At 73.3% G+C, this 40,684-nt stretch carries 21 protein-coding genes and 1 pseudogene (1 of these 22 running past the window's edge); 7 read left to right on the forward strand and 15 right to left on the reverse strand.

Annotation, left to right across the window (positions count from 1 at the left end; genetic code table 11):
- The 7 genes from ACGFYY_RS30410 to ACGFYY_RS30440 form a co-directional block, all read right to left on the reverse strand.
- Window positions 1-934, reverse strand: partial view of an MFS transporter gene (locus ACGFYY_RS30410; RefSeq protein ID WP_393714276.1) — the 5' portion only. It extends 398 nt beyond the left edge of the window; only the first 934 of its 1,332 coding nucleotides appear in the window; the start codon lies at window positions 932-934; its stop codon lies off the left edge, out of view.
- Between the two features lie 84 nt (window positions 935-1,018).
- Window positions 1,019-1,219 carry an MbtH family protein gene (locus ACGFYY_RS30415; RefSeq protein WP_393714278.1) on the reverse strand — a complete coding sequence of 67 codons (201 nt, stop codon included), beginning with the start codon at window positions 1,217-1,219 and terminating at the stop codon, window positions 1,019-1,021.
- Between the two features lie 72 nt (window positions 1,220-1,291).
- Window positions 1,292-11,848: an amino acid adenylation domain-containing protein gene (locus ACGFYY_RS30420; RefSeq protein WP_393714280.1), complete on the reverse strand. Its 10,557-nt coding sequence runs from the start codon at window positions 11,846-11,848 to the stop codon at window positions 1,292-1,294.
- Window positions 11,845-19,695 (reverse strand): amino acid adenylation domain-containing protein, encoded by a 7,851-nt coding sequence (locus ACGFYY_RS30425; RefSeq protein WP_393714282.1) that lies wholly within the window; start codon window positions 19,693-19,695, stop codon window positions 11,845-11,847. Before ACGFYY_RS30425 ends, ACGFYY_RS30420 begins: the two co-directional genes overlap by 4 nt.
- An 88-nt stretch (window positions 19,696-19,783) precedes the next feature.
- Window positions 19,784-20,650 (reverse strand): LuxR C-terminal-related transcriptional regulator, encoded by an 867-nt coding sequence (locus ACGFYY_RS30430; RefSeq protein WP_393714284.1) that lies wholly within the window; start codon window positions 20,648-20,650, stop codon window positions 19,784-19,786.
- Between the two features lie 81 nt (window positions 20,651-20,731).
- Window positions 20,732-20,860: a hypothetical protein gene (locus tag ACGFYY_RS30435; RefSeq protein ID WP_393714286.1), complete on the reverse strand. Its 129-nt coding sequence runs from the start codon at window positions 20,858-20,860 to the stop codon at window positions 20,732-20,734.
- Window positions 20,861-21,420: 560 nt separating this feature from the next.
- Window positions 21,421-22,188: a DeoR/GlpR family DNA-binding transcription regulator gene (locus tag ACGFYY_RS30440; protein ID WP_393714288.1), complete on the reverse strand. Its 768-nt coding sequence runs from the start codon at window positions 22,186-22,188 to the stop codon at window positions 21,421-21,423.
- Window positions 22,189-22,358: 170 nt separating this feature from the next.
- On the opposite strand from ACGFYY_RS30440, the gene ACGFYY_RS30445 reads away from it, so the two are divergent.
- The 3 genes from ACGFYY_RS30445 to ACGFYY_RS30455 all read left to right on the forward strand — a co-directional run bounded on the left by ACGFYY_RS30445 (window position 22,359) and on the right by ACGFYY_RS30455 (window position 24,525).
- Window positions 22,359-23,585: an MFS transporter gene (locus ACGFYY_RS30445; RefSeq protein WP_393714290.1), complete on the forward strand. Its 1,227-nt coding sequence runs from the start codon at window positions 22,359-22,361 to the stop codon at window positions 23,583-23,585.
- Between the two features lie 26 nt (window positions 23,586-23,611).
- Window positions 23,612-23,851, forward strand: a complete 240-nt coding sequence (locus ACGFYY_RS30450) for a hypothetical protein (RefSeq protein WP_393714292.1) — start codon at window positions 23,612-23,614, stop codon at window positions 23,849-23,851.
- A gap of 68 nt (window positions 23,852-23,919) precedes the next feature.
- Window positions 23,920-24,525: a hypothetical protein gene (locus ACGFYY_RS30455; RefSeq protein ID WP_393714294.1), complete on the forward strand. Its 606-nt coding sequence runs from the start codon at window positions 23,920-23,922 to the stop codon at window positions 24,523-24,525.
- 83 nt (window positions 24,526-24,608) lie between these two features.
- On the opposite strand, the gene ACGFYY_RS30460 is transcribed toward ACGFYY_RS30455, so the two are convergent.
- Window positions 24,609-25,754, reverse strand: a complete 1,146-nt coding sequence (locus tag ACGFYY_RS30460; RefSeq protein ID WP_393714295.1) for an extracellular solute-binding protein — start codon at window positions 25,752-25,754, stop codon at window positions 24,609-24,611.
- 122 nt (window positions 25,755-25,876) lie between these two features.
- A complete protein-coding gene (locus ACGFYY_RS30465; RefSeq protein WP_393714314.1) occupies window positions 25,877-28,549 on the reverse strand; it encodes a SpoIIE family protein phosphatase in 2,673 nt (890 codons plus the stop codon).
- A gap of 364 nt (window positions 28,550-28,913) precedes the next feature.
- On the opposite strand from ACGFYY_RS30465, the gene ACGFYY_RS30470 reads away from it, so the two are divergent.
- From ACGFYY_RS30470 to ACGFYY_RS30480, 3 genes are all read left to right on the forward strand, one after another.
- Window positions 28,914-30,470 (forward strand): alpha/beta fold hydrolase, encoded by a 1,557-nt coding sequence (locus ACGFYY_RS30470; RefSeq protein ID WP_393714297.1) that lies wholly within the window; start codon window positions 28,914-28,916, stop codon window positions 30,468-30,470.
- 19 nt (window positions 30,471-30,489) lie between these two features.
- A complete protein-coding gene (locus tag ACGFYY_RS30475) occupies window positions 30,490-31,587 on the forward strand; it encodes a serine hydrolase domain-containing protein (RefSeq protein WP_393714299.1) in 1,098 nt (365 codons plus the stop codon).
- Between the two features lie 109 nt (window positions 31,588-31,696).
- Window positions 31,697-31,942: a hypothetical protein gene (locus tag ACGFYY_RS30480; RefSeq protein ID WP_393714301.1), complete on the forward strand. Its 246-nt coding sequence runs from the start codon at window positions 31,697-31,699 to the stop codon at window positions 31,940-31,942.
- Window positions 31,943-32,197: 255 nt separating this feature from the next.
- Here ACGFYY_RS30480 and ACGFYY_RS30485 read toward each other — a convergent pair whose 3' ends face one another.
- The 6 genes from ACGFYY_RS30485 to ACGFYY_RS30510 all read right to left on the reverse strand — a co-directional run bounded on the left by ACGFYY_RS30485 (window position 32,198) and on the right by ACGFYY_RS30510 (window position 39,750).
- A complete protein-coding gene (locus tag ACGFYY_RS30485; protein ID WP_393714303.1) occupies window positions 32,198-33,043 on the reverse strand; it encodes a hypothetical protein in 846 nt (281 codons plus the stop codon).
- Between the two features lie 120 nt (window positions 33,044-33,163).
- Window positions 33,164-35,824, reverse strand: a complete 2,661-nt coding sequence (locus ACGFYY_RS30490; RefSeq protein ID WP_393714305.1) for a LuxR C-terminal-related transcriptional regulator — start codon at window positions 35,822-35,824, stop codon at window positions 33,164-33,166.
- 599 nt (window positions 35,825-36,423) lie between these two features.
- A complete protein-coding gene (locus ACGFYY_RS30495) occupies window positions 36,424-37,068 on the reverse strand; it encodes a hypothetical protein (RefSeq protein ID WP_393714306.1) in 645 nt (214 codons plus the stop codon).
- 4 nt (window positions 37,069-37,072) lie between these two features.
- Complete coding sequence (locus ACGFYY_RS30500; RefSeq protein WP_393714308.1) at window positions 37,073-37,495, reverse strand: hypothetical protein; 423 nt, start codon at window positions 37,493-37,495, stop codon at window positions 37,073-37,075.
- Between the two features lie 118 nt (window positions 37,496-37,613).
- Entirely contained in the window at window positions 37,614-37,976 is a 363-nt protein-coding gene (locus ACGFYY_RS30505) for a hypothetical protein (RefSeq protein WP_393714310.1), read from the reverse strand.
- Between the two features lie 85 nt (window positions 37,977-38,061).
- Entirely contained in the window at window positions 38,062-39,750 is a 1,689-nt protein-coding gene (locus tag ACGFYY_RS30510; protein WP_393714312.1) for an SWIM zinc finger domain-containing protein, read from the reverse strand.
- 589 nt (window positions 39,751-40,339) lie between these two features.
- Here ACGFYY_RS30510 and ACGFYY_RS30515 point away from each other — a divergent pair.
- Window positions 40,340-40,585, forward strand: a pseudogene (locus tag ACGFYY_RS30515) (transposase); the annotation flags it as partial.
- Window positions 40,586-40,684 lie beyond the last annotated feature (99 nt).

Below are 40,684 nucleotides of genomic sequence, written 5' to 3' on the forward strand. Positions count from 1 at the left end.
ACCGCACCGCCCCGACCAGGACGAAGGCCCCGACGAAGACCGCGCGCCGCGGCATCCGGTGCCCCGCCCAGCCGTACAGGGCCGCCCCGAGCAGCGCGCCGGCCCCCATGGCCGTCACCATCGCCCCGAACAGGGCGCTGCTGCGCAGCACCTGGGTCCCGTACGCCGGGTACAGCACCCCGTTCAGCGCCCCGTCGAGGGCGTTGGTCAGCATCAGGACCCCCACCATCGCGCCCAGGAGTCGATCCCTGCGCAACTGCCCGAGGCCGAAGCGCAGTTCCTGGACGTAGGAGCCGCGCGGCTGCCCGTCGTCGGCCGGACGCGGGCGGGCCGCCGCCGGTACCAGGGCCGCCACCAGCAGGGCGCACAGCGCCATCGCCGCCAGGTCCGCGTACAGGGTGCGTACGGGTCCGACGGTCGAGATGAGCAGACCGGCCAGCGGCGCGCCCGCCATCATGCCGATCCGGCGGGCGCCCTCGACCGCTCCGGTGGCCCGCTCCGCCGTGACGCCGGCGCCCTCCATGGCGCCCGGCAGGAGCAGTTGCTTCGCGGTGTCGGAGGGCCCGCGGGCCGCCCCGACCAGGAAGACCAAGGCGATCAGGACGGGCAGTGACAGGGCGCCCCAGGCGTGCAGGAGCGGGATCAGACCGATCGCGGCGGCCGTCAGCAGGTCCGCTCCGACGCTGGTCGCGCGGACGGGCAGCCGGTCCACCACCGGACCCGCGAGCACGGCGGAACACAGCAGGCCCAACACCTCGGCGGTGGCGACGAGCCCCGTCCGGGTGCCACTGCCGGTGCTGTGCAGGACGAACCAGGGCACGGCGACCAGGGTCGCCGCCATGCCGAGCGAGGAGATCCCGGAGGTCGCCACCAGGGCGGCCAGCGGGGTGCGGCGGCGCGAGGACGCGGAGCCGCCGGGGTTCGAGCTGGTCATACGGGGTTCCTTCCGGCACCGCCGCGCCGCCCGGCAGCCCGCGGTGGGGTCTGCCGGGCGGCGTGGTGCCCGGGGATCGTCGGGTCAGCCGGCCATGCTCACGCGGAGGCTGAGCGGGCGCATGTCCGTCCACACCCGCTCGATGTGCGCGAGGCACTCCTCCTTGGTGCCGCGTACCTCCTGGTCGTGCCAGCCGAGCGGGACGGGCCGGCCGGCCTCCCAGAGGGAGTACTGCTCCTCGTCGTTGGCCACGACCAGGTACTGCTGCGGGGCCGCGTCGTTCATGGTGTTCTCCTCGATGGATCGGTGATGCGGAAGGGGTGCGGAGGTGGAGCGGAGTGGCGCGGGTGGGGCGGGTCAGGCGGGCAGGGCCGCGGCCAGCAGCTCCGCCAGGGCGGCACAGTGCGGGGGGTCCACCAGGTCGTGGTGGTTGCCCGGGACCGCCGCCCGCAGGACGTCGCCCGCGGTGCGCGGCCGCCAGGCCGCCGGGTCCACCAGCGGGGTCGCGAGCTCCGGGTGCCGCTCGTCGACCGTGAAGAGGTGCAGGCCGACGGCGAGGACGGCGTCCGTGCGGTAGGCGGCGGAGGCCGCTCCGTTCGCCTCCGCGACCCGCAGCAGTCTGCGCAGGGCCTCCGTGGGCGAGGTGCGGGGCAGGGTGCCCTCCTCGCGGCCCCGGCGCACCAGGACGTCGAGCAGCTCCTCCTCGTCCAGTTCGCGCGCCGAGCCGGCGTCGATCCCGGCGGCGATGCCGTACCGCAGCAGGTCCGGATCGCCCGGCCCCGCCGCCGTGGCGGACCGGCTCCCGGGGGCCGTCCCCGGGGCGGCCGCGTCGATCAGGCCGAGGAAGGCGACCTCCTCGCCGGCGGCCTCCAGCCGGACGGCCATCTCGTAGGCCACCGTCCCGCCGAACGACCAGCCGGCCAGCAGGTACGGGCCGTGCGGCTGCTCCTCGCGCAGGGCGGCCAGGTAGCGCTCGGCCATCTCGGGCACCCGCTCCAGCGGGGTCTCGTCGGTGTTGTAGCCCACCGACTCGAGGCCGAGGATCCGCCGGTCGCCCCCGGGTCGGGCGGACAGGTCCCGCACCAGGTGCCGGTAGCAGACCACGTCACCGCCCCGCGGGTGGACGAGGACCAGCGGCGGCTTCGACACGTCACCGTCGGCGAGCGGCACCAGCAGGCCGGCCGCGGCCGCCCCCGCGTCCGGCAGCGCCTCGCACAGCGACTCCACGGTGCGCCGACGGAACACCAGGTTCAGCGGCAGCTCCACCCCGAACTCCCGGCGCACGGCCGCCATCAGGGCGAACGCCTTGAGCGAGTGACCGCCGAGCGCGAAGAAGTCGTCGCGCACACCGATCGGGGCCGTGCCCAGGGTCTGCTCCCACAGCCGCGCCATCCGCAGCTCGGTCGTGTCGCGCGGGGCGATCCGCCCCGCGCCCTCGCCGCGCGCCGCGTCCGCCGAGGGCGCGGGCAGCGCCTTGCGGTCGAGCTTGCCGTTGGGGGTGAGCGGGAGCCGCTCCAGCGCGGTGAGGACCGCCGGGACCATGTACTCGGGGAGGTCCTGGCGCAGGAAGTCGCCCAGCTCGCGCGGGTCTCCCTCCTCGTCCCGCCAGGTCACGTAACCGGCCAGCACGGCGTCCACCCCCGTGCCGTGGACGGCCACGGCCGCCGCCAGCACCCGCGGGTGCCGGGCCAGCGCGGACTCGATCTCGCCGAGCTCCATCCGGTGGCCGCGCACCTTCACCTGGCCGTCGGCCCGGCCGCGGTACTCCAGGGTGCCGTCCACGCGCCGGCGTACGAGGTCACCGGTGCGGTACAGCCGTTCGCCCGTCCCGTACGGATCGGGCACGAATCGGTCCGCGGTCAGCGCGGGCCGCCCGTGGTAGCCGCGGGCCAGCCCGTCACCGCCGATGTACAGCTCGCCGAACACGCCCACCGGCACCGGGCGCAGCCCCGCGTCCAGCACGTGCAGCCGGGTGTTGGCGAGCGCCGAGCCGATCGGCACCGGCCCGTCGCCGACGGGCCCGGACAGCCGGTGCGCCGTGGACCAGACGGTGGTCTCCGTCGGCCCGTACACGTTCCGGACGGTGCCCAGGGCCGTACGCATCCGCTCGGCCAAGGCCGACGGCAGCGCCTCGCCGCCGCACAGCGCCCGTACGTGCGGCGCCCGCCAGCCCGACTCCATCAGCTGGTGCCAGGTGGCCGGAGTGGCCTGGACGACCGTGACCGGCGCCGCGTCCAGCTCCTTCGCGAGCAGGGTGCCGTCCCGCGCGGTCTCCCGGTCGACGACCCGTACGGTCGCTCCGCACACGAGCGGGACCAGCAGCTCCAGCACGGCGATGTCGAAGGAGGCCGTGGTGACCGCCGCGACCGTGTCGCCGGCCGTCAGCTCCAGCCTGCGCACCATGTCCCGGGTGAAGTTGGCCAGCGCCCGGTGCGGGACGGTGACCCCCTTCGGGCGTCCCGTCGAGCCCGAGGTGTACAGGGCGTACGCCGACTGCTCCGGCTCCGGCGCCGCGGACCCGAGAGCGGCCGGCGCGCTCCCGTCCGTGGCCAGGGCGTCGAGGTCCACCACGGTGACCCCGTCCGGGACCTGCGCGGTATCGGACAGCCCCGACACCACCAGCACCCGGGCGCCGCTGTCCGCGAGCATGTAGCCGATGCGGTCGGCCGGATAGCCGGGGTCCACAGGCACGTACATGCCGCCGGAGCGCAGCACGCCCAGCAGCGCCGCGGGCAGCAGCACGGAGCGCTCCGCGCAGACCGCCACCGCGGCCTCCGCACCGACACCCAGGTGCGCCAGCTCCCGGGCCAGCCGGCCCGAGACCTCCCACAACCCGGCGTACGTCAGGCTCCGGTCGCCGTCGTCCACGGCCACCGCCCGCGGCGTACGGGAGGCCTGCTCGCCGACGAGCACGGGCAGCGGCCGGTCGGCGGCCGGCTCGGCGGACCCGACACCCGCGCGCAGGATCCGGCGCTCCTCGGCCGGACCCATCAGGGGCAGGGCGCCCAGCGGCGTCGTGGGATCGGCCGCCGCCGCCTCGAGCAGCTCGGCCAGCGCCGAGGTCATCCGCTCGACGGTCGCCCGGTCGAAGAGGTCGGTGGCGAACACGGCCTCGCCGCGCAGCGCGCCCTCCTCCTCGACGAAGTACAGCGAGAGGTCGAACTTGGAGGCACCGCTGGCCAGCGAGAGCGGTGCGACCTCCAGCCCGGCCGGCGGGGGCGGCGCGGCGGCCTCCTCGTCGAGCACCAGCATCACCTGGAACAGCGGGTTGCGGCTCAGGTCGCGTTCCGGCCGCAGCTCCTCCACGAGACGCTCGAACGGCGCCTCCTGGTGGGCGTACGCGCCCAGGGCCGTCTCCCGGGCCCGGTCCAGCAGTTCGCCGAAGGCGGGGTCGCCGGACAGGTCGGTGCGCAGCACCAGGTTGTTGACGAAGAAGCCGATGAGCGGCTCCAGTTCGGTGCGGTCGCGGCCGGCGATGGGGGAGCCCACCGCCACGTCCTCGCCGCCCGACCACCGGGCCAGCAGGGCCTGGAAGCCCGCCAGCAGCACCATGAACAGGGTGGCGTCGTGCCGGCGCCCCAGGTCGCGCAGCCGCCGCAGCAGCGGCTCGGGCAGCACGAAGGAGAACTGCTCGCCGCGCCCGGACGGGGTGGCCGGCCGGGGCCGGTCGGTGGGCAGGTCCAGCGGGGCGAGGCCGCCGAGCCGGTCGCGCCAGTACCCCAGGGTGTCCGCGAGGGCGTCGTCGCCGAGGCGGTCGCGCTGCCAGGAGGCGAACTCACGGTAGGAGACGGCGAGCTCGGGCAGCGGGTCGGCCCCTTCGACGGTGCGGGTCCGGTAGGCGGCGAAGAACTCCCGCCAGAACACCCCCACCGACCAGCCGTCGAAGGCGATGTGGTGGGCGACGATCACCAGCAGGTGTTCCCGTGCCGCGATCCGCACCAGTCGGGCCCGCAGCGGGCCCGCGGCCGTCAGGTCGAAGGGCCGCGCGGCGTCGTGCGCGGCCAGCTCCCGCGCCCGTTCCTCGGCTGCCGCGCCGAGCTCCGAGAGGTCGGTGAAGTCGGGGGCGAACAGGGAGGCCGGACCGGGTACCACCCGGGCCGCGAAGGCCCCCTCGGTGCCGCCGTCCCCGGCCTCCTCGATCCGGGAACGCAGTACCTCGTGCCGGGCGACGACGTCCGTCAGCGCGCCCAGGGCGGCGGCGGTGTCGAGGTCACCGGTCAGCCGTACGGCGCCGGGCATGTTGTAGTCGGGCCGGCCCGGCTGGAGCCGGTCCAGCAACCACAGCCGCTGCTGCCCGAAGGACAGTGGGCCGGGCCCCTCGGGCAGCGCGGGGATCGGCGCTCCCGTAGCTCCCGTAGCTCCCGTAGCTCCCGTCGCGTCCGGCGCGGCCAGTGCCCGCGCCAGGTCCTCGGCGACCGGGTGGCGGAAGATCAGCTGCGTCGGGATGTCCAGGCCCAGCAGGGCGCGCAGCCGGGAGATGACCCGGGTGGCGCGCAGGGAGTGCCCGCCGCGCTCGAAGAAGTGGTCACGGACCCCGATCGGGCCCTCGCCGAGCACCTCCTCCCAGACCTCGACGACCGTCCGCTCCAGCGGGGTGCGCGGGGCCACGTGCTCCCGGTGTCCGCCGGCCGCGCCGGGCTCCGGCGCGGGCAGCGCCCTGCGGTCGGTCTTGCCGTTCGGGGTCAGGGGCAGCGCGTCCAGCACCACCAGAGCGGACGGCACCATCGCGGCCGGCAGGGCCGCACGGACGAAGTCCAGCACGGCGGCCGGATCACCGCCGCCCTCCCGCCACACCACGTACCCGGCCAGCAGCCGGTCGGCGCCCTCGCCGTGCGCCGCGACCACGGCCCGCGCCACGTCCGGGTGACGCAGCAACGCGGCCTCGACCTCACCCAGTTCGATCCGGTGGCCCCGGACCTTGACCTGGTTGTCGCGGCGGCCGTGGAACTCCAGCACGCCGTCGGACCGCAGCCGCGCCAGGTCACCGGTGCGGTACATGCGCGCGCCGGGCGGCCCGTAGGGGTCCGGCGGATAGGCCTCGGCGGTGCGGGCCGGATCGCCCAGGTAGCCGCGGGCCACACCGCGTCCGGCGATGAAGAGCTCACCGATCGCGCCCCGGGGGAGCGGTTCGAGGTGCTCGCCGAGCACCAGGACCCGGGCGCCGGGCAGCGGCCGCCCGATGGGGATGCGGCCCGCCTCGATGTCGGCGTCCGTCACCACGTGGTACGTGGTGGTGTTGGTGCACTCCGTCGGACCGTACTGGTTGACCAGCCGCAGCCGGCCGGGCAGGCCCAGGGTGTGCGCGGCGCGGGCCAGTCCGGGCGTCAGCGCCTCACCGGTGGTCATCACCAGCCGCAGCGCCGCCGCGGGTTCGGTGACGGCGGCGACCAGCGGCTCCAGCATCGACGGGACGATCGACAGCAGCGCCGTCACGCCCTCGCCGTGCAGCAGCCGGGCCAGCGCCTCCGGGTCCCCGGCCTGGTCCTGCGAGGCCAGCACGATCCGCCCGCCGGTGGTCAGCGGGGCGAACAGGTCACGTACCGACGGGTCGAAGGTCAGCGCGGTACGGGCGAGCACCACGTCCTCGGGGCCGAGCCCGAAGGTGGCGGTCAGCGCCGCCAGATAGCCGGTGATCGCCGCGTGCGTGACGGCCACGCCCTTGGGCCGCCCGGTGGAGCCGGAGGTGTACAGCAGATAGGCGAGGTGCTCGGGGGCGGCGGGCCCGTCCGGCTCCGTCGCGGGCAGCGCGTCCACCAGGTGCTGCTCGGCGTCCAGGTCCAGGACCGGTACGTCGCCGGCCAGGTCCGCGGCCGAACCGGCGGGCAGACCCGCGGTCAGCACCAGGTGGGCGCCGCTGTCGGCGAGGACCGTACGGACCCGCTCCGCCGGATGTCCCGCGTCGAGCGGTACGTAGGCGCCGCCGGCCTTCAGCACCGCGAGGACGCACACCACCATGCGCGGATCGCGGCCGGCCAGTACGGCCACCCGGGTCTCGGGGCCGGTCCCGAGCTCCCGCAGGCGGTGGGCCAGCCGATTGGCGGCCGCGTCGAGCTCCGCGTAGCCGATGGTGCGGCCCTCGCAGGTCACGGCCGGGGCGTCCGGCCGCAGCCGGGCCTGTTCCGCCACCAGGGAGGGCAGGGTCCGGGCCGCCGGCCCGTCCGCCCGTGGAGCCGGATCCTCACCGAGCAGGGCGACGTGCTCCAGCGGGGACAGGACGTCCAGCCGGGACAGTGGCGCGTCGGGGGTCTCGGCCGCACCGGCCAGCAGTCGCAGGTAGTGCGCGCCGAACCGCTCGACGGTGGCCCGGTCGAAGAGGTCCGTCGCGTACTGGACGGTGCCGGTCAGACCGCCGGGGTGCTCGGTCATCGCGAGACTGAGGTCGAACTTGGCGGTCCCGTTGGAGGTGTCCAGGCTCTCGACCCGCACGCCGTCCAGCGGCAGGGCGTCGAGCTGCTCGGGATGGAGCTGGAACAGCACGTCGAAGAGTGGGTTGCGGCTGAGGTCGCGCTCCGGCCGCAGCTCCTCCACCAGCCGGTCGAAGGGGACGTCCTGGTGCTCGTACGCGGCCAGCGCGGTCCGGCGCACCCGGCCCAGCAGTTCGCCGAAGGCCGGGTCCCCCGACAGGTCGGTGCGCAGCACCAGGGTGTTCACGAAGAAGCCGACGAGCGGCTCCAGTTCGGTGCGGTCGCGACCCGCGATCGGCGAGCCCACCGCGATGTCGGCCTGGCCCGTGTAACGGGCCAGCAGTGCCTGGAAGCCGGCGAGCAGCACCATGAACAGGGTGGCGCCGCGCTCCCGGGCCAGGACGCCGAGCCGCTCGGCGAGCTCGGCCGGGACCTCGAAGACGAAGGCGTCGCCCGCGCCGGAGCGCACCTGCGGCCGCGGCCGGTCGGTGGGCAGCTCCAGGGCCAGGATCCCGCCGAGGGCCGTCCGCCAGTGGGCGATGCCCGCGTCGGCCTCGCCGTCCGCCAGGCGGCGGTGCTGCCAGTACGCGAAGTCCCCGTACTGGACCGGCAGTTCCGGCAGAGCGGGACGCTCGCCGCGACGCAGGGCCGCGTAGGCCCCGGACAGCTCCCGCCACAGCACCGGCATCGACCAGCCGTCGCCGACCGTGTGGTGCAGGACCAGGACGAGGAGGTGCTCGTCGTCGGCGACCCGCACCACGCGGGCCCGCAGCAGGGGCGCCGAGCCCAGATCGAACGGGGCGGCGGCGTCCGCGTGGGCCAGGCCGAGCGCCCGCGAACGGGCCTCCTCGCGGGGCAGGTCCCCCAGGTCGGTGCGGACCGGTACGAAGACCTCCGGTGCCTCCACGACCTGTACGGGGCCCGACGGGCCCTCGACGATCCGCGAGCGCAGCACCTCGTGCCGGGTCACCACCGCGCACAGCGCGGCGGCCAGTGCGTCGGCGTCCAGCGCGCCCCGCAGCCGGGTCGCGACGGGGATGTTGTAGTCGGGCCGGCCGGGCTGGAGCTGGTCCAGGAACCACAGCCGCTGCTGCGCGAACGACAGCGGCGCGGGCTCCCCGGCCGGCCGGGCGCCGATCGCGGTGACGGGGGTCACCGGCGCCGTGTCGCCCGGGCCGTCCCCGCGCAGGGCGTCCAGCGCCGACGCGAACCGCTCCAGCGTCGGGTGCTCGAACAGCAGCCGCAGCGGGACGCCCGTCCCCAGGCGGGCGCCGAGCCGCGACACGGCGCGGGTGGCCCGCAGCGAGTGGCCACCGAGGGCGAAGAAGTCGTCGTGGCGGCCGATCCGCCCGGTGTCCAGCACCTCGCCCCACACGGCCGCGGCCAGTTCCTCGGTCGCCGTCGCCGGCGCCGCGAACTCGGCCCGGAGCAGCCCCTCCTCGGGGGGCGCGGGCAGCGCGCGCCGGTCCAGCTTGCCGTTCGGGGTCACCGGCAGGGCCGTGACCGCCATGATCGCCGACGGCAGCATGTACGCGGGCAGGCGTTCGGCGAGTGCCCGTCGCAGCTCGGCCGGCTCGGCCGGCTGCCCCTCCGCGGGCACCACGTAGGCGACCAGGCGCTGCTCGCCGGGGGTGTCCTCGCGGACCACCACCGCGGCGTGTCCGACCCGCGGGCTGCGGGCCAGCTCGGCCTCGATCTCGCCCGGCTCGATCCGGTGGCCGCGGATCTTGACCTGCTGGTCGCCGCGGCCGAGGTAGTCGACGGTGCCGTCGGGGCGCCGCCGGGCCAGGTCGCCCGTCCGGTACATCCGGGCGCCCGGGGCGCCGTACGGGTCGGGGGTGAACTGCCGCGCGGTCAGGCCGGGTCGGCCGAGGTAGCCGCGGGCCACGCCCGTACCGCCGACGCACAGTTCGCCGACGGCGCCCTGCGGCACCGGGCGGCCGCGCTCGTCCAGCACGTACAGGCGGGTGTCGTCCAGGGCGGTGCCGATGGGGACCCGGCCCTCCACGACGGCGCCGGCGCGGGGGTCCAGCCGGTGGCGCGTGGCGAAGGTGGTGGTCTCCGTGGGCCCGTAGACGTTGACGAGGACGGTGTCCGGAGCCTGCTCCAGCGCCCGGGCGAAGGCGTGCGGGGAGGCGGCTTCACCGCCCGTCCACACCTCCCGCAGCCGGGTCAGGAGCTCCACGCACTCCTCGACCACCAGGTTGAACAGGGCGGCCGTGAGGAACAGCGAGGTGATCCGGTGCTCCTCCACCAGCCGGGCCAGGGCGGCGGTGTCCACCCGGCCGGGCGGCGCCATGACCACCGACCCGCCGGACAGCAGTGGCGCCCACAGTTCGTACGTCGAGGCGTCGAACGACAGCGGGGAGTGGGCCAGCACCCGCCGGTGCGCGGCGCCGAAGGCGGTGTCACGGGCGAGCGCCGCGACATTGGCGTGGGTGACGCCGATGCCCTTCGGCTCTCCCGTGGAACCGGAGGTGTACATCACGTACGCCAACTGGTCCGGCGAGCACGAAGGGTACGGGACCGGTCCGGCGGCCGGGGCCGTGCTCGCGGCCGCGTCCGCCGGAGCCCCGTCGGCCGTAGCCCCGTCGGCCGGGGCCGTCGCGTCGAGCACCGGTACGGGCGAGGTACGGACCGCCTCGTGGCCGGCCGTCGCCGGATCGGCGAGCAGCAGACGGGCACCGGTCCGCTCCAGCATCCAGTGCGACCGGGCGACGGGGAACCCCTCGCCGAGCGGGACGTAGAGCCCGCCGGCCTTCAGGACGGCGAGGATCGCCACGGGGAGGTGGACCGAACGCTCCATCAGCAGGGCGACCGGGGTCTCGCGCCCCACCCCCGCGGCGGTCAGCCGGGCCGCCAGCAGGTCGGAACGGGCGTCGAGTTCGGCGAAGTCGAGGCGGTCGGCACCGCAGACCACGGCCTCGGCGCCGGGGGTGCGCCGGACCTGCTCGGCGAACAGCTCCACCAGGGAGGCCGGGGCCAGGTCCGGGCGGACCGTGCCGTGACCCTCGGCCGCGAGCCGGGCCGCGGTCGGGGCGGAGGGCAACAGCTCGGCCACCGGACGGTCGGGCTCCTCGGCGGCGGAGGCCAGCAGCTCCAGGTAGTGGCCGAGGACCAGTTCGGCCGTGGCCCGGTCGAACAGGTCGGTGTCGAAGACCAACGAGCCGGAGCAGGTGTCGGCGCCCTCCGAGACGAAGACGCTCAGGTCGAAGAGGGAACCGCCGAAGTCGGTGCGCACGGCCTGCGCGTCCAGGCCCGGCAGCCGCAGCCCGGCCGTCTCGTCCTGGGCCGACGCGAACATCACCTGCACGAGGGGGTTGCGGTCGCCGACCCGCTCGGGGCTCAGGTGCTCCACCAGCCGGTCGAAGGGCACCTCCTGGTGGTCGTACGCGTCCACGGTCGCCCGCCGGACCCGGCCGAGCAGCTCCCGGAACCCGACCTCGCCGGACAGATCGGCGCGCAGCACCACGGTGTTGACGAAGAACCCGATGAGCGGCTCCAGTTCGACCCGGTCGCGTCCGGCCACCGGGGTGCCGACGGCGATGTCCGTGGTGCCGGCGTAGCGGGCCAGGGCGGCCTGGAAGCCGGCCAGGAGCGTCATGAAGAGGGTGGCGCCCGCGCCCTCGGCGATCCCGCGCAGCCGCGTGGTGAGGTGCGCGTCGAGGGTGAAGTCCAGGCTCGCGCCGTCGCCGCTGCGACGGGTCGGCCGGGGCCGGTCCGCGGGCAGTTCGAGCGCCTCCAGCCCCGCCAGGCGCTCCTCCCACCAGCGCAGCCGGCCGTTCATCGCGCCGCTCGCGAACCGGTCGCGCTGGGTACGGGCGTACGCCTGGTAGTCCAGCGGGAGCGGAGCTCGCGGCAGCGGCCGCTCGGCGAGCAGGGCCGCGTAGCCCTCGGACAGCTCCCGCCACAGCAGGCCCATGGACCAGCCGTCGGTGGCGATGTGGTGGACCACCAGCACCAGCAGGTGGTCCTCGGCGCCGAGCCGGATCAGCAGGGAGCGCAGCAGCGGGCCCGCCGTGAGGTCGAAGGGTCTGCGGACCTCCTCCCGGGCCAGGGCGTGGGCCCGCTCCTCCAGGTCGGCGAGAGGGGCGCTGCCCAGGTCCAGCAGGGGCAGCGGGACGGCCGCCGGGGCGGGCAGGACCACCGGGTGCGGGGCGCCGTCGCGCTCCTCGAAGACGGTGCGCAGCGGTGCGTGCCGGGCCACGACGGCCGTCAGGGCGCCGCGCAGCGCCTCCGGACGGACCGGGCCGCGCAGCCGCACGACCTCGGGGATCGCGTAGCCGGGGGTGCCGTCCGCCATCCGGTCCACCAGCCACATCCGCTCCTGGGCGAACGAGGCGACGGGCTCGGCGTCCGGACCGGCCGCCGACGGGGCCGGGGCCGTCGTGGTGCCCGGACCGGCCGCCGAGTCGTCCAGCGCGGCACGTACGCGGCGGCGCAGCAGTTCGCGGGCGGCGGCCAGGCGGCTGTCCGTGCCGGTGGCCGGCAGGCTCTCCTGGGTGGTCACGAGGTCTCTCCCTGAAGTACGAGTGAAGGAACGCTGGCGTCGGTGGCGGCGAACGGGGCCGGTTCGGACTCCAGTTCGGCCAGCAGCACCGTCTCGACGGCGATGGCGAGGGCGGCGACGGTCCGCTGTTCGAAGAGGGTGTGCAGGGGCAGGTCCAGGCCGAGGGCCTGGCGCAGCCGGGCCGCCACCCGGGTGGCGCTCAGCGAGTGCCCGCCGAGGGCGAAGAAGTCGTCGTGGCGGCCGATCCGCGGCACGTCCAGTACGGAGGCCCACACCATGGCGACCAGCTCCTCGGTCTCCCCGGCGGGCGGTTCGTACCCGGTGGCGGCGGCCGCCGCGGCGGGAGCCGGGAGCGCCCTGCGGTCGAGCTTGCCGTTCGGCGTGACGGGCAGCCCGTCCACGACGACCAGCACCGGCACCATGTACTCCGGCAGGGAGCGGGCCAGCTCGGCGCGCATCGGCTCGGTGTCGGGGGCCGGGTCCGCCCCGGCCTCCGGGACGAGGTACCCGACGAGCCTGCGCTCGCCCGGGACGTCCTCGCGGACGACGACCGCGGCGCGTCCGACGCCGTCGAGGCGGCCCAGCGCCGTCTCGATCTCGCCGAGTTCGATCCGGAAGCCGTGGATCTTCACCTGGTCGTCGGTGCGGCCCAGGTACTCCACCGAGCCGTCGGCCCGGTGGCGGGCCAGGTCCCCGGTGCGGTACATGCGCGAGCCGGGCGGGCCGAACGGGTCGAGCGGGAAGCGCTCCGCGGTCAGCGCCGGGCGCCGCAGGTACCCGCGGGCCAGGCCCGCGCCCGCCAGGAACAGCTCGCCCGCGATCCCCACCGGGACGGGCCGGCCCCGCGGATCGAGCACGTACAGCGAGGTGTTCCAGATCGGCCGGCCGATCGGCACGGGCCCGGCGTCCTCGCGGCGGCAGTCCCAGTGCGTGACGTCCACGGCCGCCTCGGTGGGCCCGTACAGGTTGTGCAGGGGCACGTCGAGCACATCGAGGAACCGGTTCTTCAGCTCCTCCGGCAGGGCCTCGCCACTGCACACCACCCGCCTCAGCGACCGGCAGCGGCCCGCCTCGGGATCCTCGACGAACGCCGCCAGCATGGACGGGACGAAGTGGACGGTGGTGATCGCCTCCTCCTGGATCACCCGGGTGAGGTAGGCGGGATCTTTGTGCCCGCCGGGCTCGGCGACCACCAGGGCCGCTCCGGTGATCAGCGGCCAGAAGAACTCCCACACCGACACGTCGAAGCCGAACGGGGTCTTCTGGAGCACCCGGTCGTCCGCGCCCAGCCGGTACCGGTCCTGCATCCACAGCAACCGGTTGACGATGGCCGAGTGCTCCACGACGACGGCTTTGGGGCGTCCCGTCGACCCGGACGTGTAGATCACGTACGCGGGGTGCCCGGGCAGTGGCGCCGGACCCGCCGCACCGGGGTCCCCGTCGTGCGCGGCCCCCGGATCCAACCGGGGCAGGTCCGTCGAGGCGGGCAGCGCCGCCGCCACCTCGTCGTCCGCGAGCAGCAGGACCGGCTCGGCGTCGGACAGCAGGTACGCGATCCGGTCCGCCGGCAGCGAGGGGTCCACCGGCAGGTAGGCCGCCCCCGACTTCGACACGGCCAGCAGCGAGACGACCATCTCGGTGGAGCGGTGCAGGGCGACCGCGACGATCCGCTCCGGACCGGCGCCACGGGCGCGCAGCGCACGGGCCAGCCGCTCCGCACGGGCGTCGAGCTCGGCGTACGAGAGGCGCTCGCCCCGGAAGACCGTCGCCGGGGCGTCCGGCGTGAGGGCCACCTGCCGCTCGAACAGCTCCACCAGCGTGGCGGCGGGAACGGGCACGGAGGTGCCGTTCCACTCCCGGATCAGCCGGTGCTGCTCCGCGGAGAGCAGGTCCACCTCCCCGACCGGGGTGGCGGGGGCGTCGGCGACGGCGGTGAGGAGCCGCTCCAGTGCCTCGCCCAGGCTGCGCGCCGTCCGCGTGTCGAGGACGTCCGTGCGGTGGTCGAGGTGCAGCCGCAGTCGCTCCCCGGGCAACACGATGAGGTTGACCGTGTAGTGGGTGGCGTCCGAGCCCTCCACCCCGGTCAGCCGCGGTCCGCCGGCCAGATCGCGCATCGACTCCAGGTCGAGCGGGTAGTTCTCGACGACGACCGTGGTGTCGAACAGGGCGCCCAGACCGGCCGCCCGCTGGATGCCGGCGAGCCCGACGTGCTGATGGTCCATCAGCTCCGCCTGCTCGTCCTGGAACCGGGCGAGCGCGTCCAGCAACGGCTCGTCCTCCCGGATCCGGAACCGCACGGGCAGGGTGTTGATCAGCAGGCCGACCATGTCCTCGATGCCCGCGACGTCCGCGGTCCGCCCGGAGACGGTCCCGCCGAACACCACGTCGTCCCGCCCGGTCACCCGGCCCAGCAGGATCGCCCAGACCCCCTGGACCACGCTGTTGAGGGTCACGCCCGCGGTACGGGCCCGCGCGGTGAGCCGGGCCGTCAGCTCGGCCGACAGCTCCACCGGGGACCGCTCGGGCAGCGCGTCGATCCGGTTCGGGTCGGCCGCGCCCAGCAGGGTCGGCTCCTCCAGCCCGGCCAGCGCCGCGCTCCACGCGGCCTCGGCGGCGGCGTCGTCCTGGCGGGCCAGCCAGTGCAGGTGTGAGCGGTACGGGACGCCTTCGCCGACCGGACCGGCCGCGTCGGCGCCGCCGGGGAGGCCGTATTCGGCGTATCCCGTGAGCAGTTCGCGCAGCAGCACCGCCGACGACCAGCCGTCCCAGACGATGTGGTGGTTGGTCATCACGAGCCGGTGCTCGGTGGCGCCGAACCGGACCAGGGTGAAGCGCACCAGCGGCGGCCGCTCCAGGTCGAAGCGGCGCGCCCGGTCGGCCGCGAGCAGCCGCCGCCACTCCCGCTCCCGCTCCGGCGAGCCGAGTCCGCCCAGGTCCACGGCCTCCCACGGCACCTCGACGGACTCGACGACGATCTGCGCCGGCCCGTCCAGATCCTGGTCGGTGAAGGCGGAGCGCAGCGCGGTGTGGCGGCGGAGCAGTCGGTCGCAGGACGTCCGCAGGGCGCCCTCGTCCAGCGGGCCGTCCAGGGTGAGGACGATCTGGCCGGTGTAGGCGTCCATCGCGCCCGTGTCGAAGGCGGAGTGGAAGAAGAGACCTTCCTGGAGCGGTGAGAGGGGCAGCACGTCGCAGAGCCCGGCGTAGCGCGTGGCCAGGGCGTCCGTCTGCGGCTGCGTCAGCCGGACCAACGGCAGGTCACGGGGGGTGAGGCGGCGCGGTCGGGGGGCGCCCGTCCACGCGGCCAGCAGGCGCAGGGCCTCGCCCCAGGCCGCCACCAGGGCGTCCGCCTCGGCCTGGGTCAGCAGGGCCGCGGGGTGGGTGACGACCGCGGTGAAGGCGGGACCGTCGGCGCCGTCCACGGCCATGGCGTCGATCTGCAGGGCGTGTTCGACGGGCATCGCCGGATCCACCTCGGCCCGCAGCCCGCCCGCCTCGGGGGCGGGGCTCCACGGCGTCCCGCCGCCGGTGAACCTGCCCAGGTAGTTGAACAGGATCCGGGGGCGCGGGAGCGCGGACAGTTCCTCGGCGGCCCGGGGATCGAGCCGGCTCAGCAGGCCGAAGCCCGTGCCGTGGTCCGGCACGGCGGCGACCGCCGTATGGATCCGCGCGACCAGCTCGGCGAGCGCGTCGCCGCCCCGGGCCGCCGCGTCCAGGTCGAGGCCGTCCAGGTCGAACCGGACCGGGTACTGGGTGGTGAACCAGCCCACGGTGCGCGCCAGGTCGTGACGGCCGGTGCGGTCGACGCGGCCGTGGCCCTCCAGGTCGACCGACAGCGACCCCGGGGCGCTGCCGGGGGAGCGCAGGCGGTGGGCCGCGAGGACCAACCCGGCGAGCAGCACCTCGGCCGGGCCGGTGCGCAGCGTGCCGGGCACCCGGGCCAGCAGCGGGCCGGCGACCTCGGCGGGCAGGTCGAGCGTCAGCGTGCGCGTGGTGCCGGCGGTGTCCCGCACGGGGTCGGGGATCCGCTGCCACGGCTCCTGGGGGTCCCGCGGGTCCTGGGCGTCCCCGGGGGTGTCCAGCGACGAGCGCCAGAAGGGGAGCTCGGCCTGTACCTCGGGGGAACCTGCCTGGAGTTCGAGGTGGTGGGCCCACGCGCGGAACGAGGCATCCCCGTCCGCGGTCGGCAGCGGACGCCCGGCGACGGCGGCCTCCCAGGCCGCGGCCAGGTCCGCCGTCAGGATCCGCCAGGACACCCCGTCCACGGCCAGGTGGTGCACGCACAGCAGCAGCCGGTCCGGAGCCTCCCCACCGGTGTCGAAGCGGACCGCGCGCAGCATCGTCGAGGCCGCGGGGTCCAGCTGTCCGGCCGCCTCCCGGGCCGCCTCCGCCATGATCGCGGTACGGGCGGACCCGTCCGACCCGGCCACGTCGACGGTGCGGTACAGCCGGGACACGTCGACGGAACCGGGCTCGCCGACCGTGCACGTCCGGTCCTCCGGGCCGGCGGTCACACCGAGGCGCAGCGCCCCGTGCCGGTCCACGACCGACTGCAGGACCCGTACGAGCGTCGCGTCGTCCGCGCCCTCGGGCAGGGTCAGCACCATGGACTGGCTGAACCGGCCGATGGGACCGGGTCCGTCGAGGAGCCAGCGCATGACCGGCGTCGCGGGAAGCGGACCGCACTCCGCGACGGCCGGACCGGCGGCGGCCGGGGCGGTCCCGTGGTCGGGCTCGCCGACCGCCGCGGCGAGGGCGGCCGGGGTCTTGTGCGCGAACACCTCGCGCAGGGTGAAGGAGAAGCCGCGCGCCCGCGCCCGGCTGGTCAGGCCCAGGGCGGTGATGCTGTCGCCGCCGAGCTCGAAGAAGTTGTCGTCCGGGGTCGCGGTGACGCCGAGGGCCTCGGAGAACAGTTCCGCGAGGGTCAGCTCCGTGGCGCCGTACGCCCGCTCGGGGCGCTCCGGACGGGCCGCGGCCTCGGGGACGTGGAGCCGCGCGCGGTCGACCTTGCCGCCCGGGGTGAGGGGCAGCCGGTCCACCGCCACGAAGGTCCGGGGCACCATGTAGCCCGGCAGGACCCGGCCCAACTCGGCTGCCAGCAGGTCCGGTTCGAGCGTCGGGCCGCCGTCGCTCGGCGGCGCCACGAAGGCGACCAGCCGGCGGGCGCCGCCCGCGGGGGTGTGCACGACGACCGCGGCCTGTCCCACCGAGGGCTGCCGGCCGAGCACCGCCTCGATCTCGCCCAGTTCGATCCGGTGTCCATTGATCTTGACCTGGCGGTCCACCCGCCCCAGGAACTCCAGTTCGCCCTCCGCCGTCCAGCGCACGAGGTCGCCCGTCCGGTACATCCGCGCACCGGGCACACCGGAGAAGGGGTCCGGCACGAAACGGTCGGCGGTCATGGCCGCGCGCCCCGCGTACCCCTGGGCGAGACCCGCACCGGCCACGCACAGCTCGCCGGTCGCCCCCGGCGGTAGCGGCCGCAGGCCCCGGTCGACCACGTACGCGCGGTGGTTGACCATCGGGCGCCCGATCGGCGGGATCCGGCCGTGCGAGGGCGGGACGACCCGGTGCATGGTCACGGACACGGCCGCCTCGGTGGGCCCGTACGCGTTCCAGACCTCGCGGCCGTCCGTCGCCCAGCGGTCGACGGCGTCCCCGGACGGGGCCTCGCCGCCGGTGGACAGGAACCGCAGCGCGGGCAGTCCCGCCGGGTCCAGCAGCGGCAGGAGCGCCGGCGGCAGGTCGGCGACCGTCACCGCGTGCTCGGCGAGCAGCGCCTGGAGCCGGTCGACGTCGACCCGCTCGGCGTCGGTGGCGAGGACCAGGGTGGAACCGCTCAGCAGGGAGCCGAACACGTCCAGGACCGACACGTCGAAGGACAGCGAGGCGAACCCGAGGAACCGCTCCGTGCGCCCGGACCGACCGGCACCGCCGGAGCCGGGGCCGTCGCCCGCGCCGCACAGCGCGAGGTGGCCGCGTACGAAGTCGACGGCCGCCGCGTGCGGGACGACGACGCCCTTCGGCTCGCCCGTGCTGCCCGAGGTGTAGAGGAGGTACGCGGCGGACGCGGCCGGTACCGCCGCGGACCTGCGGCCGCCGCGCGTCCGGTCGGTCGGCGCGCTCGCGTCGACCACGCTCGGGAGGTCGAGGGGCAGCCGGTCGCGGTTGCCCGGCCCGGCGACGACCGTACGCAGCCCGGCGTCGCGCACGATGTACGCGATGCGCTCGGGCGGCAGGCCGGGATCGAGCGGTACGTAGCAGCCGCCCGCCTTCAGGACGCCGAGCAGGGCCGCGACCATCGACGGGGAGCGCTCCACGCACACGCCGACCGGCGTGCCGGGTGTGACGGCCGACCGCAGCCGGTCCGCGATGTCCTCGGCCCATGCGTCGAGTTCCCGGTAGCTGACCTCCTGGCCGGCGCAGATCACGGCGGTCTTCCCGGGGGTGCGCGCGGCCTCCGCCTCGAAGAGCGTGTGCAGCGACGCGTCCCCGGGTACGGGGCCGACGCCGCCCTCGGCGAAGGCGGCGAGCCGCTCCTCGTCCTCGACGGTCAGGAAGGGCAGCGAGCCGACCGGGGTCGCGTCCTCGGCCGAGGCGAGGGCGACCAGGAAGCGGGTGAACCGCACCCGCAACGCGTCGAGTTCGGCCCGCCCGAGGTCGGCGGCGTCACCCTCGGCCTGCACGGTCAGCGGGCTGTCGCCGCCGCGGTCGTAGACGTTGAGGGAGACGTGCTCCACCGGGCCGACCGAGAGGTTGTACGCGCAGGCGGGAGCACCGGCGAAGGACAGCTCGTAGTCGAAGGACATGAGGTTGACGGCGGCGTCCCACAGTCGGGGTCCGGTCCCGGTGAACTCCTCGATCCGGTACCGCTGGTGGCGCAGTGCCTCCTTGATGCCGGCCGAGGTGCCCCGCAGCAGTTCGCCGACCGTGGTGTCCGCGGTGACCGTCAGGCGCAGCGGCAGCACCTTGGAGAACATGCCCGGGGTCCGGCGGGCGTCCGGGGTGGTGCGGCCGGTGACCGGCAGCCCCAGGACCACGTCCTCGGTGCCGCCCGCGCGGTGCAGGTGGGCGGCGGCCGCCGCCATCACCAGCGCCGACCAGCGCGTGCCGTGCCGGCGCGCGGCCTCGCGCAGGGTGCGGGCGTCCGCGGGGTCGAGGTCACCGCTCACCCGCACCGTCGTACCCGAGGCGGGCGCCGGGACGCTGCCGGTGAAGGAGACCGGCTCGGGGGCGCCGTCCAGTCGGTCCCGCCAGAACTCCCGGTCGGTGGCGGACCGTTCGGAGCCGGCGTACTCCTCCTCCTCGGCCACGATCCGCTGCCACGGCGCGCTCTCGACGGCCGGTACGGGCTCTCCCGCGACCAGCGCCGAGTACACCCGCGCGGTCCGCCGCGCGAGGATCGAGCCGGTGACCCCGTCCGCGACGAGGTGGTGGTAGCCCTGCATCCAGCGGTACGTCGCCGGACCGGTCCGTACCAGGAGGTGCCGGGACACGTCCCCGGACGACAGGTCCGTCGGCCGGGCCAGCTCGGCGCGCATCAGCCGCTCGGACTCGGCGTCCGGGTCCGGGTGGTCGCTGACGTCGACCGTCTCCATCCGCAGCGGCGGCGGACCGGCGGGTATCTGGTGCACCACCCCGTCCACCTCGGCGAAGCGGACGCACAGCGTCTCGGTTCCGGCCACCGTCGTGCGCACCGCCTCGGCGAGCAGCTCCGGATCCACCGTCCCGCGGATCTCCAGGTACTCGGCGATGGTGTAGTCGAGGCGGGTGGGGTCGAGCTGCTGTGCGAACCAGACGCCGTTCTGCGGCGGGGTCAGGGGCAGCGGCCCGCGGTCGTGAGTGGCCATGCGGTGGTCAGTCTCCTCAGTCGGATCGGTCGATCAACGACGACGTGAGGCCACTGTCCGTGAGGGCCGGACGGTCCCGAAAGTCCCACTAATACGCCTCTTGACGACGTCCGATCCGGTCGGAGAAATCTGCGGTACCGCGATCCCGTGACAGGTGGATCCAGGTGCTGCGGTCCACGGCGCAGGCGTCGGCGACGCCGCTCTCCGGGCCGACCCGCTCCGGGCCGACCCGCTCCGGGCCGACCCGCTCAGGGCCGGGGCTCTCCGGGCCGTCGGGTGCGAGTAACCCGTGCCGCTGGGCCAGGTAGCCGAGTTGGAAGCGGCTCGTCGCGCCGAGCTGCCGCATGATGGCGGAGACGTGGCGCTGGCAGGTGCGCACCGAGATGCCGAGTGCGCGGGCCGTGGCGCGGTCGTCGTCACCCTGCATCAGGTGCAGCAGGATGGATCGTTCGGCCTGGTCGGCGACGTCTTGGACGAAGGCCTTCTCGCGCGGTCGGCCGATGCGCTCACCCATCGCCCACAGCAGGTCGAACATCTCGGCGACGAACGCGACCAGGTCCGGGCTGCGGACGAGCAGGGCCCCACCCGCCGTATCCGGAAGGGGGAGGACGAGCAGGGACCGGTCGAAGACCAGGCACCGGGCCAGGCCGCCGGACACCGTCCTCGCCTCGGCCCCGAGGGCCGCCAGCTCCGTCTCGTACCGCACGGTCGGCGGGTCGAAGCGGGCCGAGTGCTGGTACAGCGTGCGCACGGGGATTCCCCGGGCGAGCAGGTCCCGGTGCCGGAGGCGGGCGCGGCGCAGCTCCTCCTCGGGCAGGGGGCCACCGGGACGTGCGCAGAGTACCTCCCGCGTGCACGCGGCGGACTGCTGGTCGAGGATGCGCCGTAGTGGGGCCGCGGACTCGATCCGCTCCAGTGGCGGCCCCTCCAGCGTGTGTTGGCGCGCGGCGTGCACGACGGCCGGCTCCGCGAGCTGCCCCCGGACGCGCAGGAGGTCGAGCTGGGCCCCCTGGACGCGTTCCTCCCACCGTTCGAGTCATCGCGCGGACACGTCCATGGGGTTGGTGGCTGCAAAGCAGTCGGGTCCGATGCGCTGGACCAGGTCGGTGGAGACGAGGGCGTCGAGGGAGCGGGCCATGGTGGCCGGTTCCGCCCGGGCGAGCACCTGACTCCCCCGGAGAGGCCCGTTTCCTGCGAACTCCCGGTAGAGGGACATCTCTTCAGATGTGAGCTCACGGGGTCGGTCAGGGTCCTGCGGGCGTTGCGGCGCGCCTGATTCCATTTCGCTGCCCCCTCGTTCGCATCCGTCGCGATCGCGATGCCAGGAGCCTCCGCTCCACCCCCGCCGCCCCAGGAGCGTGTATCGGACACGCTTCTCGTGGGCGGGTCTTGGCGGGAGGGCGGTGCAAGATCCTTGATCCACGGCGCAATTGGCCGGGCGGGGCGAAGGGGTAGGCCGGACGGCGGGCCTCGACGGGGATGACCGGAACGTGTAGGAGCCCGCCCGGGAGGTGCGGCACGTTCTTGCCGTCGTCTTTCCGACAGGCGGCAAGACGACGGTCGCACCCCGTTGGCGGGCGGCGGTCCCCGTGTCGATGCTGGTCGGGGCGCGTCGATCGGGGATGCGCACCACGGAGGAAAGGTGCCCACGCATGGATCCCGGACGACCGGCCGACCCCGCGCGCCGGCCGTGTGCGCGGGGACCGCCCGGGACGCCCGGCGGGCTCAGTCGTCCGCCGGATGGACCACCTCGACCCCCTGGTCGCGCAGCGCCTCGATCGCGGGGGAGTCCGCGGGGGCGTCCGTGACCACGAGGGCGATCTCCTCCATGGCGCAGATGCGCCCGAGCGCCGCGCGGCCGATCTTGTCGGCGGTCGCGACCAGGATCACGCGCTGCGCCGCGGCGACCGCCGCCCGCTTCACCTGCACGTCGTCGAGGTTGTAGGCGGTGGCGCCCTGGACGGGATCGACTCCGCAACACCCCAGGATGAACGTGTCGAAGCACAAATCCTTGAAGGTCTGTACGGGGGTGGAGCCGTGGAAGGACAGCTCCTCGGGACGCACCTGCCCACCCGGCATCACCAGTTGGACGCCGGGGTGTGCGGAGAGGGCGAAGGCCGCGTGCAGTGAGAGCGGGGCGACCGTGAGTTGGCGGTGCGCCATGGCCTTGGCGACGGCCACGGCGGTGGTACCCGTGTCCAGTGCCACGGTCTCGCCGTCGGTGAGCAGGTCGACCACGGCGCGGGCGAGCCGCTCCTTGGCCTGGGATCCGGACATGGCCCGGATCGCGTAAGGGGGCTCGACGCCGCCGGGCAGGCTGCTCACCGCGCCGCCGCGCACGCGGAGCAGGGCTCCCCGGGATTCCAGGACTTCCAGGTCCCGGCGGACGGTCATCTCGGACGCCCCGGTGGCCTGGGCCAGCTCGGCCACCGTCGCGCGGTTCTGCCGCATGAGCAGTCCCACGACGAACTTGTGCCTCTCCATCACGTTCATGTGTCTGCTTTTAGCACAGATGGTGGCGGAGGATGGCCGGGATGTGCGTTTCGAACATTCAATCTGTTGAAACGAACATACGCGATGTGTAGTTTGTGGGGAGCGGTGGGAACTACCGCCCGCCATGAACGCTGACCGTGTTCATTCGGCCGTGACCGATGAGGAGAACCATGACCGCCACCCATGAGGCCGAACCGCCGGAAGGGGGGAAGCCCCTCCTCACCCCCGTCGCGATCGGCGCCTCGTGCCTGGCGTTCGTCGTGATCGGCGCCCTCCAGGCGCTCTACGGCCCGGCGATCCCGGCCCTGCGCGACGCATTCGGCATCAGTCCGGCCGTGGCCGGGCTCAGCCTCAGCGCCCACTTCGTCGGCGCCCTCCTCGGTGTGCTGATCTACCACCTCCTGCGGGGCCGCCTGAACAACCGGGTGCTGCTCGGTGGCTCCTACCTGCTGATGGCCGCCGGCGTGGCTGCCTTCGCCTTCTCGCCGAGCTGGGGCCTCGCCCTCGCCGGCACGTTCGTCATCGGCCTGGGCTTCGGCGGCATCGACTACGGCCTCAACCAGCTCTTCGCCGTCGGCTTCGGCCACCGCAGCACCGCCATGCTCAACCTGCTGAACGCACACTTCGGCATCGGCGCGATCGCCGGCCCCGCCCTGATCGGCCGGCTCGGGGCGGACAGCTATCCGCAGATCTTCATCGGCACCGGCGTGATCAGCCTGCTGATCCTGGTCACCCTGGGCGGGGTCGCCGCCCGGGAGCCCGCGCCCGCCCCCGTGGCCGGCGCGCCGGCCGGTGGTGCCCGGGTCCTTCCGATCATCGCGGTGTTCATCGGCGTCTACGTCCTGCACGTCGCCATCGAGACCGGCGTCGGCGGCTGGGAGCCCACCCACCTGGAAGCCGTCGGATACGGCGCAGCCACCGCCGCGACCGCCACCTCCGCCTACTGGGCCGCCATGACCATCGGCCGATTCGTCGCCGCGCCGATCAGCCTGCGCTGGTCGGCGCCGTCGATCCTCCTCGTCTGCTGCGCCGGTATGGCCGGCTTCCTCCTGCCGGCGACCGTCCCGGCCCTCGCCCCGTACGCGTACTTCGGCGTCGGCCTGATGATCGCGCCGATCTTCCCGACCTGTCTGCCCTGGCTCAACCGCGCCGTTCCCGGGGTGGGTGCCGCCGGCGCCTACGTGATCGCCGCCTCGATGATCGGCGGCGTGGCGTTCCCGCCCCTCCTGGGCGCGGTCATCGACACGATGGACATCAAGACGGTGCCGCTGCTGCTGTTCCTGCTCGCCGTCGTCTGCGGCGTGCTGAGCCTGTGGCTGCGCCGCAACGCCCCCGACCCCGGCGGCGCGTCCGGTCCGCGCGACTCCGGGCGCACGGATGCCGTCACCACACTCTGAACCCGTACGACGTGAGGAACCGAAGGATGAAAGCCGTCCTCTTCGACATGCTCGGTGTCATCGCGCGTGTCCAGCCGCCCGAGTCCATGACCGCCCTGGAACGCACGGTTGGCGCCGCCCCCGACCGTTTCTGGGTGGCGTACTGGTCCGAGCGGCCCCCCTACGACCGCGGTGAGGTCACCGGCCCGCCCTGCACACGGCGCCGTACACCCCCGGCGCACCGCTCGCCGAGGGCGGCGCCCACCAGGCCAACGCCCAGGGCCTGAGGCTGCTGGCCACGTTCCTCGAACGCCACGGCGACCTGCTGTTCGGCTCCGTCCTGGACCGCGACGCGGTGGTCCTCGTCGACGGGGCCCTGACCGAGGCCGGCGCCTGGCAGCGCACCGGCCGCACCGTCCTCGCGGAACTCGCCGACGCCGTGCACCGCCGACCGGCCGACTCCGGACAGCTGATCGGGCTCGGCCGGCTCGGCGAGCAGCCCGCGCCCGCCGCCGACGGCACCCCCGTACCCGTCGCCGTGCTGCGGGCCGGGCATCCGGGCGCCGACGGTCCCGGCGAGCTGACGCTCCCGGCCGGCGAGTGCGCGGACGGCGCGGTCGCGGCCTTCCTCGCCTCGTTCGCGGCCTCGCTCCCGGCTCCGGCCGGACCGCGCCCCACCACGGCGTACGGCAGGGCCCGCGTACTGAGCCGGTCCGGACCCGACGGAGTCCGCGTCCTCGGCGCCTTCAACCCGAGCGACGACGCCGACCGGGTCACCGGCAGCGGCACCGACACCGGCGGCTGGACGCTGGACCTGCCCGCGGGCTCCGCCGCGGTCCTCGTCACCCGCGACGGCGCACTCGTGGGACGGCTCGCCACCCCCGAGGAGCCGTCCACCACCCCTGTCGCCCTCCTGTGGGGCGGCGAACAGGCCGACGCGACCCGCGTCCGGGCCTCCTGAGAACCCGGGCGGCGGGGGAGCGTACCTGACAGCGCGCCCCCGCCGCCCGGCCCTGATCCACCCCGCCGGATCCCCGCCGGGGCTCAGCCCAGGACGTCCTTGGCCCAGTTGCGGTTGACGGTCTCGCGGGCCTTCTCCCGCTGCCCCTCCGTCGGGAACGTCGGTGTGCCCTCGACCGTCGGCAGATTCTCCGCGGCGGCCTTGTCGAGGGTGCCGTCCTCGGCCATGGCCTCCATCAGGACGGGGCGCGCGTAGGCGCCGAGCCGGAGGTTCTGGCCCTCCGGGCTGAAGAGGTACTCCTGCCACAGACGGGCCGCGGCGGGGTGCGGGGCGTCCCTGTTCACCGCGCTCGCGTAGTACTCGGCGAAGCTGCCGTCGAAGGGGATGGCGGTCCGCCAGTCGACGTCCACGCCCTTCTCCCGGAACTGGTCGGCGTATCCGAGGTTGAGGAAGTCCCAGTCGATGCTGATCGGGGTCCGGCCCTCCGCGATCGTCTCCGGTGAGGACTCGACCGGGTTGAAGTTGCCGTTCCTGGCCAGCTCGGCGAAGAAGTCGATCCCGGGCTGGATGTCGCCGAAGGCCCCCCCGTTCGCCAGGGCCGCCGCGTACACGCCGGCGAAGGCGGAGCCGGACTTGGTGGGATTGCCGTTGAGCGAGACCTGGCCCTTGTACTCGGGCTTGCGCAGATCCGCGAAGGTGGAGGGGCAGTTCTTCACCCGCTTGGCGTCACAGCCGATCGAGATGTAGCCGCCGTAGTTGTTGGCCCAGCGGGCGCGTTTGTCCTTCTGCTCCTCGGGGATCCGGTCGAACTCCGCGACCTCGTACGGAGTGAGCAGGCCCTGCCGGGCCGCCGACTGGGCGAACGAGTCCCCCACGTCGATCGCGTCGGGGGCGCGGCCGTCGCGCCGGTGCTCCTTCAGTGCGTCGATCTCGTCCTGGCTGGTGCCGTCCGGGTTCTCCACAGCGACCTTGATCCCGTACTTCTTCTCGAAGCCGTCGATCAGCGCGCCGTAATTGGCCCAGTCGCGCGGAAGGGCGATCGTGTTGAGCGCGCCCTCCTTCTTCGCCGCCGCGGTCAGTGCCGCCATACCGCCGGCGTCCGCGGCGGAGGTGGCCACCGCGGGGGCGCTGGGCTCGGCGACCGGCTTGTCGCCGCAGGCGCCGAGGGACCCGCCCACAAGGGCCAGGAGGGCGGCGACGAAGGCTGTCCGGAGACGGGGTGTGGGCACAAAGGCTCCATAACGGGCGTACGCGGACCGATCGAGCCCAGCGTACGTTCGGCAGCCTCGGCGGCGCAGTCCTGGACCGTGGTGTCCGCCGTCTTCCCCGCTGCTGCCGTAGCGGCGCGCCCTCAGAACCCCTCGTCGTCCCACCCGGCCAGGAGCGCCTCCCCGAGATCCAGCGAGGCCGGCGCGTCCCCGGCGTGGAGCGACTGCTCGCTCCAGATGATCTTGCCGCGGTCGGTGTAGCGAGTGCCCCAGCGCTCGGCGAACTGCGCCACGAGGAACAGACCACGGCCGCCCTCGTCGGTGTCCGCGGCCCGACGCAGGTGCGGGGAGGTGCTGGACCCGTCGGACACCTCGCAGACCAGGTAGCGGTCGTACAGCAGCCGCACCCGGATGGGCTCGGTGCCGTACCGGACGGCATTGGTCAGCAGCTCGCTGAGGATGAGCTCCGTGGTGAACGAGATGTCCTCCAGACCCCACTCCTCCAGTCGGCGCGCGCAGGCGTTGCGCACCGGCGACACCGCCGACGGGTCGGGCGCCACGTCCCATTCGGCGATCCGCGCCGGATCCAGCAGGCGGGTACGGGCCACCAGCAGCGCGACGTCGTCGCTGGGCCGGGACGGCAGCATGGCGTCGATCACCGCCGTGCAGGTCTCCTCCGGGGTGCGGGCGGGCCCGGACAGGGCGGCGCGCAACGCCGCCAGACCGGCGTCCGGATCCTGGTCACGGCTCTCGATCAGCCCGTCGGTGAAGAGCGCCAGCCGGGAGCCCTCGGGCAGGGTGAGGGACATGGTCTCCATGGGCAGACCCGCACCCAGGCCCAGCGGCGGGGACACCGGCACATCGGGGAACGACACGGTTCCGTCGGGGGCGACGAGAGCGGGCCCCGGATGCCCGGCGCTGGCCGCGGTCACCTGCCCCGAGACGGGATCGTAGATGGCGCACAGGCAGGTGGCCCCGGTGATCCCCTGCCACTCCTGCTCGTCGGTGTCGATGTGGGCGACCAGCTCGTCCAGGTGGCTCAGGAGCTCGTCCGGGGGCAGGTCGAGGGTGGAGAAGTTGTACACGGCGGTCCGCAGGCGACCCATGGTGGCGGCGGCGTAGAGACCGTGACCGACGACGTCGCCGACCACCAGCGCCACCCGCGTCCCCGGCAGCGGGATGACATCGAACCAGTCACCGCCCACCCCGGCCTTGGCGGCCAGATAGCGGTGCGCGACCTCGACGGCGGACTGCTCGGGCACGCCCCGGGGCAGCAGACTGCGCTGCAGGGTCACGGCCATGTCGTGCTCGCGCGTGTAGCGGCGGGCATTGTCGACGGACAGCGCCGCCCGGGCGGTCAGCTCCTCGACGAAGGACACGTCCTCTCCGTCGAACGGCGGGGAGTCCTGTCCCCGCCAGTAACCGACCATGCCCAGCACCACGCCCCGGGCCCGCAGCGGCACGACGATCAGGGAGTGGATGCCGCGGTCCAGGATCTGCGCGGCGTTCGCCTGGTGCTGGGCCCGCCACCGGTGGGTGGCACGCAGGTCCGTCTCCAGGACCGCGTGGCCGCCGGCCAGCCCGGCCGCCATCGGGCCGGTGGGCCCGAACCGGATCACCTCGCCGACGGGCGAGAGCGGGTGGTCGCCCCGCAGGCCGACGACGGCGGTGCGGCGCATCTCGGTGATCACCTCGGGCGGCTCCTCACCGTGCAGCACCGGGTCCAGCAGGTCGACCGTGACCACGTCCGCGAACCGCGGGACCGCCACCTCCGCCAGTTCCTGCGCGGTGCGCTCCACGTTCAGCGTCGTACCGACCTGCACTCCCGCGTCGTACAGCAGCTTCAGCCGCTCGCGGGCCACCTCGGCCCGGCCGGCGAGCGCCCGCAGCTCCGTGGTGTCGCGCAGCGTGACGACGGTCCCGGCCTTGCCGTAGGGGGCGGTGGGCCGGATGTTCACGGCCAGCAGCCGATCGGCCGCCATGTGCAGCTCGTCGGTCGCGGACCGGCCCGACGCGATCGGATCGGCGATCCCCTCCTCCAGACCCAGATCGGTGACCGGGCGCCCTTCCGCGTCCGCCGGCAGGTCCAGCAGGCGACGCGCCTCGTCGTTGGCCAGCAGCAGCCGTCCACCACCGCCGATGATCAGTACGCCTTCCCGTACGGCGTGCAGCACGGCGTCGTGGTGCTCGTACATGCTCGTCATCTCGGCCGGCCCCAGACCGTGGGTCCGCCGCAGCAGCCGACGGCTCACCAGCGCCGTCCCGCCCGCGGACAGGGCGAGCACGCCGGCCGCGGTCCCGAGGACGACCGGCAGCTGCCCGTTCACCATGCTCTGGACGTTCTGGACCGTGACGGGGGACGAGACGACGGCGATGACCTTGCCGTCGTCGTCCTTGACGGGGACCACCGACACCACGGACTGACCCAGGGACCCGGCGAACGTCTCGGTGAAGGACGTGCCGGCCGCCGCCTTGGAGAAGGGGCCGACGACACGCTTGCCGATCTGCCGCAGGTCGCTGTGGGCGAGGGTGACCCCGTCCAGCGTGTACACGTTGATGCCGTCGACCCCGGCGATCTTCGCGGCCGCCTGGGCGCTCGGCTGGAGCTCCGCGCTGGGGTGGGGGCTGCGCACGGCGGCGACGATTCCCGGCGACTCCGCGAAGGCTCCGGCGGCGGCGAGGGTACGGTGCCGGGCGTCCAGCATCGCGGAACTCCGGGCCTGCACGACGAGCGCCACGACCGCGGCGGCGACGAGCAGGACCACGACCGCCAGCTGGAGGAGGAACACCTCGCCGGCCACGCTGCGCGCGCTCAGGAGGGAGGAAAGGCGCTGCGGTCGCCGGGCCGGCCTTCCCTTGGGGGGCGGGGCGTGCTCCTGGCGCTCCCGGCCGTCCTCCGAGGAGGGAGCACGAGGGGGAGCGGAGGGGCTCGTGGCCGAGCTGAGCAGCCGGCGCCTCAGGCCTCCCGGATAGTGGCTCACCAATCCATCTTCCAACCTCTACGCGCCGTCGGCAGCGGGGCGGCGCCCGGGCGGCGCCCCGACCGGTGAGGGACGGGTGCCGCGACGGCGCCCGGCGGGCCCTCGGACCGGCTGGTAGCGTCGATCGTGTGCGTTCCACCCATACCGCCGCGGCGTCGTCCTGCGGGGCAGCCGTTGATCGGCAGAGGAACGGGATCACATGGCAAGGCACCGCTTCCGAATCGGGGCAGCCGCCGCCGCGGCCGCCCTGGGCCTCCTGACGGCACTGTCCCCGCGTCCGGCCGGCGTCGCACCGCTCCACCCGGCCACCACCGGTCCCGGCCACGCCGCCGCGTCGCGCTTCGTGCCGGGCCCCTGCCCCAGGACTCCTGAGCCGATCGAAGCGTTGGCCACCGCCCGGTGCGGATACCTGGAGGTCCCGGAGAACCGCACGCGTCCCGGCGGCCGGACCATCCGGCTCGCCGTCGCGGTCATCCCGGCCACCTCGGCGAAACCCGCCCAGGATCCCGTGGTGTTCATGTCCGGCGGCCCCGGGGGCGAGACCTTCGACGACATCCCGTACCTCGTCTCCTCCGGCCTGAACCGGGACCGCGACCTGATCGTCATGGCCCAGCGCGGCAATCTCTACGACCAGCCCGACCTCGCCTGCCCGGAGCTGGACCACTTCTACGCCACGTCCGTCGGGCTCCCCTCCTACGCACCGGCGACGCGGCGGCTCATGCTCGACGCGGTGAAGCGGTGCCGGGACCGTCTCACGGCCGACGGAACCGACCTGAGTGCCTACAACAGCACCGAGAACGCCGCCGACTTCGCCGACCTGCGCACCGCGCTCGGCATCAAGGAATGGAACGTCTACGGCCACTCCTACGGCAGCAACCTGGCCCTGACCTACCTGCGCCTGCACCCCCGGGGGGTCCGTTCGGTGGCGTTCGACTCCATCGCCCCTCCGCGGGACGTCTCCCTGCCCTTCGCCTGGGCCGGAGCCCGGGAGGGCCTCGAGAACCTCTACAAGGCCTGCGCGGCGGAGCCCGCTTGCAAGAGCCGCTACCCGGACCTCGAACGCACCCTGAACGAGCAGGTGCGCACGCTGGAGGCCCATCCGCTCACGCTGGACGTCGCCCCACCGCAGGGCGGGGATCCGGTGAAGGTCGTCCTCGACGGCGGCGCACTGGTGAACCTGCTCGTCGCCAAGGCGATCCCGTTCAAGGACGTTCCGGCGGCGATCGACGAACTGGGCCGCGGACGCCCGGAGCGCTTCGCCCGGGCCCGCGCCGCCGGTTCGGTCCAGGTCACCGGTCAGACCGCCCACGGTCTGACGAACTCGGTGGTGTGCGCCGAGTGGATACCGGACCACTCGGCGTCGGACGTGCTGAGGGCGGGCCGCGAGGCGTTCCCCGACTGGCCGGAGCAGGTCCTGGCCCAGGCGCCTCAGCTGGCCTTCCAGGAAGAGGTGTGCCGGGTCTGGAACGTCCCGGACCGCACCGCCACGATGCGGGTGGCCCCCGCCGGATCGGTGCCGACACTCTTCCTCAACGGGACCTTCGACATGAAGACCGGGGCGAGTTGGGCGCAGCGGACGGCTCGTGAGCTGCCCCGGTCGACCACCGTACGGATCCCCGGCATCGGGCACTGGGTGGTCCCGCAGTCGCCCTGCGCCCAGCAGGTCCTGGCGTCCTTCCTCACCCGTCCGACCGCGCCCGACACCGGCTGCGTGGCGGGCCTCGAACCGGAACCGTTCACGATCACCGCCAAGTGACCGGAAGAAGGTGGGATCCGTGCGTCGGACGATGTCGTGGTGCACCGCCGGCGGCGCCATGGTCGCGCTGGTACTCGCCGGCGTCGTCGTCCCGGGGGCTCACGCGGCCGGCGACGACCGCGCCGCACGCAGCGCGGCGGTCCTGCGGCAACTGGTGCCTTCTTCCGACGGCCCCGGCTGTGCGGCGGCCGTCGGCAAGCGGGGAAGCGTCGTCTGGGAGGCGGGGAGGGGGAAGGCCGATCTGGCGACCGGGCGCCCCATCACCTCGAAGACGGTCTTCGACATGGCGTCCAACTCCAAGCAGTTCACGGCGGACGCCGTCCTCCTGCTCGCCGGGCGGCACCGACTGGCGCTGACCGACCCCCTGTCCGACTTCCTGGACGACCCGCCCGCCTGGGCGCGTGACGTCACCCTGGGCGACCTGATGCGCCACACCAGTGGCATCACCGACTACCAGGATCTGCTGGAGGCCAAGGGCATCGGGCTGACGGACCCGGCAGGCCAGCGGGAAGCGATCGCGGCCATCCTCGCCGCACAGCCGGAGGAGCCGCCGGGCAAGCGCTTCTCCTACTCCAATTCCAACTACGTCCTCCTGGCGCACGTCGTCGAGAAGGTCACCGGCACGCCCTTCCCGACCTTCCTCCAACAGGAGTTCTTCACCCCGCTGCACCTGCGCATGGTGTTGTCCCCGGCGGCGGACGTTCCGGGCAAGGCGACGTCGTACGACGAGAAGGACGGCTCCTTCACCCCGAATTCCTCCCCCTGGAAACAGTACGGGGACGGGTCCGTCCAGACCACACCCGGGGAATTCGTCCGCTGGGCCGACAATTACCGCACCGGTCGGATCGGCGGCACGGAACTGCTCACCGGCGTCACGGAGGGGGCGGTGAGCGTGGGCGACGTGCTGCGGGGACGCGGCATCGAAGAAGGGCGGTACGGGGCCGGAATCCTCCTGCTCCCCGACAAGAGCCTGGTGCACCGCGGTGACTGGGAGGGATTCCACAGCACCTTCGAAGTGAGCCCGGACCGCACCACCGCCGTCACCGTCGTGTGCAACGTGGATTCCCCCGACCACTTCCGTGCGGCCGGTCAACTGCTGGACATATGGACCAAGTGACGGGTCCTCGGCGATCGCGCGGCCGCTTGAGCAGCCGATGCTCACGTCGCCCGGGAGCGGGCCTGCGAATCTCGACACACTTGCAGGTTCCACCCCGTACGAGGGACACATGCCCACACGCACTCTGCCGTCGAACGCGCCTCCGGGCGCGGGTCCCCAGGGCCCCGTGCCCGGCTCGGCCGTCATCCAGACCCGCTCCATCGACACGCACCTCCACGAGGACCCGCTCGCCGTCGAGGCAGTCGGCCCCGCCGAACCACTCGCCCCGCACCAGGCCGGTGCCGGACCGTCGGGCGATCGTCGCGTGATTCCCGCGGAGGGTACGACGATCACGTGCGGCCGGCCGTCGACGTAGCTGCCCCAGAAGGTATGGCTCGGCCCGTCGTGGACGATCGTCCCCAGGCCCATGTGCACCCCGTCAGGATGCCTGAACGCGACAGCGCCGTCCGGGTAGGTGCCGAGCGGGCAGGTCGCGAGGACCCGCCCGGTGGCCGCCTCGACCACCCACCACTCGTCCACCCACCACTCGTCGCCGTGGTCCTCGGGGGCGTCCTGGTGGGCGCCCGGTCCCTCGATGGTCCCGTCCCCATCCCGGTCCCCGTCCCGTCGTTCACGCGTGCCGGGCCGTGGCGAGCAGTCCTCGGAACCCCGCGACGAAGCGGTCGCCCGCGGCGCCGCCGTCGAGGGGGAACATGTGGCTCGACGCCTCGGCCTCACCCAGCCACCCGGACCGGACATCGACGTGCGGTCCGAGAAGCGCCACGCCGGAACCGTCCGTCACCAGGGTCTGCGCGAGCCTTCCGACACGGGCGAAACCCTGCCCGTCGGTGTCCACGATCAGCAGCACCACCAGCTTCTCCGTGAGGACGCACACCGCGAGCTGGACGGGCGCCAGGTCGAACCGGCCACGGTCGACGGTGCCGCTGTAGGTGTAGCGCGTCTCGCAGCACAGCCGCACGAGCGTACGCAGGTCCCCCAGCGAGTAGCGGTGCACCGTGTCCTCCAACAGGCCGAGGACACGGCCGTCCAGCTCGTGCGGGTCGCAGAGTCGGGTGTGGCGTTCAGGTGCCGGATCCGAGGTGGTTCCGCCTCCGTGCCCGAGGAGGAGGGACAGGCCGACACGACGCCCGGCACGCACGAACTGCCAGGGGACGAACATCGATACGAGCACGAGCACCGGTCCGGCGATCAGGCCGACCACGTCGCGCTGCACGATCCCGGCTGCCAGGAATCCCAGCCCGAGGGCACCGAACCCGGCGACCGCCGATACGAGGGCGCCCCTGAACCCCAGGTGCAGCGTCAGGGCCAGCCCGGCGGCGAAGACCGTGCAGACCAGCCAGACGGGCAGACCCCCGCCGGGGTGGGCCGTGAGCGAGCCGAACGCGTATCCGTTGAAGAGGTGTGCCGCGCATGCGGTGGCTCCGAGGAGCGTGAGTGCGGCGGAACGTGTGTTCATGTGCGGGAACGGACTCCTCGGTGCGGGGATTCTCCTTCGGATACCCAACCGTGGCGGGAGCCGGTGCGCGTGAGTAGCGGGTACTCAAGCCGTGCCGTGCGACCGCAGGGGAACGCGGCTTCAGCCGCCCTGCCGAGGGGCCGGCCGGGTGGCCAGGTCGCGGCGCGAGGCGATCCCCAACTTGGCGTAGACCCGCTGCAGGTGGTTCTCCACCGTTCGCGTGGACAGGTGCAGTTCGTCTGCGATCTGCTTGTTGGTGATCCCGGTCGTCGCGAGGGAGGCGATCTCCCTCTCCCGCGCGGTGAGCGGGGCGGCCGACCGGAGACACAGCAACCCGGGGGTGACGGCTCCTTGGCAGGAGCGCGCCAGCTCGGCCGATGTGTGCAGGGCGGACGTCGCGCGCCGCGGATCTCCCGCGCGGTGGAAGGCGTTCGCCGCCGCCGCGGCCGCTTCCGCCGCCACCAGCAGAGCACCGATCTCTTCCAGCTCGTCGGCCGCCCGGAGCAGACCCGCACCGTCCTGCGCGGCGTGGGCGCGTGCGAACCGCACTCTCGGGGACGCGAACGCTCCGTCGCACCTCCCCTCCAGTCCCACCATCCGGGCCAGCACCCGCGACGCGGCGCCGAGGCGGGCGGCGTCCGTGAGGAGCAGCAACTCGGAGGAGACCGCACCGGCCTCCCGGGCCTGATCCGCCGCTCCCGTCAGGACGTCGCATGCCGCCGTGGTGTGTCCTCGGGCCGCGAGTGCCCAGGCCTTCCCCAGCGCCTGCTCACCGGGGAGGAAGAAGACGTCCGGGTATCCGGCCAGGTCCGCGACCAGGGCATCGGCCTCGTCCGTACGACCGAGTACGGCATTGGCCGCCGCGAGTCCCGCCGCGGCCGGCCGCAGCGGGACGAGAATGCCGTCGCCCAGGGACAACTCCAGCGTCTCGGCGAACCAGCGGCGCGCGTCGCCGACCCTCCCCTGCAACCAGGCCGTGCGCCCCAGGTCGTACGAGAGCCAGGCCGCGGGCTGCGTGGCGTTGTCGGTCAGCGCCTCCCGATGTCCCCGCTCGGCCGCGCGTCGCGCGCCGGTGAGGTCCCCGGCGGCCATGCGGGACAGGGACAGCACGGACAGCGCGGCCGCGGGATGCTGGATGATGATCCGCTTGCTCGCCTCGACGTGCTCCGCGTACGTGCGGCCGGCCAGGGCGACCGCTTCCTCGGTCCGGCCCGCGGCGCTCAGTCCCAGTGCTTTCATGGCGCAGGCGTAGAGACGCACCCGCTCGTCGGGGATCTGCTCGACCTCGTCGAGCAGGTCGAGGCCCTCGTCGGTGCGGCCGGAGAAGGCCAGCATCGCGCCCTCGTTCGCCCGGAGCGCGGCCCGCGCCTGCGCGTCACCCGTCGCCTCGAACGCCTGCCGATTGACCTGGAGGGCATCGGCGACGCGGGCCGCCCCCCAGAAGAGGTTCTGCGTCCTCTCGATCGCCAGGCGAAGGCGTTCGGCTTCCGTGCCCGCCGTGCCGTACGCCCGTTCCAGCAGACGCTCGGAGTCGTCGTAGCGGTGCAGCAGGTAGTAGGCCTCGCCCAGTTGCAGCATCGTCTCCTCGGTCACCGAGGCAGGGGGAAGCGCCTCCAGCAGATCCACGACCTGGACGTAGTCGTGGCTGTGGCGCGCGAGCATCGCGGCCTCCACGATCAGGTGCGGGTCCGCCGTACCCCGCGCACCCAACTGCCACGTCGCGATCCGCAACACGTCCTCCAGGCGTTTGGCGCCGTGGGCGAGGACGCTCCGTTCACACTCGCCGAGAATGTGAACGCGTCGACTCACGGGCACGGTCTCCAGGAGGATCTCGCCGTAGAGCGGGTGCGCCAACGTGGCGGTCATGCGGCGCCGGGAGACATGGACGTGGATCAGGTCCGCCTCCTCCAGCGCGAAGAACGCTTCCGCCGACGTCGCCCGGATGAGATCCGGTACCCCCATCGGCCCCGCCACCGCGAGCGTTTCCAGGGTCCGCGTGCCCTGCGCGCCGTAGCGCTTCAGCCGGGTACGGATCAGCTGGCTCAGCCTGGCCGTCCGGAGTGGACCCGTCGCCTGACCGGGGGCCCGCCACACACCACCACGGGGGACCAGGGCGTGGGAGCCGAGCATGCCCAACACCAGCTCCCGGAGGAAGAGCAGGTTGCCTTCGCTCAGGCGGTGCAGCTCGCACACGACCTTTCGCTCGACGACTCCACCGAGGACCGTGGTCAGGACTCCCTCCACCTCGTCCTCGGACAGTCCGTGGAGGTCCACGTGCGCCATGGTCTCGGTCCGGTCGATGGCGAGCACCGCGTCGGACACCATCACATCGGAACGCAGGGTCGCGACCAGGAAGATGGACTCCATGTCCAGCAACTGCCCGATGAGCGTGGCCGAGCTGGCGTCGAGCAGATTCACATCGTCGACGAACAGGGCGAAGCCGTGGCCTTCCCGGTCCACGAAAGCCGCTCTCGCCGCGTGGAAGGCGGCGGGAGCATCGCCGAAATCGAGACTGTCGGGGAGGAGGTGCGCGAGAGCACCGAACGGAATGGTGCCCGCCGCTGCCGTCGCTGTCGCCCGGCTCCCCTGACGGCCCGCCGCCAGGGCCCTCTCCCACACGTGCGTGGCCAGGCGGGTCTTGCCGACACCCGCCGATCCCCGGATCACGACCCCGTGGCAGGAGGGGTCGGACAGGGCCGCCTCGCACACCTCCTTCTCCGCTTCCCTGCCGACGAGGGGCCAGGCGCGTTGGACATCACGCTTCGTGTACGGAGAATGCAAGGCAGCCACCTGAGCTCTGAACCGGTGCCGACACCCGGCACGGGTCGCCGATGCGGACCCGGGCCCGGCGGGCGCAGGACGACCTTGCACGTCCACGGGCCTCCTCGGCGTGAGTAGATGCTACTCAAGCGGCCTCCGCCCGATGGGCTCCGAGCCACGAGGCGTCTACTTCCACCCGCGCCTGCGCTTCCCCGCCCACGAGAGCCCGTCCCGCTGGAACGACCACGTCCTGTTCGCACAACGGGAGCGGCTCGAACCCGTGCCAGGATGCGGCGCGGTGAGTGCTGGGAAGCCCCGGGGAGGACTGACCGGGCAGGCGACGTCGTTGTAAGGTGCGGCGACCGCCCTTGACCTGCGTGAGCAGGCAGGGAGCAGACAATCCGGGAGTTTCTCCATGCTTCGTACCATGTTCAAGTCCCACATCTGACATCCGGACGTTTCCGCAGGTCAGGGCCATGTTGCCCTCGGGCAGGTCAGCAAATGACCAGCATGGGCCGGGGAGCATGTCCTCCTCATTCGGGCCTCCGGCGTCGTGACATGGAGCGAACTGGTGACATCCCGACCGGACCGTAAGCTGCCGGCCTCGGCTCCTGGACATGTCACCAGCGGGTGAGATCCACCAGGTACCGGCAGTGCGGGTCGTCCGCGCCATCAGATGTCCGCCACTCCTCGCCGAGCAGTGAGGGAAGTGCGGCGAGGAGCGCGGTCAGTGCACCGCCCGGCTGGACATCGGCGGCGATCACGCTGGATGCCTCGTCGCTGTCCATGTAGAGGCGCAGAAGACCTCCTTCCCGGAACAGGAATCCGCGCAGCCTTGCCGGGGGCTGTTCCTCGGACGGACGGGCCAGGCATCGCAGGAGGGTGGCAGCCCAGTCGTCCGTGGTGAAGGGTGCTTCTTTCAGCTGGGTCGGGTCGACGAGGTAGAGGTCCATTCCCATGACGGACGTGACCCTGTCCGAGGGGTAGATATGTGTTCCGGTGTGTACCGCCCGGAGCAGGGCGACGACGTCGTGCGGGGTGCGCAATTCCTCACCGGAACCGAGGGGGATCTCGTACGCCGTCAGGCGGGCGGGATCGCATTCGCCCCCGTCGCCGAGGGCGACCCGAACGGCCGGGGCCCCGGACGGAGCGGGCAGGACTCCCCGTACATGCTGGTCCTCCAGCAGCGGCGCGTAGACGTAGTCCAGCAGAAGGGCGGCCACTTCCACCTGAAGGTCTTCGATCTCGTGCTCGTCTTCGCTCACCGAATCACTCATTCACCCAGTTCGGGCACTTCGGCATACCGTTGCAGTACGCGGTGATCACACCGATTACGTTCCCGGGCCCCGCGTCGTACCTCTTGTCCACCGTCTTGCGCGCGTACCGCACCTTGACGATGAGCTTCACACGTCCGTGCGCCCGGTTGGAGGCCCAGCCCCAGTACTGGATGTTGGCACCGTCCAACTTGTCGACGTTGCCCTGGAGCGGGATGTTGACCAGCGCGCACTTTCTGATGTTGTGTGCACCGGTGAAGTGGTTCCAGCCCAGTTCGCCGTTGCCGACGCGCGTGGGGATCTTCCGGCCGTCCGGATCGGTCGCATTGCACTTGACGGTCTTCTCCCAGTAAGGGCCCGCGTGGACGGGCGTGGCGAAGCCCGCGAGGAGTAAAGCCGCTACGGCGATAGGTGTCATAAGTGTCGCGATACTCTTCATGCCGTGACCGTTGCATGCGCCGAAAAGGCCGGTAAGTTGCTTACGTAGTTTTCACTCCATCCGGCTATTTGTCATATGGGCCCTCTTGTCGGCGTGATCAGCCAGCCAGCCAGCCAGCCAGTCGCGGAGCGTACTGGACCGGTGTGCCGAACTGCGTCAGCTGCCGCTCCATTGAGGAGATCTTGCGCTCGGCTCGCTCCTTGCCCGACGGTGAACCCGTCACCGATCGGACCAGCGACGGGCACAGGGCCGCGCCGACCGCTGCCCTGGTCGCCATGCGGCCGACGGCAGGCGCCGATGTAACCGACTTCGCCTGCTCTGGTACGGCGGGGCCTTCCGGCTTACCTGGACCGAGGTCAAGGACGGCACGACCCGTCTCCGCCAGACGGCCCTCGCCCGTGCCGGTGCGCGGATCGCACATGACGCCCCGAGCGCCGCCCTCGGCGATTGCGACGTGCACGTGACGGGCGAGTCCTTCGGCGCTGTGAAATCCCAGCTTCGCACTCGTCTTCGTCGGCGGCGTGATTCTGCGGCGGGCAAGTCGCTCAGAGCCCGTGCTGATCGAGAATGGCCATGAGCTTCCGCTTGCGTTTCTGGTTGGCGCGCAAGGTGGCCAGGTAGGTGGCGAACTCGGCCTCGGTACCGAGCGTCCGATGGCAGGCGCGAGCGCTGAGGAGGAGCTCCGCGAGGCGTTCGTACGTACTGTCACCGGTCTGCTTGCGCAGTGGCTCGATCCAGCGGAGGTAGACGGTCAGTGCGTCGGCCGGTTGCCGGTCGCGGAGCCGGTCTGCCAGGGTGAGCCACTGGCGCTGGTCGGCGTAGCCGTCGGTGGCGGCCTGCCAGGCGGGCTGGAGGTCGTTGTCGTCGATGAGCGCGTCGACCAGCAGGGAGCCGTCGTACCAGCGGCCCGTCTTGGGCTGGGAGACGGCCTTCAGCGACTCCAGGGCGTCCGTGCGTTCGGCGCCTTCCCAGATTCCGGCCGCCCGGGCCGCTGTACGCAGATTCTGGTAGGCGGCCAGCGAGGGACGGGCGCGCAGCAGGTCCCGGCGGACCGCGACCACGTCGGCCAGGCGGTCGGCCCGCTCGTATCGCTCGCAGACGAAGGCGACCAGATCGCTGTCCGGTCCCCATTCGGAGACGGTCTCCCGCAGTCCGCGTTCCGCCCACTCCAAGGCCTCGACCGGGCGGCCCGCCGTCTCCAGCTCCCTGGCGATCCCCAGGTGGGTGTGGCCGTTCGGGGCGAGGTCCGCCGCGTGGACCTCTACCAGTGCGTCCACGCTGTCGCCGTCGGCCTTCAGGAGACGCTCCATGAGGTACTTCTCCGCCCACCCCTTGGGGTTCGCCTGCCAAGCAGTCACCACCAATGCCCGCGCCCGGGCCAGGCCCGGGTCACCGAGCACCTCGCGGTAGTCGAAGAGGTCGATGTCGGTGGCATCGTTCATCTCGTTCAGCAGGTACTGCACCAGCCACTCGGCGGTCTCCACCTGGTCGGGCCGGGCAGTCCGGCAGGCCTCCAGATGGGCTTCGGCCAGCCCGGTGGCGACGTCCCCGATCAGGCCGTCCGAGTCGTCGATCTCGCCGTACGTTCGCCCCAGAGCCTGGAGAGCCTCACGGGCCACCTCCACAGCGTCCGCCGAGCGGCCGCTCGCCGTCAGCGCCCGGAGTGCGGTGACGGCCTCAGCTGCCTGCCGCCCGTAGGCGTGGGCGTCGGAGTACTCGACGTACCCGTAGCGGGCGAAGGGGCGGGTGTCGAGGAGGCTCAGGATGCGCTCCCGGACGATGCCGGCGTCCTCCCCGGCGGCGGCCGCGCGCAGTGCGAGGCGCCGCCGCAGGTCACGGTCATCGGCCAGCTGCTCCCGTAGCAGGGCGAGCAGTTCTTCCCGGGTGCGGGACTCCAGCCATGTGTCCAGCAGTTGGGTACGCGAGGCGGCGGCCGACCGCTGCTGCGGTACGGAATAGGCCTGCCCCAAGACGGCCAGGCCGACTGCCACACAGTGCTTGCAGAAGTTGCCGTCCCGGCCGTAAGGGCAGTCGCACCAGCCGGTCAGTCCACCGTCCTCGTCCTCGGTGAGCTCCACCTCGTAGGCTTCGCTTCCGTCGACGGTGGCGGTGATCGCTTCGTCTCCGATCTCCAGCCGGGAGACCGCGGACAGATAGCCGAGCCCCCGCTCGAAGGAGCGCGCCCCCGCCAGCCGGCGCAGGTCTTCCTCGGTGAAACCAAGAGCATGTGTCACGGCATACATTCAATCGGATGGAGAGCGTTCACCACCGTGGTTTGCGGAGGGTTGAGTCTCTTCGGCGGTCGACGTCACTGCGAAGCCCAACAGGTTCGACTCGCAGTCGGCCGCCGTCGCGCTCAAGGACCTGGAGTACCTCCAGGAGGTCCACCACTGTGCGTGCCCGGACGGTGTCAGGGCGATAGCCTCGGCAGCCGCCCGTTCGTGGATGTCGTCCTCCCATTCCCCATCCCACTCGTGGGCGATCGCCAGGCATGAGGCCTGCTGCGCTTGCCTGCGGCCACGTCGAAGAGGTCGTAGCGCCAACCCTCAGCTGGAAACCCGATGGTGGGCCTCGCTTCGCCGAGGCCACAGGGGTTAAACAGATGATCGAAGAATTCGAGCAGGTCTGGGTCTCAGTAGCTGTTGTCGTTCCGATCTTGAGGGGTGGGTGTCGAACGGGAGTCTCGTTTGGGTGACCGTGGTCGGCTGCGGGCATGAAGGCAGGGCCTCTTGGTAGCTCGGGGTTGCGAAGCCAACCGAGATCCAGGAGACCCTGTTGCCGCAGTTGTACGTGCTCGCGCCGGTGGAGTTCAACTCGGCTGCTCTGTCGTGTGATTGTGTCGCTCACCGGTTCGGGAATGCGGCCGACCATCCAGAGCGTGTTCGGAGGTATCCCTCGGACATGACGGACACGGAGTGGGCCGTGGTCCGGCCGCTGCTGCCGGTGCCGGGCTGGCTGCGAGGTCGGGGCGGGCAGCCGGAGGCGTACTGCCACCGGGCGATACTGGACGCGATCCGCTATCTGGTCGACAACGGAACGAAGTGGCGGGCCATGCCGGCCGACTTCCCTTGTATTATGTGGAATCTGACTTGTCAAGGTCATTGGCAGTGCCAGCGACTGCCGGCCCGCACTCGGCGGGAAGGTGGGCGACGACCAAGGCGACTGCGT

The organism is Streptomyces sp. NPDC048331 (assembly GCF_043201215.1).
Taxonomy (GTDB): domain Bacteria; phylum Actinomycetota; class Actinomycetes; order Streptomycetales; family Streptomycetaceae; genus Streptomyces.

What these genes read in the sequence shown, in the direction of transcription:
- ACGFYY_RS30445 (WP_393714290.1), top strand. Translation starts at nt 22,359, where the DNA reads ATGACCGCCACCCATGAGGCCGAACCGCCGGAAGGGGGGAAGCCCCTC.
- ACGFYY_RS30500 (WP_393714308.1), bottom strand. Translation starts at nt 37,495, where the DNA reads ATGACACCTATCGCCGTAGCGGCTTTACTCCTCGCGGGCTTCGCCACG.
- ACGFYY_RS30470 (WP_393714297.1), top strand. Translation starts at nt 28,914, where the DNA reads ATGGCAAGGCACCGCTTCCGAATCGGGGCAGCCGCCGCCGCGGCCGCC.
- ACGFYY_RS30440 (WP_393714288.1), bottom strand. Translation starts at nt 22,188, where the DNA reads ATGAACGTGATGGAGAGGCACAAGTTCGTCGTGGGACTGCTCATGCGG.
- ACGFYY_RS30415 (WP_393714278.1), bottom strand. Translation starts at nt 1,219, where the DNA reads ATGAACGACGCGGCCCCGCAGCAGTACCTGGTCGTGGCCAACGACGAG.
- ACGFYY_RS30480 (WP_393714301.1), top strand. Translation starts at nt 31,697, where the DNA reads ATGCCCACACGCACTCTGCCGTCGAACGCGCCTCCGGGCGCGGGTCCC.
- ACGFYY_RS30425 (WP_393714282.1), bottom strand. Translation starts at nt 19,695, where the DNA reads ATGGCCACTCACGACCGCGGGCCGCTGCCCCTGACCCCGCCGCAGAAC.
- ACGFYY_RS30450 (WP_393714292.1), top strand. Translation starts at nt 23,612, where the DNA reads ATGAAAGCCGTCCTCTTCGACATGCTCGGTGTCATCGCGCGTGTCCAG.
- ACGFYY_RS30485 (WP_393714303.1), bottom strand. Translation starts at nt 33,043, where the DNA reads ATGAACACACGTTCCGCCGCACTCACGCTCCTCGGAGCCACCGCATGC.